Below are 57,671 nucleotides of genomic sequence, written 5' to 3' on the forward strand. Positions count from 1 at the left end.
GTATTAAAATACCTTAAATCATCTCACTGTCAAGTGTTTTCATTCCATTTCTTATCCTTCTCGGATAGTAGAGTCTTTTGCAAAAGTCGATATTTGAAGCAGCCCCCTTTCTGTCCTTCGGACATCCTTCCCCCGTTTCGGGGGCAGGAAAATATGCCAGCGGTGCAGCAGAATACCTTTGCCTGGCCAAGAAAGGTTGGTAAGCAGAAACTTCCCTTGCCCCCGGAACGGGGGAAAGGGATAGGGTTAGGGGGTTTCAACTTTTGCAAAAGCCTCTATTTTATACGGGATTTTTTGATATTAATTTTGTATATTGATAATTATCAATTAGTTTTACTTCACTTTTTATTGATTTCGAATGCTGAGGATCCCCTATGAGTTTCCTGATCATCGGACTTGCTGTTCTTTCATTTGTCTACGGATATATCGGATTACGGATTCTGGTTCCATCCCCGTTCAGCACAATCACTCAGGTCATCCTGTGGGCTGTGCTGGCGACCTTCCTGCTCATGCCTCCGGTTTCTCTTGTGTTCCGGTTTACAGGATTCAAGCCTTTCTGGAGCGATGCGTTTGCCTGGGCAGCCTATATAGGTCTCGGATTCTTCAGTCTTGTCTTTGCTTTCCTTGTGGCCAGGGATCTGCTCCTTTTAGTCACGGTTTCGGCGGATTACTCATTCTCTTTCATCAAAACCTTAATGGGAAACAGCGGAGCATCATCACTTTTTTTAAGTCCCGTGCGCCGTCATTTCCTGGTGAATGTCACGAATCTGGGGATACTCGGCATCACCGCACTCTTGTGCATGTATGGATTTTACGAGGCTCGCCGCACCCCCCGTATCGTTCAAATTTCTGTTCCGGTGAAAGACCTTCCGTCCGATCTGGAAGGATTCCGCATTGCGCAGATCACCGATCTGCATGTCGGTCCGACAGTCAAAGGGGGCTTCGTGCAATCTGTTGTCGACCGGGTAAAAAGCCTCCATCCGGATGCCATCGCAGTGACCGGCGATGTAGTGGACGGCTCGGTGCCGGAAATAGGGAAGGATGTGGCCCCTCTGGGGGAACTCTCCGCCCCTTTCGGGAAGTATTTCATAACCGGCAACCATGAATACTACTCCGGCGTCGAACCCTGGATAGAGGAAATGAAGCGGCTCGGATTCATCGTTCTTCTCAATGAACACCGGGTTATAAAGCGCGGCGACGGCAGTATCCTGCTGGCCGGAGTGACCGATTACAGCGCCGGAAGAATTCACGGGAATCATGCGTCAAGCCCGGAAGCGGCCATCTCGGGCGCGCCTCCCTGCGATGTAAAAATTATCCTTGCACACCAGCCGAGCAGTATCTTCGCCTCCTCGCGGGCCGGTTTCGATCTGCAGATCACCGGTCATACCCACGGGGGACAGTATTTTCCCTTAAAATACCTGGTGGGTTTACATGAACCTTATGTCTCCGGCTGGCGCCTTCACGACAAAACTTTCATCTATGTGTCCCGCGGCGCCGGATACTGGGGCCCTCCCCTGCGCATAGGGGTTCCGTCCGAGATAACGGTATTTACCCTGAATCGCGCCAGATGAAACAACCTTCTCTATCCTAAAAAAACACCCACGCCTTTGAAAGCATGGGTGTTTTGTTAAGACAGCGCTGTTGATCAATACATATCATCCATGCCGTGGCCGTGCCCGCCGGCAGGCATCGGCGCTTTTTTCTCCGGCAGCTCGCTGACCACCGCTTCGGTGGTGAGGAGCATTGATGAGATAGAAGCAGCATTCTCCAGGGCGATACGAACCACCTTGGTCGGATCGATGACACCGGCCTTGATGAGGTCTTCGTATTGTTCGGTTGCAGCATTGAATCCCTCATTTTCGGGTAGCTCGAGGATTTTCATCACTACAATCGAGCCTTCGATGCCGGTATTGTTGGCGATCTGTTTGGCCGGTTCACGAAGCGCCTTCTTCACGATCTCGACGCCGACCGCTTCATCTCCGGAAGCTTTCACCTTTGAAACCGCTTCAATGGACCTGAGCAGCGCCACTCCGCCGCCGACCACGATGCCTTCCTCGACCGCAGCACGGGTGGCGTGGAGAGCATCCTCGAAACGGGCCTTCTTCTCCTTCATCTCTGTCTCGGTCGTGGCGCCGACTTTGATTACCGCCACACCGCCGGAGAGCTTGGCCAGACGTTCCTGGAGTTTCTCACGGTCGTAATCGGAGGTAGTCTCCTCGACTTGGTTGCGGAGCTGGGCTATTCTGCCCTGGATTTCCTTGGTTTTGCCGCCGCCTTTGACTATTGTGGTGTTGTCCTTGTCGATAACCACCCTGCCTGCTTTGCCCATATCGGAGATAGTGACATTTTCAAGTTTGAAACCGATCTCTTCAGAGATGACCTTGCCGCCGGTAAGAGTGGCGATATCCTCGAGCATCGCTTTGCGGCGGTCGCCGTAGCCGGGGGCTTTGACGGCCACTGCTTTGAGTACTCCGCGAAGCTTGTTGACCACCAGAGTCGCCAGCGCTTCACCCTCGATATCCTCGGCGATGATCAGGAGCTCCTTTCCCATCTGGCTGATCTTTTCAAGGATCGGAAGAATGTCCTTCATCCCCGAAATCTTCTTGTCGTGGATCAGCACGAGCGGCTCTTCAAGAACTGCTTCCATGGTGTCCGGATTGGTTACAAAATACGGGGAGATATAGCCGCGGTCGAACTGCATTCCCTCCACCACTTCGAGGGTGGTTTCGATACTTTTGGCTTCCTCGATGGTTATAACGCCGTCTTTCCCCACCTTATCCATTGCATCGGAAATTAAATCCCCGATAGAGGAATCGTTATTGGCGGAAATGGTGCCGACCTGGGCGATTTCATTTTTCCCGGACACCGGCCGGGAGATTTTTCTCAGATGCGCCACAGCGGCGGCAACCGCACGGTCGATGCCTTTTTTCAGCTCCATCGGATTCGAACCGGCGGTGACATTTTTCAATCCCTCGGCAAAAATCGCCTGGGCAAGAACGGTTGCGGTGGTGGTGCCGTCGCCGGCGACATCGGATGTTTTTGTTGCGACCTGCTTGAGCATCTGTGCGCCGACATTTTCGTATTTATCTTCCAACTCGATTTCTTTTGCCACACTGACACCGTCCTTGGTGACTGTGGGAGCGCCGAATTTTTTCTCCAGAAGAACATTCCGTCCTTTCGGCCCAAGAGTGACCTTAACCGCATTGGCCATTTTATCAACGCCGGCTTTAAGTTTGGAGCGGGCGTCTGCATCATATCGAATTTCTTTTGCCATATTCTTCAATCCTCCGAGCAGCGAATGGTTTACGATTATTCTAAAACGGCGAGAATGTCAGTTTCGGACATGATAAGGTAATTCTTGCCCTCGTATTTTAGCTCCGTTCCTCCGTATTTGGAGTACAGAACCTTATCTCCGGTTTTGACATTCATGGCAATGACCTTGCCGTTTTCATCAATCCGTCCGGGTCCGACTGCAACGATTTCACCTTCCTGAGGTTTTTCTTTTGCTGTATCCGGGATGATGATACCGCCCGAAGTTTTGTTTTCGAGATCTTCTTTCGGCGCGATGATCACTCTGTCTGCCAAAGGTCTGATATTCAATGGTGCTCCTCCTGTAACAGCGGGTTAAAGTATATTGGAAACATAGCGGATACTGCATCTTCGTTTTTCATTTCTCCTGCCTGGTAACCTTGACAAAATTCTTCAGGAAACAATTCTCATGGTTGCAAAATATATGCCGCACTAATATATATTTATGTAACATATTGGTAATAATAAATTTCAAATTTTATTGAAGGAGCAGGTATTCGACTTTCCATGTCAGGGACTGCCATTAAGGCATATATGGCAGAATGTGGCAAATCGACCTGCCACCATTCTGGATGCTTTTTACATCCCGGCCATAAGCGTGGTATAGATTCGGGCGGCTTTGAATATCTGATCCAATTCCACCCACTCGTCCGCGGTGTGCGCCTGGGCGATATTTCCCGGGCCGCACAGCACTGAGGGAATTCCCATCTCGATCATTACCATGGAAAAAGCCACTCCCGGACAGCCGCCGATCACCGCCTCTTTTCCGGTCGCTTTGCGAAAGGCTTCGGCCACCAGCAGGGTGAGAGGATGGTCTGAGGCGATGAATTCGGCTTTCAGTTTTCCGGACTTGTCGCGCCAACCTTTCGGTTCATCCGCCTCACTGACATCCATGCCAAACTCCCTTCGCATCCGTTCCATAAACACGTCAACCTGTCCCTGGACGAGTTCCGGAGGCGTTTCCGGGATAAGGCGCGAATCGAGGCAGACAATGCAGCGATCCGGAACAGCAGCCAGGTACAGACCGCCTTCGATTTTTTCAAAATTGCACGTGGAATTCCCGAAGATGGGATTGGAGACCTTGAGATAGGGAAGGTTGACGAATTCGGTGATGAACCGTGCGGCGTGGATGATTGCATTCACTCCCTTATCGGCTATCCCGGAATGAGCAGAGCGCCCTTTGAACTCGAAGCAGGTTGCGAAGCATCCCCGGTTGCCGATCTGCACTTCCAGTCCGGTGCCTTCGGCGGATATCATGCCTTCATACCCGCCGAGAAGGCCCTGGTCGCGCGCCCAATAATAGCCTGCGGCGCCGCCCCACTCCTCTTCGATATCGCTGAAAAAGGATATGCCGCCACGGGGTTTTATTCCCGCGCGAACAAGGGCTTTATAAGCGCAGAGAACCGCCGCCAGCCCGCCTTTCATGTCGCAGGTTCCCCGGCCGTACATCCTGCCTTCCACGATATTACCGGCAAATGGATCCACAGTCATTCCTTCCACCGGTTTGACATCCTGGTGGCCATTGAATAAAAAGCGGCCTTTCCCGCTAACCGCGCCGTAATCCGCAAAAAAGTTCGCCCGCTCAGCATCGTAGGGGTAAACACGAATAGGGATACCCAGGTCCCTGAACCAGCGTTCGTAGAAATCCACCATTCCTCTTCCCTCATGGTGAGTCAGGGAAGGTATGGCTACCAGGTCACGGGTCACCTGGATCAGTTCGTCGTCATCGATAAAGCGAAGCGCAGCCTTAATGTCAGTCACATCATTACCCTAATGTCTTTTCCTGTTGGATTCTGGATTCTATAAAAATATAGTGAGTTTTCAGCCGAAAAGAAAGTCTCTGGCCATCCCCATTTTTTATTCGGCGATAGACATGCCATATCACTTATCTTCTCTTTAAACAAAATCCCCCCGCCGCATAAGGCGGCGACCCCCTTATTAAGGGGGTAAAAGCTGCCTGCCAACATGATTCCCCCCTTAGTAAGGAGGGATGTCCGAAGGACAGGGGGGATTCGTCCTTCAAGAGGACTTGGACCCAAGAATATTTTCATAAATATATTCTCGTGGAACGATAAGCATCATTAAGAGTTACAAAAAATTGATTCAAATATCTGGGGGATGGCCGAAAAGAAAGTCTGAACAATGATTTTCAGGATTCAAGGATTACCATGATAAATCATACAAAATCAGGCCGATCATGAAATCATGCGAACCATGGTTCATACTTTCTCCCCGCCATCAATCCATGTGGAAAACTTCTTTGAGCGGAATGCAGACAGGGGAATGATCAGGATTGGTATCCATGATGTCGGCCATGTAATCCCACCATCTCCGCATGATCGGCAAACCGGACAGCTTGGCGGAAGTATTATCCGGGGATAGTTTCTGTACGGCGAAAAGAGTCAGGGTTTTTTCATCGAGAAAAATGGAGTAGTCTGAAATCCCTGCCCGGTTAAGCGCCTGGAAGAGCTCCGGCCATATCTTGTCATGACGGCGCCTGTACTCTTTCTCGTACCCCGGTTTCAATCTCATGGTGAATGCCGAGCGTTTCATTTACTTTCCTCCCAATTTTTTCTTTGCGAACTTTGCGAGAAACTATTTTGACATGATTTACAAGATTTTACAAGATTTAAATTCTTCATTTTTTCCTTTAATCCTGTGAATCCTGTGAATCCTGTCTAAATTTTCAAATATTTTCTTTTTGACATGATTGACAAGATTTTACAAGATTTTATGGCTGATTTTTCTAATCATGTGAATCTTGTGAATCCTGTCTAAATTTTCTTTTTCTTTGTTTTATTCATAAAACCCGAATTCATACGCTGCATCAAAAAGCGCCACTATGTTCTCCGGTGGAATACCATACTGTATATTATGGACGCTGTTGAAAACATAACCGCCGCCGGATTTAAACTGATTAATGTTTTTTCGGACCTCTTCACGGACAACATCCGGACCGACGAATGGAAGAACATGCTGTGAATCGACGCCGCCGCCCCAGAAAACGAGCCGATCTCCGAATTCCTTTTTCAGGTTCGCCGGATTCATGTTCACCAGTCCTATCTGCACCGGATTGAGAATATCCGCGCCGTTATCCAGAAGGTCGGGAATGTACTCATAGCAGCTCCCGCAGGTGTGGTACCATACCTTGGCCGATGTGAGGGATTTGATGTGCTGGACAAGCTTCTTCTGACGGGGTTTGACAATCGCCCGGTAAAACTTCGGGGAGAAGAGCGGCCCGCTCTGACCGGCCAGATCGTCTCCGATCATGACGACATCCACCAGATCGCCGACCCGGGCGAGGAAACCGGTATAGAAATCGAGCCAGAACTGAAGGGTTCGATCCATCACCGCCTCACAGAACGCGGGATTCTCGATGGTGTCGATAAACCACTGCTCCAGCCCACGCATATACCAGCAGATTTCATACACCACCCCGCCGATGCAGGTGCAGAGGGCTTTCGAAGATGTGGCGCGCATTCTGAGGGCTTCTTCCCGTACTCCGGTGAAACGGCTCCGGTCGCCGCCTTCAGGGAAGGGATAGCGCTCAACATCCCTGACAGTCGCTCCGGCCAGCGGATGATGAGAAATATCCATGTAGAGCTGCTGGTCATCCGGCATGGACCAGACCACGCCGAACTCGTCACGGAGGTCATGCCAGAGCCGTCCCTTACGGTAATTCTGCTCGATTGCGCCTCGAAAACTGTCAGGAGCATGGGCGCCGATATACCGGGTGTCCACGTGAAACCGGTTTAGTATCTCCTCACAGGGTTTCGCAAGCTGCTGAACCGGGTCGAGAATGGTCACAGTGTCCGTGATTCCCAGATATTCCAGCAACTCCTCATAAGCTCTTTTATGAATACCGGTCTGGAACCCGCCCAAGTCGATGGGAATCCGGTCGGGGATTTCGTGAAGGAGAGCGGCCTGCACCCTCTCACGTGAAGTCATCGTTTCGATATGTTCCATGGATTCTTTTCTCCTCAATCACACGAATCAGTGGTTCAGACTATTTTTATCCTGACTATCCGCGGTTCGGACATTCTTTCACACTCTCTCCCGCTCAATTATTTCCTGGTATCCGCACTCTTGGTAAGCGGTCAAAGGTACAGGATGCAGCCCTTTTCTCCGGTAAGATTCCATGACAACCGGGGTGGTGTCGGCATGGAGGAGCGCTTTTTCCAGTTCCATATTGGCGCCGATCAAGTCACGCAAATGTTGTTTTAGTTCTAAAGTAGAATAATCCACCAGAGCAGCCTTGGCCACCGACCGCTTGAGCGCATCAACCGATTTTAAAACCGAGGGAATCCGCTGCTCCGCCCGCGCCATCTGGTCAAGGGCAAAGCTCCAGTTTTTGGAAGGGTCATGGTTGAACACCACATCCCCTTGCAGAAGCTCGTGGAAAATGCAGGCCATCTGGTAATCTGCCTGTACCGAATGGTCGTCGTCGGCGGCATAGCGGGCGTTGAAGTGAAATCCTCCCCGTATCCCGAAGGCTATCAGAGTGCCCACAATCTGCTCGATATTGACGCCGTGATGGTGATGTCCCAGGTCCACCAGCACACCGCCGCGGTCGCCGAGCAGCCGCGCCAGCTCTCCTGCGGTTCCCCAGTCCGGAATCGTGGTGCTGTAAGTGCCCGGCTCGAACACCTTGTATTCGAAAAGCACCCGGTCCAGCTTTTCCCACTGCGCGGGAGAAACTATCCCTCTGAATTCAAGGACGCAGTCTTTCAGAAACGTGATTTTTTCCTGTAACTGACGCTGCCCCGGGTAATTGGTGCCGTCCGGAAACCAAAGGGTGAGAATGCCGTTCCCCAGTTCGGCGGCGATATTCGCTCCCAGAACGGTCTGCTCGACATACCGTTTTCTCATAACGGGATTCTGCGCGGAAAAGCTGCCATCCTCCGATCCGGCCAGGAAATAGGTGGGGCTGATGGAACCCATGGAGACCCCATGCGCCTCCAGCTCCCCTTTTACACGGCGGGCGGTTTCCCAATCTCCTTCTCTACCGTCGCGTGAGAGGAACCAGAGAATGTGCTGCCCGACAGCCGGAGTCGAGCGGGTCAGGGAGTGGATAAGGCCGATATCTTCGGCGATCTCCAGGGTGTTTCGTGCGGCGCCGCCGCTCCCTCCGCCCTCGAATCTTCCCCCGCCGCCGAAGCCGTTCCATACCTGCCAGCCTGGGACTTCCACAACAAATTTTCCGGTATAGTCAATCGCCCGCTCAACCGCTTCTTCGTCGAAGGAGGATTTGAGGTAGTCGAGGCCTTTTTGGATAAGGGCATCGAGATTATGAGGCATTATTTATTCCTTTCAATAAACAAATTATTATTCGTGCAATTTTACATGACGACATATTTTATTTCGTTTCTTCTCAAAATAGATGCCGAAACAAGTTCGGCATGACACGTGTCATCCTGAACTCGTTTCAGGATCTATACTCTCAAAACATGCGCAATTATTTATGTCGTCATGTATAGTTATGACACAATATATTACTCACACCTCTACCATTCTCTTATAGACAATGCCAACCAATGAACCTAAAATAACCGTTATCTCCCTTTCAATCACTTCACTTCCATTTGACTCGTCCACTTTTCGCGATACCGATACAACTTCTGTGCTGAATCTCCCGTAAAAGGGTTTACCTGCCGGTACTTTATATCGAACCCTGCGGTATCTACCTGATACGGATGAATTTCCATCAAGGCCGCCTTTCCGGCAATGGCCGCGCCGAGAGCGGTTGTTTCGGTGACCGGATTCCCGTTCCTGTCCGAAAGAGCGTAGACTGTATGGCCGGTGAATGTCGCAAGAAGCTTCCCGTAAAGAGGGTCTTTCGCACCGCCGGCCGTTATGACCAGAGGCGCGCTCCTTTCGGCTGAGATCGCCTCGACCTGGATTGCCGCAGTGAGGGCTGTGGTCAGGGTGGTCGCCAGGTATGAAGCTCCGTGAACGCCGAACAGGAATTCCTCGTTGATGATCCGCCCCTTCAGTTCCGGGAAGGGGCCGGTTCCGTGGTTGACCGGGCTGATATTGGGCAGGACGAAACAGTCGGCGGCCTCTGCCATACGTAAAAGGAGGCGCTCCCAGGGCTGGCTGAGCTTGTCGAAGCCAGCCCCGATCGAGAATATTTTCCCCCTCGATTCAGTCAACTTTTTCATGTGACGGAAATCATTCCCGCCGCCGTAACGGGCGGTGACCACCGGTTCGCCGTCCACTGTGCCCTGTACGAGAAGGTCGCGCCGCCAGCCGTCCGCAGGCAGGCTGAGCTTGTCGCACTTCGACAAGCTCAGTGCTCGGCCGCTGGCTGAGCCTGTCGAAGCCAGCTTGTCGAAGCCGCCGATCCGGGCGATCATGGTCCAGGTTCCCGCCTCCACCTGGATGACCGAATTTCCTGCAGCCTCCGGGAAAGACTGGTAAAAGGTGGAAATGACCGGGATATGGGAAAGACTGGTGTCATGTCCCCCGGGAATGACTGTAACCGGGCAGGAGAGGCCGAATACGGCAGCCTGTCCGGAGGGCATGAAAGCGAGCGGCCGATATACTACCGCTGTCTCACGGGGTATCAGGCGGCTGAATGATGACAGCTTGACAGCCAGGCTGCTCGGTGCGCCGGGGCGCTCGCGGATGTTCCGTGCGCCGGAATGGCACATCCAGTAGCTGTGTTCGTTGCCTGCCTTTTTCACCGCGTACAGGTAGTTCTCGCCGATAAAGTGCCCGGACATCAGGGCGCCGTAGGTTCCGAATCCCGCTGTTTTTTTCAGAAGTTCCGGGCGTTCCATCTCCTCGAAGAGGAGCCGCTTAATAAGGGTGAGGCTCCCCGGAAAGTCGCGAATGGAGCCGGTTTCGAGAAAGAATTCTTCGGCGCTTCCGGCCAGTTCGCAGAACCGGTCTTCAACCGCATCGGGGTATCTCTGCGTGTAAGACAGTGTCAAGCCCTCGCCCGGCGCTTCTACCAGCGTATTGTCGTACCCGACCAGCCCGCCGGACGCTCCCCTGGCCGCCGGTGCGATGACCGCGCAATTTTTCATCTTTTCGGGCAGGGACCTTATGGTGGCATCGAACCAGGCGAACTCCTCCCCGGTGGCGTTATAGGCTAAATTATCCACCTGACGGACCGGTGTGGCTGCGCCCTGCGAATAGACGCTCTCGAGGGTCTCGAAATCGAACACCTCGAGTTTGATATTGGAGGCGCCGTCTACCGGCACGATGATGGTTTTGAGGGGCATGAGCGTGGTTCCTTACATGCATCAGTGGTTCAGACAATCTTTTGATTTTTACTTTTTTACTCTACTCACAAACCGGTAAATACCAGATCCCACCGTATAAACGGCATACTCCCCTTCGTATTTTACGAACGTGACCCCCGGGGCTTTTTCCGCCGGCTGCCCTCCCTCTGTCACAGCGGCGCCTTCATCGGCTGGAACATAAACTGAGGCGGTGGTATTGGCGGGGATGGTAATTTCCAGAGTAAATTGAGCCTTTTGCAAAAGTCGTGTTGTACTTAAAAAGAAAACGAGTTTTTTAACAACAGCCCCCTATCCCTCAATCTCTTTTCCCCTGTAGGGGGGCAAGGGAAGTCGTTGCTCAGCAGTCTGTTCCTGCCCCCTCCGGGAGAAGGATGTCCGAAGGACAGGAGGAGGGCTGTGTCAAACAATCTCGACTTTTGCAAAAGGCTCAATTGATTGAGTGATTTTGTCCAGGAACTTTGAATCAGTCCATGTATGGATTGGTATCTGGCCCGGGCATAGGTCAGTCCGCCTCCCGGAACGGGGCGGATGATGATGTGTTTGAAGCCGGGTTTTTCCGGGTCTAGGTCAATTCCGGCGACAGAGGAGTACAACCATTCACCCACCGATCCGAGAGAGTAGTGGTTGAATGAATTCATCCCCGGGTCCTGGAATCCCTTATCCTCCGTCCAGCCGTCCCAGCGCTCCCAGATGGTGGTGGCGCCCTGCTTTATAGAATAACCCCAGGAGGGAAATGTGTCGTTGTTCAGAAGACGGTAAGCCACATCGGGGTATCCCATCCGAGTCAGCACCGGAGCGAGATGCCGCACACCGATGAATCCGGTGGAAAGATGCCAGCCCTTGCTGCGGATGTCTTCCACCAGATACTGCGCCGCCTTTACCCGAAGCTCTTCCGGCAGAAGGTCCATGTAGAGCGCCAGGAGATACCCGGTCTGGGTTTCACCTCTGATACGGCCTTCGGGGGACAGGTATTCCTTCTGGAATGCCGCCCTGATCTTCCGGAACAGGTCTTCATACCGGGCCGCATCGGAATCATTGTCGATGACGCGCGCCATCCTTGACATGAGACGGGCGTCATAGGCCCAGTAGGCGGTAGCCAGAAGGTCTTTCGGGGTATTGGCTTTTATGGAAAGCCAGTCGCCGTAATTGTTGTTGAGCAGGTTCTTGCGGAGGTAATTGGGATTTCCGCCCTGGAGGTAGTCCATCCATCTCGCCATGGAGCGATAATGGTCTCCGATAATCTTTTTATCGCCGTACACCTGGTAGAATGTCCAGGGAACGATGATACCGGCGTCTCCCCAACCGGGGGCGCCGTCGCCTCCGAGGCCTTTGATGAACGGGCAGGTGTCTGTGAATGCGCCCTGCGGGGTCTGTTCATCCGCCACATCCTGCATCCACTTGGTGATGAAGGCGGCTGCATCGGCGTTATAAGTGGCGGTGCGGATGAATATCTGGGCGTCGCCCATCCAGCCCTGTCGTTCGTCACGCTGCGGGCAGTCGGTCGGGATGCTGATGAAATTGCTCATCTGGCCCCAGAGGATGTTGCTCACAAGCTTGTTTACCATGGGATTTGAGCAATCGAAGGTTCCGATTTGCGGTGTTGTGGAGGTGATGACGCACCCGGTGAGGGCATCGAGCGCCGGTTTTCCCGGATAACCGGTAATCTCCACATACCGGAAGCCGTGGAAGGTGAAATGCGGCTCGTACATTTCCTGGCCGCCGCCGCGCAGGGTGTACCGGTCGATGGATCTGGCCCTCCGCAGGTTGGCGGTGTACAGGGAGCCGTCGGGATTGAGCATCTCGGCGAAACGCATAGTGACCGTTGTTCCCGACGGCCCCATCACCTTTAGCCTGGCCCAGCCGGCGAAATTCTGCCCCATGTCGAAGACAAATTCACCGGGCTTCGGTTCGGTCATTTTGACCGGCCGGAGTTCTTTGACAACCTGGACCGGCTCGGCATGCTGGGCTACCAGCGGGGCATCAGTTTTATCCATTACCGAGGCGTTTTCCCATACGGAATCATCAAACGCCGGACCGTCCCAGCCGGGAATTTCTTTCCTGGCGTCATAGGTTTCGCCAAGGAGCATGTCGGAATCGAGAATGGGGCCGAGAGAGCATTTCCAGGACGCATCGGTTGCCACCGTTTGTTCGGAGCCATCGGATAACTCCAGGCGCAGTTCAGCCAGAAGGCCGTTCTGAACGCCGTAGTAATTTCTTATCATGATCCCCCCGATATACCCGCTGTACCAGCCGTCGCCCACTATGGCGCCGATAGCGTTTTTCCCGGGACGGAGCATTCCGGTGATATCGTAGGCGCGGTACTGGATGCGTTTGGAGTAGTCAGTGTATTCTGGGGCGAGCATGTCTTTTCCCACCCGTTTCCCATTGATATGAGCTTCAAACATTCCCCGGGCGGAGATATACAGCATGGCACGGCGCACAGATTTCTTCCCTGTATCGAACGTTTTCCGGAAATACGGCGCCGGAGGGCCAGGTTTGGCGGTTTCCCCTTTTTTGGGGGGATCGGTCGGCTTCTGTATCTTAGATATCCATTGTGCATGCCAGTCCGAAGGTAAAAGAAGCCCCATACTCCAGAAAGCCGGCATGCTGTAAGGGGAAGGAATCCCGTTTTTGTCCCAGGCGCGGATTTTCCAGAAACAGGCCATACCGCTTTTGAGCGGCTTGCCCGCATAAGGAACAAGAGTTGATTGGTCAGAGGAAACCTTTCCGCTGTCCCAGAGATCGCCGGAGTTCTTGTCCAGATTTTTCCGGTCCGAAGCAACCAGAATCTGGTAAGCGGTCTGAATCTCTCCGCGCTCCGACGATCCAAGAATCCAGCTCAACCGCGGGTTGGAGGCGTCGATTCCAAGGGGATTTGTCAGGTATTCGCACCGGAGGTCGGCGGATTTGATTGCGCCATATCCCTGGCAGGCAGCGGTATAAAAGAATGTGAGGAGAAGTGCAGGGAAAACAACATGTCTTGTCATGGTATTCATCCTCAAAAAGTGTATGTAATAGATGCCAAAACAGGATAGTATGACGTCAGTAAATATCATTGTTTAACGCCGAATCAATAGATGCCGAAACGGTTTTATCGTTCCCGCGAAGCGGCAACAAGTTCGGCATGACATGTTCATTTTGGGCAAAATCATAGGGCAGGCACGGGGACCTGCCCCTACAATGTGCTCCAATTCTGTCTTCTGTCTTCTATCTTAATTCTTTTTCCCCATCCAGAACGGCGCGGTGACAAACCACATCACCATTCCGGCAAACATCAGATTGGCGTGGGTATTCCAGCTCACAGCACCATAAAATACAAAAAACGCCGGGATGACAGTCAAAGCCAGCCCCAGGAAAGAAAGTACGATCAGAACTTTTTTCATATTATGCCTCCGATGCCGGAATGACGGTGCTTTTCTTTTGGACAGCCAAACTCAGAAGGGTGTAGAGTATCACTGCGATGAACCATCCCGGCAGTCCCTTGAAGAAGATCTCGACGGGAAGAAAAAAGACAACCAGGAGTGAAATGCCCCAGGCAGCCGCCGCCGGCCAACTGAACAGGAGGCCGGTCAACTCTGCATAGTTCCGCTTCAACCCAAGTTTCGGAAGAATCCAGTAATCCGCGAAAACTACCGCGCCCATGGGCATGAGCAGGAGGCCGTAGAGAGCCACGAAATCGAGCAGCCGCATGACCAGCGCCGGGAACAGGGCGGCAGTTGTAGTAACCATCCCGGCGGCAAGAGTGACTTTCCAGCGTTTCCAGTTGGGTGTTGCCACCTGCAGGGCGAGACCGGCGCGGTAGAGTGTCGGATTCGCAGTTGTCCAACTGGCCAGCACCACACAAACCACCCCGGCTGCACCCGCACCCATCCAGGCGATGGGACCGGGCGCCACCGAGCCAAGCGCCGCGGCGCAGAGGATCCCCGAAGCGATCCAGGCGGTATAGTGGCCGAGGAACATGCCGAAAGCGCTCGCGAAACCATACTGCCATTTTTTTGCATACCGCAGGACGGAGAGATCGGACATCCCGATATGCATTGCCATGTTGCAGAACCAGGCGAAGAACATCACATGCCAGAAGGTGAATTTCGACTGCCCGGCAAGAGGCACCCCGGTCCAGATTTTCTCGTTCGCCACCCGCCAGAAATCACCGAACGATGTGCAGCCCAGGGTCGGGAGCACTGCTAAAGCGGCTGCCACGAACACTAGGAACATCCAGGGCGAGCATACCGACCCGAAATGGGCCAGCTTTTCAAATCCGAGTATGGCAAGAAGGGTAAAAAGCGCTCCGAGAATGAAGATAATCACTACCCAGCTCACGCTGGCCGGGTAAAGGTCGGTAAGCTGCGGCATAGGCATGTGGAAAGGCAGTCCTATCGCGGTCGCCGCTACCGAGATCATCGCTCCTGCAAGAAAACAGAACATGAGCGCGTTCACAATGCTGTAGACGAACGTCAGGTACGGCCCGGTTATTTTCCGTAAGAGCCAGTAGAGGGTGAGCCGCGTCCTGACCGCGATGGGCGCGCAGAGAAACGCCCAACTCAAAACGGCGAGGATGTTCCCCACCAGGAGTCCCAGGAAAAGGTCGATCGCAGCGACCCCGTGGGCGACAAACAGCGGGCCGATGATAAATTCCGTTCCGGCGACATGTTCCCCCGCATACATCCCGATGAAGCTTCCGGCCCCCTGGAGCTTGGCCTCGGTGACCGGCTCACGGTCGAATTCGTAGAGGGCGTCGAGACGTTCGGTGACTGTGGTTTTTTCAGGTGCGGACATATACTCCCCTTGGAAAAAAGATCCCCCTGTCGCCAAAAGCAGCGACATCCCCCTTGTCGAAGGGGGATAAAAGAAAAAAAATAGATGCCGAAACGGTATCATCGTTCCCGCGAAGAGGCAACAAGTTCGGCATGACATGTTCTGCCATTACTCAATTAATGATGGTACGGCAAAAAGTCACAGTGAATGTTATTTTCAGAATGACAAGACAGTATTATATGTTTTATTGTGCATACTATACTATTGAAAACTCACCCCCTGACCCCCTCTCTTGAAAATAGAGGGGGAGAACCATCTGCTTCTTAAAATACGTATTATCAACAAAATAACTAACTCAAAGTCGTACCCCCTCTCTTATTAAGAGAGGGGATCAAGGGGTGAGTTATCTCCAAAAAATGAGATTGTATAGTGTTCTAATGTCTTGATGAATATTTTCTGAATTCTTTTTTGCCGTATCATCAATTAATGATAGCTTAAAATCCAAAGGGAAAGAAAATATGATTCGGGGGAAAAGACAAGTTTTTATTTTCGCGGATTTCATTCTCGACGCCCCCCGGTCGCCGGAATGTGCGGAATGGGGCACTGGGTAAACCGTATGTTTTTGCTTGACATGGGGAGGAATTACTGTATATTCCACCGAACACATGCTGATGCTTATCGAACGGGAGGCGCACCCTTGTACCGTCAGGAGTTCGCAGTCCGGTAGATGGGTTTTAAGGCAACCCGAGGAGGTTGTTAGATAGGGCTAAACGTAACTCCGAGACATTGGACTGTAAAGGAGGGAGTATGCTACCGAATATAGATCGCTATAAGAAGGACATTGACTCTCTACTTGCCATGGGCGAGCAACTACATCTCGCCATGCAGCGAGAGTGTTTTCCTGAGGGGCTCGAGAGCGCCGTTAAAAAGAATTTCGGCGACAAGGCGAAGGACATCCTCAAAGGCCTTCCCTCGTTTACAGAGACTTATCAGTCGTGGTACTCGGAGGCGAAGGTGCTGGTCAGGCAAATGCTGCCCGACCGTCTTTCAGACTTCGTTCGCCACTACGAGAAACCTAAGCCGCGCAAGGACATCACGTACGAGAATTACAGAATCGAGGACTACCTTCAAGGACTAAACGTTACTCGCGGATGGGAGAAAGTGAAGGTCGTTGGACCCGACGCCGCTATTCCGCACTTCCGCCAGCAGCTAGCCATCCTGAAGTCAGTGAAAGTACGCTTTGAGAGCTCTCTATTCGACATCCGTCAGCTGGTTCAAGCCGATCTTTTCGACTCAGAACTGGATGCAGCGAGAGAACTTGCAAAGCACAAGTTTACGCGAGCCGCGGGTGCCTTGGCCGGAGTGGTTCTAGAGCGGCACCTGGCACAGGTGTGCGACAACCACGGCATAAAGGTTACGAAAAAGGCGCCTGGCATCGCTGATCTGAATAACGCTCTCAAGGATTCGGATGTTATCGATGTCCCTCAGTGGCGCTTTTTACAGCATTTGGCAGACATCCGTAACTTATGCGACCACAATAAGAAGTCAGAGCCTACTGCGGAGCAAGTTGATGACCTAGTGGCTGGTATAATGAAGGTCACAAAGACACTTTTCTAACCATATCATGCGCCACAACTGGACGACGATATCTTACAACCGGCTGTATGCAAAGCGGCTGACCGTACACCTCAGCCGTAGTGTTAGCCCTTGAATGCCAATCTGGTGAAGAATTGTCAAAACGTCTTACCGATACCCATCCGAAAGCAGGGGAATTTCAGATTTCTCTGATTCGCCGCGCCAGTGTAGCTGAAAGGTTTTCGCTGACACGCTCGCTGTCCCGGACGGCCGCGGCGCTGCCGGGTGGCTGCAGCCGGTGAGCGCCATCCGTTAGGCATTTATGAAATTACTTCTTGACATGAGCTGATTGTCATACAAAACGAGAAAATAAAATGGGTAAATATGAAAAGCTATTGATAAAAATCTTACGAGGGACATATGATGCCAATATTTCTTTTTCAAACATATGCCAGTTATTGAGAAAGTTTGGATTTGATGAACGAACTCAAGGTGACCATCATATTTTCACCAAGGATGGCGCTGAAGAAATACTGAACTTGCAATCCAAAGAATCAAAAGCTAAGTTATATCAGGTAAAGCAAGTTCGTAATTTCATACTTAAATATAAATTGAAATTGGAGGAAAAAGATGATGAGCAGATATGAAATAATCGTTTATTGGAGCGAGGAAGACAAGGCATTTATTGCTGAAGTCCCTGAATTGCCTGGATGTATGGCAGATGGAGAGACATATCAAAAAGCCATTTCAAACGCTGAAGTTATTATCCAGGAGTGGATTGAAACTGCCAAGGAATTAGGTCGTGCAATTCCTCAACCCAAAGGACGATTGATGTATGCCTAACAAGTCATTGCAGCGGACGGCGAAAACGCCACCGCTGATTTAGGTCATTGAGACTTTTAACTACTACATGTTGAATAATGTCAAAACTGCTTACCGATACTCATCCGAAGGCAGAGGAATTCCAGATTTCTCTGCTTCGCCGCGCCAGCGTAGCTGAAAGGCTTTCGCTGACACGCTCGCTGTCCCGGACGGTTATTCAGCTTTCCCGGCGGGCAATAGCACGGGCCAATCCGGGGTTAAGCAAACAGGAGCGGGATATCGCTTTTGTGGTGTATCACTATGGAAACGATCTGGCTGAGCGTCTGCGTAAGTATTTAAACCGGAAGGTATTATGAGAGAGCCTGATTTGTTGGCTACTATTGGGCCGGTAGCTGAAGCTTTTGAAAAGTTAAAAGCGCTTTACTAAATCGGTGATATTTGCGGAGAATGAAGGCGAACCCCTTTTATACATTTGCAAGGACAGAGTCAAAAACCAAGACCTTTATAATTGTTTTGGTTTATCAATCTCAGGGGGCAAAATTTCACGAACCGCGTTACGAATCCGTTCCGCAAGAGCCACTGCTTTCCTGGCGTCTTCCAATGAAATCTCCTCGGAAGCCGGATATCGGGTATCGACAGCATAGGCGGTCATTGTGCGCATCTCGGAGGTTGTCATGGGAAACCGGTCACTATCGGGAATGAGACTCAGTATTTGCTCTATGTCATGAGTTTTGGGAACGGGGATTTGGTTTAAGACCAAAACGGATTTCAGATATTTCTCTATACATTGTTGCGCATGAAAGCAGACAATATCGGTTGTAGCAACAACGCCCAATGAGAGCATGTGAACTGCCGCTTGCATATCTTGTTCAGCCTTTTTGACCCATTCCCTGACAACTCGAAGCACCTGTTCACGGCTTGGCATACAGTATCACTCCATCGTGACTTGCCGGATACTCGATTGTACCGGTTACGTCTTTCCGCCACTCATACTCTTCAGAGGTGCTGACAATAATGTCCTTTGCCACGGGAATATCGTGGAGAAGACTTCCAATTTCAATAGCTTTCTCGCGTTTGGAGCCTTTCATATCAATCACGACCAGGATATCCACATCGCTGTCCGAACCGGCATCGCCTCTGGCATGGGAGCCGAAAAGGATTATCCGTTCCGGCTGGAACCGTTCGATGATTCTGTCCTTAATGGTTTGAATCATTTCCTGAATGTCATTATGCGATACTAACATTGTTGTAGCCTTTGCGGTGATGAGGATTATGATTATGAAAATAACTCTTTCCGCCGCCGAATGCAACAGAGTGTATCAAGCTTCCGGCTTGGAACATCACGTGGAGTCCTCTTTTATTCTATTCGAGAAAGGCTTACCTTTGCGACTTTGCGTCTCTGCGAGATATAATCTTTATTCTCTCTTCTGTCTTCTTCCTCTGCGTCTCTGCGAGAAATAATCTTTTCAGCCCAGCGGATAGTTCCCATATTCCCGGACGGCGCCGTAAAATGCAAGGATATTTTCCAGCGGCACGTCCGGCTGAAAATTGTGCGAAGGCCCCAGGATAAGTCCCCCGCCTGGCCCGACCGTCCTGATACGCAGTTTCACTTCTTCCTCTACATCATGGGGAGAGCCAAAGGGCATTACATCCTGGATATCCACTGTGCCCCAGAAGCTTAGATTTTTTCCGAAGCGCTGTTTCAGGTGCGCCGGGTCCATGGATTTCGGCTGGACGGCGTTCAGGATATCCACACCGATTTCGATGTATTCGGGAAGGAGGCTTTCGATGTTGCCGTCGCTGTGGTAGGCGATTTTCACATCGGGCTCTATCTTCCGGAATTCCTGTATCAGTGAGGCATACCGGGGTTTGAAGAATTCCCGCCATGTATCCGGAGAAACGATGAGTGAATGCTGGGTTCCGAAGTCATCCCCCAGCCAGAGAATATCCACTCCGAGTCCTGCAAGGGTCTTGCCGGTAACCAGTTGAAAGCCGTAAAGCTTATCCAGGAGAGCATGGGCGAAATCCTTGTTCAGCATCAGGTCTGCCAGGAATTCCTCATAACCGCGCAGATACCAGGCAGCTTCGAACAGGGTGCAGGGCATGCCTCCGACAATGACATGGGTACTGCCGTGCTCAGTGAGAAGCCTGCGGGCCGAATCATATCTCCAGGATTCGTGAGGGTCGGGACAGGAGAAAGAGGAGAGTTGGTTTCCATCGCGGAGGGGGCGTTTCACCATCTCCGTGTAGCGGCCGTGCGGGATGTCAACCCAGCGCCAGCCGATCCCCCATTCGCAGGTGTATTCCTTTTCTTCTCTGGCATAGTAGCTCGTGGCGATACCATGCCAGGCCACCAGGATGTCGTGCCCCATGACCAGCGGAAGTTCCGAGACCTTGCCGCTGTAGGCTTCGGCGGTAGAGTTCCGGAGCCTGAGATGCCGGGAGAGCTTTTCGGCGGCCTCGGGGGTAAAATCCGCATGAATGGGGACCCTGTCCGGCTCTTCGTGGTTGATGGCGGTCAGAACCCGTTCTCGTGAGGTCATGAGTGAGTTTCCTTTTCGATTCATGGAAAAGACAACATCAGGGTTTTCCCCTCGCCCGTTTATGGGAGAGGAGACATGGGGTGAGGGCAAAAGCGTTTCAGTGCTAAAATTAGGAAAAGCTTCCGTGGAGTCAAGAGTATTTGTCAGAGTGAAGAAAAAAGGCGGACAAGATTCCCTGCCATATAGACATTACATATGTCATAATGACATCAGGCCGTATAATTCAAGGGATAATTTGTAATGTACTCTATTCGCATGTAATTATTAATACAAGAGTTACATTAAATGTACATGCTTGGCGCGTTTTTTGCGCAGATTCTATTACCTAAGAAGATTATAACTTGATAAGGAGGAAGTACTATGGCAAAAACAATTGGCATTGATTTGGGGACAACCAACTCGGTGGTGGCTGTACTCGAAGGAGGGCAGCCGGTTGTTATTCCGAACCAGGAAGGCGGGAGAACAACCCCGAGCGTGGTTGCTTTTACAGATAAAGGCGAAAGGCTGGTCGGCCAGATCGCCAAACGGCAGGCTATAACCAATCCCCACCGTACCGTCTATTCCATCAAAAGGTTCATGGGGAGAAAATACAATGAAGTCCTGAACGAAATCAAGACGGTTCCCTACAAAGTGGAAATGGGAGAAAACGAGACTGCCCGGGTCGAAATAGAGGGAAAGCATTTTTCTCCGCCGGAGATATCCGCTCTCATTCTTCAGAAGATGAAACAGACCGCGGAAGATTATCTTGGCGAGAAGGTTACCGATGCCATTGTAACCGTCCCCGCCTATTTCAACGATGCCCAACGTCAGGCCACCAAAGATGCCGGCCGTATCGCGGGTCTTAATGTAAAGAGAATCATAAACGAACCGACCGCAGCTTCACTCGCCTATGGATTAGACAAAAAGCATGACGAAAAAATTGCTGTATTCGACCTTGGCGGCGGAACATTCGACATCTCCATACTGGAGCTTGGCGACGGGGTATTCGAGGTGCTGTCCACCAACGGAGATACGCATCTCGGGGGAGATGATTTCGACCAGCGGCTGGTGGACTGGCTGGCTGATAATTTCAAAAAACAGGAAGGAATCGATCTGAGAAAAGATCCGATGGCCCTTCAGCGGCTCAAGGAGGCTGCTGAAAAAGCCAAGATCGAGCTTTCGAACACCCTGCAGACAGACATCAACCTCCCGTTTATTACCGCGGACGCCACCGGCCCGAAACACCTGAATATTACCCTGACCAGGGCGACATTTGAGGAAATGGTCAAGGACCTCATCGAACGTGCGCGCAAGCCGGTTGAAAATGCCCTCCGGGATGCCGGACAGAGTTCACAGCAGATAGACGAGGTAATTTTAGTAGGAGGCTCCACCAGAATCCCGAAAGTAGTGGACCTTGTACGGGAGATGTTTGGCAAGGAACCGCACAAAGGGGTCAATCCTGATGAGGTTGTTGCACTCGGCGCGGCAATCCAGGGAGGTGTTTTGACCGGTGAGGTGAAGGATATACTCTTATTGGATGTCACCCCTCTCTCTCTCGGAATCGAGACCCTTGGCGGAGTATTCACCAAGCTTATAGAACGGAACACCACCATTCCCACAAAGAAGAGCGAAGTATTCTCAACTGCCGCGGACAGCCAGACTTCGGTGGAAATCCATGTTCTCCAGGGGGAACGTGAGATGGCCGCCGACAACCGTACCATCGGTCGGTTCCATCTGGACGGCCTTCCTCCTGCGCCGCGGGGGATTCCGCAGATTGAGGTTACCTTTGACATTGACGCCAACGGAATATTGAATGTGTCCGCCAAGGACCGGGCGACATCCAAGGAGCAGAATATACGTATCGAAGCTTCCAGCGGCCTGAATGAGTCCGAAATCCAGAAGATGGTTAAAGATGCCCAGGTTCACGCCAATGAGGATAAGCAGAAACGCGATGAAATTCAAACCCGCAACCAGACCGACCAACTCGTGTATCAGACGGAAAAAAACCTGAAGGATCTGGGAGACCGTCTGGATGCTGACGCCAAAGCGAAGGTGGAGGCTGCGCTTGAACGGGCAAGACAAGCGCTGAAAGGAACGGATGCACGGGAAATCGCTTCGGCTCGCGACGGTCTCACGGCGGCCTGGCACGAAGCGTCTACCAAGCTTTACAGTCAGGGTGGGCCGGGTGGACCCGGCGGTCCTGGGGCGCAGGGTGGTCCGGGAGGTGCTGAAGGCGCTCCACCCACGGGAGAACCAAAGGGGCAGGAAAAGGGTACCAAAGGCGGAGGCTCCCCGGTTGATGCTGATTACGAGGTAATGGATTAATATAATCCGCTGAAAGCCACCCTTAATCGGATTTTACTCCAACAATGCAGGGGTTAACTGCGGCAAACCCCTGCAGTTGTAAAGAATCTGTATACTTTCTCATGTAATTTTCAAAAAATCTTTGATACACGGCATGAAAAATACATATATTATATATCTATTTTTAAAAAATTAGCATTCTCCATTGTCGAGTGCTAATAGATCGTAAACCCCATCAAAGGAGGAGTACCATTGAAAATTAAACCTTTGGCAGACAGAGTCATTGTGAAACCTTCCGATTCTGCGGAAAACAAAACCCCCGGTGGAATTATTATCCCCGACACCGCGAAAGAAAAACCTCAGGAAGGTAAGATTGTGGCCGTAGGACCCGGCAGGATCGATGAAAATGGCAAGATCATACCCATGAATGTCAAGGTCGGAGAAAATGTTCTCTACTCCAAGTACGGCGGTTCCGAGCTGAAGTATGAAGGCGAGGAATACCTCATCATGTCCGAATCCGATATTCTTGCAGTAATCGAATAACCTGTAACGGCTGACAGTAAAACAACGGAGGAAATGATAGAATGGCAAAAAATATTCTTTACAATTCAGATGCACGGGCCAAACTCAAATCAGGTGTAGATCAGATGGCCAATGCAGTCAAGGTAACCCTGGGACCGAAAGGCCGCAATGTGATTCTCGACAAGAAATTCGGCGCTCCCACGGTCACCAAGGACGGAGTCAGCGTGGCCAAGGAAATCGAGCTCAAGGATAAATATGAGAACATAGGCGCCCAGATGCTCAAGGAAGTCGCCACAAAGACTTCCGATGTCGCAGGCGACGGTACCACCACTGCAATAGTGCTTGCCCAGGCAATTTTTGCCGAAGGTTTAAAAAATGTGACCGCAGGCTCGAATCCCATGGAACTGAAAAAAGGAATCGACCTCGCTGTCAGAGCGACAGTGGAGAATCTCGTCAAGATTTCCCGCCCGGTGTCCGGAAAAAAAGAAATCGCCCAGATCGGCACAATCTCTGCCAATAATGACAGTACTATCGGCGATCTGATCGCCCAGGCCATGGATAAGGTGGGCAAAGACGGCGTCATCACTGTGGAAGAAGCGAAGAGCATCGAGACCACACTCGAGGTGGTCGAGGGCATGCAGTTCGACCGCGGCTATATCTCCCCCTATTTTGCGACCAACCCCGACACGATGGAAGCGGTTCTGGAAGACGCCATGATCCTCATCCATGACAAGAAGGTTTCCGGAATGAAAGAGCTTCTTCCCATCCTGGAGAAGGTCAGTCAGATGGGCCTGAATCTCCTCATAATCTCCGAGGATATCGAGGGCGAGGCGCTGGCGACACTGGTGGTCAACAAGCTCCGCGGCGTGCTCCGGGTGGCGGCTGTCAAGGCTCCCGGTTACGGCGACCGTCGCAAAGCCATGCTCCAGGACATTGCCGTTCTCACCGGCGGCAAGGTCATCTCCGATGAAATCGGGTTCAAGCTCGAGAATGTCCAGATTTCCGACCTGGGCAAAGCTGCCCGCATCACCATAGACAAAGACAACACCACCCTCGTCAAGGGCGGGGGCAACCCCGATGAAATCAAGGGCCGTATCAACCAGATTCGCAATCAGATCGAGGAAACAACCTCCGATTACGACCGTGAAAAGCTCCAGGAACGTCTGGCCAAGCTCTCCGGCGGTGTGGCGATTATCAATGTGGGCGCCGCAACCGAAATCGAAATGAAGGAGAAGAAGGCCCGTGTCGAGGACGCTCTCCATGCCACTCGCGCGGCGGTTGAGGAAGGCATCGTGGTCGGCGGCGGAGTCGCTCTTCTTCGCTCGATTGACGCTGTGAGCAAGGTCAAAGCCACAGGTGATGTGGCGGTCGGCGTCGAGATCGTGAAGAAGGCGCTTCGTGAACCGGCCAAGCAGATTGCCAACAACGCCGGTGTCGAAGGCTCGATCGTGGTCATGAAGATCCTTGAACTGACCGAGAATCAGGGATTCAACGCCGCCCTCGAGAAGTATGAAGACCTGATCGAGGCCGGTGTCATCGATCCCACGAAAGTGGTTCGCACCGCTCTCGAGAATGCCGCTTCCATCTCCGCGCTCCTCCTCACCACAGAGGCGATAGTGGCGGAAATTCCGGAAGATAAGGAATCCTCAATGCCCGCCGGCGGCCCGCACGGCGGCGGAATGGGCGGAATGGGCGGAATGTACTAAAAAAGCAAAAGCAACAAGAAATACCGAAAGCGCCTGCAAAAAAAGCGGGCGCTTTTTTATTGATTTGCAATACGATATACGGTATATATTAAATCCATAAGAAATTTATACGGATGTTTTGAAAGGAATATTTCATGAATGATCGGATACACTCAATCCTGGCGATGTTCGAAGGTGATATTCCACCGTTGCTCCGTAATAATATCGTCAAAATACTCATATTTGGATCGTATGCCAGGGGCGAACCCACGAGTGAGTCCGACCTTGATATAGCGGTTATAGTAACAAAAAAAATCCCCAAAATGGTCCAGATGCTGGATGATTGCGCATACCGGGTTATGTGGGAATATGATTTCGATCCGGTTATATCGCTGAAAGTGTTCTCGGAAGATGAGTTTTCCGAAGCGGTGCGGTGCGGCTTTTCTTTTTATCGCAACGTTCTCGACAAGGGGATACCGGTATGAATACAGTACAGGTGGCTGTTGCCTTCTGGATGAAAGCGATTATCTTTGTTGATGCTATGAGAGCGCTTCTTAATGACATTGATGAATGATAGAGAATCCTGACCTCCGGGCAGCGGCTCGCACGGCGGTGGAATGGGTGGAATAGGCAGAATGTACTAAAAAGCAAAAGCAACAAGATATCATGAACGCGCCTGCGAAAAAAAGCGGGCGCTTTTTTTATTGTCTTTACCTCGGAAAACTATTTTTCATATTTTCAAAAATTTCACTTGACAAACCAGCTTTTTCTTGTATTTTACAAAGTAGATTTAAATATTAAATTTAAACATTCAATGAAATGCAGGTAATGAACGATGTCCGAATTACGATTAGGCCGGGTGCAGATGAGAATCATGCAGGTTCTCTGGAAAAAACAGAGGGCGACTGCGCAGGAAATTACCGATGAGATAAATAAGCTGGAGCCGATAAAACACAGCACAGTTCAGACCTTTCTCAGGGTGCTTGCGAAAAAGAAGATTGTAGCATTTGATGTTGAGAAACGCACATTCGTGTATTACCCGATGGCAAACAGCGAAAGTGTCACACAGAGCGCGGTCAGAAATTTTATCGACACCACCTTTTCCGGCTCGCTTGAAGGTATGATCTCCTACATCATCAAAAATGTTGACATATCTCCCGAACAGTTGGAAAAAATCAAAAAATTACTGGATGAAGAGGAAAAATTCTGATGTGGGCCTTCGATTCTTTTGACCGGCTGATTGTCTGGTCAAACGTGATGGCGCCGATTCTGGCCGATCTCATGCTATATTCGACCATCATCGGAGGGATTGGGCTTCTCGGCGCCCGTTTGCTGAAGAAGCGAGGGGCGGTGTATCAATCAGTGTTCCTGCGGCTCAGTCTTCTCGCAATCCTCATAACCCCTATGGCCGCGCTTGTTTTATCTTCATTTGATGTAATGGGTATCCGCCTGCCAATGGCGCAGGTAAAAAGACCGGATACTATCAGGGTGTTTGCGGCCCCGAATGCCTCCGCTCCGGTGCAAAAGAATCTCACATTTAAGCAACCTGCTCCGCAAGAACCAGTTCGCACCAATGACACCCCTATCCGAGGGAAAGACTTACAAAATCGAAAAACCTCGCAGGCGTCTTCAACTGACATAGGCGCAGCGGCTTCAAATCCCGATGATTCACACATGAAGAAAGAATCGCCGCTCTCTTCTCCTGGCGGAAACAGCATTTCGCCCGGGAAAGTTAAGGAAATCAACAAGCCTGGGATGTTTGCCGCTCTGTTTCCGTTTCTCTATGTGACGATTTCTCTTGTATGGATACTCGTTTCACTTATCCTTCTCCTTAAAGCTGTCTTCCACAATCTGTATATCAAATACCTGCTTCTCACCGCATACGATGCAAATCCGGCGCATGTAAAAACCTGCCGTGCTCTCGCCGAAGAATTGCATGTAAAGCCGCCCCGGGTTCTGCAGAGTCCCCGGGTAAAAAGATCCTTTCTGGCTGGTTTTTTTAGTCCCACGATTGTGTTACCGCTTCATGAAAATGAAGTTTCCATGTCGAGCCGTGAGGTGTTTCTTCATGAGTTTGCCCACATGATCCGCCGAGACCACCTCTGGAACCTGGTATGCCAGATGGGGAAGATTATTCTGCCGCTTCAGCCGCTCATGTGGCTTCTTGCCCGTGAAATAGAGGTAACAAGCGAATACGTATGCGATGATTATGTGGTGGTGTACGGAAAAAGCAATAAGAAATATGCTTTTCAGCTCTATTCTATGGCGAAAATGCTCCAGGCGGAGCGCCGTGAGGTATCCGCCGGAGTGGGAATTTTCTCGGTCCGCTCGTATCTCCTTAAACGGATCGAGCGGATTCTCGACCAGTCCCACTCCCGCTTTCTGACCTTGAAATTCCATGAAATGCTGTCATTTATCGTATTATTCCTTTCTTTCGTTGTGCTTACCGGTTTTATCAGTTTCAAAGGGGAGGCGCTCAAACGTAAGGCAATGAATGGGAATTCCTATTCCCGGGGAAACACGCATTCTTTATCGCTTACAAATAAAACTCAAGAAAATCAGCCATCATCTGCCGATTTTAAAAGTGTTTCAGAGAAATCTGCTACCCCAACAGGCGTTACTTCACGTGAGAATCAAAAAGAAAATGCCGTTTCTCCAAAAACTGAGAATCTTTCGGAAGATGCTTCTTCTCCCTATGATATACTTGTACAAAGCGATTCCCCGGTAGTTTCAAATCCTTTTCTTGCCTTGCTGACGACTGAACCCAATTCTGATACTCAGGCCGCACCGGTTACCAATACTCCGGCTGCTTCTGTCCCTGAACTGAAGCTTGAATCAGCAGCGGATGTCAGTGTTCCAACCGGAAGAACAGACGGTAAAAGCAGCAATGAAACGAAAGAGCACCTCGGTTCTCACAACGCTCTCGTAAAGCCTGAACCAATTGAAATGAAAATAAACCCTGGCATCGCCGCGAATATCATACCTGCCGGAATAAAATCTGAGCAGTTCGCCAGTGTGGTCACCCTTACCCAGAATTTCAGGAGCCTCACTCCTCTGGATATGCGGGCGAGGACACTGCAATACACTTCAGCAAGCGCCAGCCAGCTTGACCCGGTCTGGTCGCCGGACGGTAAATCCATCGCTTTCACCGACGGTCAGTACGGGGTCTGGGTCGTTCCGGCGGAGGGGGGAGAGCCGGTTCTTGTGTATGACAACTATTATAAATCGAGTTGGCATGGAATAAAATTCCATTCTGTGGGAAGTATGGATACTTTCGGGTTCACACCGGACGGACAGAAACTCCTGTTCCAGTATTTCCTTATAGATGAAAATAGGGGAACAAAGGTTACCATGGAGCGGGACAAATACGGCAGTGTTACAATCTATCAGATCGATGGGCTGGTTCCGGTCATCATGAGCGTCGATATCAAGACCGGGACGATTGCCGCGGTGCGCCAGGAAGCGGAAAAAGGCCAATACAGTCATAATGGAAGGTATCTGGCATTTATCAACTACGATCACCGGTATTTCACCGATCCCAACGAATCCTTCCATATGCAGGACCTGACGGTTCAGGACACCGGAACGGGCGAAATCAGGTATCTGACCTATGGGCAGTATCGTATTCAAAACTTCTGTTTTGCGCCTGATGGTGTTTCGGTGCTCGCCTATATGACGCCTCGTGATGGAAGTTCTTCTGCGGGCATCTATCGTATCCCGCTCAAAGGAGGCAAAGCCGAAAAGCTTCCTGTCTCTCTTGCAGGCGAGAGCGGCGGCAACCTCCAGTGTTCGCCGGATGGCCGGTGGATCATCTACTCCGAAAAGAGATCGGATCAACACACCATCGTGTACTATGATGTATTGACCGGCGCCGAGCGGCGTAAGACGCTTCCGGCAGCCACCAAAGGGGTGAGCCTTTCCCCTGACGGAACAAAATTCTGTTCGGTGATGGACACGGGAATATCCGAACCGGTTTTTAAACTCTTCCTGTCCGGTTCTTTGAACATGCCCGCCGGTGTGCAGACGATCGCGCCGGTCGGATTCGCCATAAGGGGGAATTACCCGAATCCGTTCAACCAGTCCACGGTTATCGAGTACACCCTTCCCGAATCCGGGGAAGTTACTCTTGAAATATATAACGTTCTCGGCCAGAAAGTCCGTAGGCTGGTATCCGAGACCATTCAGCCGGGCCGTCATACTGCGAGGTGGGACGGCCGAACCGACAAAGGCCTGACAGTATCTACGGGAACCTATATCATGCGGCTCAGCATGGGTAAGTTTGTAGTCACGAAAAATATCATGGTGCTTAAATAAGGAAAGGAGGTGAACCCGGCATCGAGTCTGTTCGGAGGCGCTCTCAATTGAAAGTACTAAAGCTTTTTCGGGGTCATGTATCGGGGTCAGATAAATTTCTCATCAACTTTTCAAAGTGCATCAAAAATGTAACGGAGGTTGGAACCATGAAAACAAAAATCATCACCCTGGTAATGATCCTGTGCGCACTCTGCGCCTTCTCAACGTTCGCTCTGCAGATCGATCCCGGAACGGGGACAAGGATCAGCGACTCGACACTACTTTCCCCGGTTTGGTCGCCTGATGGTAAATGGATTGCAAGTTTAGGTTTTGATGGGAAATGGTGGTTACAATTAACCCCATCTGAGGGAGGAGCGACAGAAAAGCTCTATACTCCAACCCCTTCCGAGGGATATATCCTTGGTTTAACAAAAAAACCCTGTTTCACTCCAGATAGCCAGGAGGTCGTGTTTACCTATTCTCTCATAGATAAGAATCGGGGAACCATTGTTAACATGGTAAATGGGAGTGGGTCAATTATTAATCAAATCCCTATAATAATGGCGGTCAACATCAAATCAAAAGCCACCCGTGTTATCCGTGAGGAAGCAGAAAACGCACGATATAGTCACAACGGCCGATATTTCGCCTATGTGAATTACGACCACCGGGCAGTGACCGATCCGGCGCATGCCGAGCACCACTACTCACTTGCTGTCTATGACACGGTTACAAAGGAGACGAAATATCTCACCGACAACCTGGGAGTTAGAACTGGAGATTTTTCTTTCAGTTCGGATGATACCTATCTTGCAGTCTATATATCAGAATCCAATGGTCCTCCTAAAATCTACCGGATCAATCTGGATGGAAGCAACACAGAAGAGATAAGCTCATCAGATAATCCCTGGAAACTACCTTTTTTCTCCACCCCGGAATGTTCTCCTGGTGGAGGCTGGATCATGTATACTGCAAGTGAATCGACCAATACTACAAGGGCATTGCTCGTATATGACACCGCAACAAAAAAAACCACACCTGTTTTCCCGATCAGCACTGTCCAAAATACCGCTGGCACCTGGTCCCCGGACGGCAAAAAATTCTGCTGCTCCCTGGTGTTAAAGAGTACGAACAAGGGAGCACTGTATACGTATGATTTTATTGAAAAAAATCTTGGCAAAGAACCGGTTTTGCAGGAAGTCGCCCAATATATTCCACAAGGTTTCGGCACAAAACTGATCAACATCAATTTGAATGCCATCAGCCCATCCGACAGCAGCCTGTATCAGGGAACAAAAATACTGGAAACAAACCAGCAGTTTGCAGTCTGGTCGCCCGATGGCAAATGGATCGCGGTGTCAACACCGGTTGCAAATATGATCTGGATAGTGCCGGCCGGTGGAGGCGCCCCGATCAACGTGGCTGATTTTACTCATAACACGGTCTATAAGGGATATGAATTGGCTAGTTTCGGCTCTCCGACCGTGACGGCTTTTACACCGGACAGCCAGGAAATTGTCTACAATACTACGATCATTGATGAGTCCAGAGGCACGACTGTCACAATCACAGATGAAATCACATCAACCGGAACCAGACATTTTGGAGTTTCTGTTATGCAGCCCATAAATGTGATAAAGGCTGTCAATATTTATACCGGCGCGATCCGCCTGGTCATGGATGCCGCATCATGGGGAACGTTTAGCCATAACGGAAAATATTTTGCATATACTTCCAGCATTACTCCTAAAGATCCCGTAACGATCAATATCCTTGATATGGAAACGAAGAAATCACGAATCTTTTATAACGGCGGAGGTCAACCGGTCTGTTTCAACAAGGATGATTCTTATCTTGTTGCAATAGCCGGACCCGGAGGGGGCTATACAATGCTGCCTTTGGGCCAGGGTGGCGAAAAAAAGGTTCCCCAATATACTACCAGCATGTCGCCTGATGACCGGTTCGTAATCTATGGAGCTCTTGCAGGGGCCGGTGTAGTCATTCGACTGTATGATATGGTCCTGGGAAAAACGATCAATGTTTTACCCGAGGGAACAGAATTTCAAAGTTGGAACGGTTCATTTTCCCCTGACGGCAAAAAGTTCTGTTATCAACTGATAAGCAAGGTTGAACCAAGCTGGACCCGCCTCTATGTCCGCGATTTCAACCCGGCGGAATTCTCTTCGATAACCAGCGTCGATATCGCCAAACCTCTTGAATTTGCCCTCCAGGGTAACTATCCCAACCCATTTAACCCTTCGACATCTATCCAATTTTCCCTTGCAAAGGCAGGGAAAGTGAATCTGACGATATACAGCGTGGCCGGCCAGAAGATACGTGAACTCTTCACGAATACCGAAATGACCCCCGGGATTCACCACGTGCTTTGGGACGGCCGCGATGATCTTGGCAAGCCAGTCTCATCAGGCGTTTACATAACCAGGCTGCACATGGGCGGGAAGGCGCTTGCAGGCCGGATGCTGCTCATGAAGTAGCTTCACATTCAATCGTGTGGACAAGAGGCGCCCGAAACGGCGCCTCTTTAAGTAGAATGCCGAAAAGGTGAAAATTTTCCGGAATTTTTTTTGTATCTTGACAGCCTTTATTCTGTAGAGTATTTTCAATCTTAGCCTTTATATGATAAAAGAAATCCCCTCTGCCTGTCGGCATCTCCCCTTATTAAGGGGAGAATTATACGGGGCTGTCTTTTTTCCTTTGTACCCCCTTAACAAGGGGGTCGCCGTTAAACGGCGGGGGGATTTTATCCTTGAGTAAAGGATAGATCAGGTTAATTAAATATATGAAACGTTCCTTCATTAACACTTCAACCGTTGAAGTGACTAACATATCAAAGCACGGTTTCTGGATACTGATCGGGAGCGAAGAGCTGTATTTACCGTTCAAGGACTTCCCCTGGTTCCAGAAAGCGACAGTGTCTTCCATTCTCAAGGTGGAACTTAATGGCGAGGAGCATCTCTATTGGCCGGAACTCGATATTGACCTTACCCTTGACTCGATTCGGTACCCGGAAAATTATCCCCTTATATCAAAATTCGATGCCTGAATCCTTCTATCAAACCTGTTGATTTACCCTCACGATTTTCCTATCTTATTTTTTCCATATTATTTTTACACCTTTGTATAACGTCAAAATTCAACAGTTAATTAATTTATAGAAACTCGCCCTTGTATTGAACCCGGTTCTTCCCCTCTCTTGAAAGAGAGGGGGCAGGGGGTGAGTTTCAGGAGGTTTGAGTATGATATCCATGGACGGGTTGCGCGGGCAGTTTCTCCGAGATGTCGAAACTGTGCAGTCCATGAAGGATCTGGAGTCGGTTCAGATACAATACCTGGGCCGGAAAGGGCTTCTGGCGGAGTTCCGCAAGAATGTGGATTTCCGGGCATTGAGCGAGGAGGAACGGGGCGCGCTCGGCAAGAGCTTCAACGACCTTAAAAACCTGATGGAGAACTCCCTCGGTGAGGCGAAGAGCAGGCTGGAGTCGGCGGCAACAGTGTCCGGGCCGTGCATCGACCTGACCCTGCCCGGCGCCGGGCAGTCGCTCGGATCGCTCCATCCGATCACCCTGGTGCAGATGGAATTGGAGAACATCTTCATGAGCATGGGTTTTGCCATCGAGACCGGTTTCGATGTGGAGACGGAGTACTATAACTTCGACTCCCTGAACATCCCGTTCGATCACCCGGCAAGGGAGATGCAGGACACTTTCTGGCTGACCAACGGCATGCTCTTGAGGACTCATACTTCGGCCAACCAGGTTCGCGCCCTGGAAAAGTACGGCGTCCCCATGAAAGTCATTTTCCCAGGGCGGTGCTTCCGCTATGAAGCCATCGACGCCAACCATGAGAACACCTTTTACCAGCTCGAAGGTCTGATGGTGGACAGAGACATTTCGGTCGCCCACCTTATCAGCGTCATGAAAACCCTTCTCGCCGAAGTGTTCCACCGTGAGGTAGAAGTACGGCTGCGGCCGGGATATTTCCCTTTCGTGGAGCCCGGTTTCGAGCTGGACATCAAGTGTCTCATCTGCGACGGCGGGGGATGCCGTTCATGCAAGGAGGCCGGCTGGCTGGAGCTTCTCCCCTGCGGCCTCGTGCATCCAAACGTGCTCCGGTACGGCGGAGTGGACCCGGAGAAATGGAGCGGGTTTGCGTTCGGTCTGGGACTTACCCGTCTGGCCATGATGAAATTCGGGATTCCAGACATTAGGCTGTTCAATCTTGGTGATATCAGGATGCTGGATCAGTTCCCGGCGACAGTGTGAAAATAAAGTGACAAAGTAAAAACTGTCTGAACCATGATTCGCTTGATTTCATGATTACCATGATTAGATGCCGAAACGAGTTCGGCATGACACGTGTCACCCTGAACTTGTTTCAGGGTCATCATGGTAATCCTTGAATCCCATGAATCATGGTTCAGACAATCTGTGAGAAAGGGTTGAATTTTTCATGAAACTTTCGCTCGAATGGCTCGGACAGTATGTTGACCTTGCCGACCTTTCACCAAAAGATATCGCCTATAAACTGACCATGTCCACCGCTGAGGTCGAGGATGTGGAAATACTGAAACGCGCGGTGAAAGGGATTATAGCCGGAGAGATTATCGAGATTGAACCCATCGATACCGGCGACAGCGGCAAACTCATGCAGTATGTCACTGTGAACACCGGCGCGGAAACCTTCAAAACCGTTTGCGGCGCGCCCAATGTGAAACCGGGCATGAAATCCGCGTTCGCCGCCCCCGGCGCTGTCATCGCTGACAATTTTTTAGTGCAGGAGCAAAAGGTCTTCGGCCTCATGAGCCGGGGAATCCTTTGCAGTCCGAAAGAGCTGGGCTGGGGCGAATCTCACGCCGGGATAATTGCGTTTCCGGACAGTCTGCCAAAAGGAACCGAGCTTGCCTCCCTCGTTCCCGAATACGACCATGTCATCGAGATCGACAACAAGAGCATCACGCATCGCCCCGACCTCTGGGGTCATTACGGTTTCGCGCGGGAGATGGCCGCCATCTACGGGCGTAGTCTTAAACCGCTGGAGTTGATCGATGCTTCGGAAGGAAATGACCTGCCTCCCTTCCCCCTGCGTATCGATGACCGTGAGGGCTGCCCTGGGTATTGCTGCCTGGAAATCGACGGCCTTTCTCCGGCTTTTTCGCCGGTGGAGATGCAGTACCGTCTCCTGGCGGTAGGTCTCCGGCCTATTAACCTGCTGGTAGACTTGACCAATTACCTGATGTGCGAGCTGGGGCAGCCCATGCACTCGTTCGACGGCGAGAGGGTGAGGGATATTATCGTTGCTCCCTTCGGAAAAATCGGCGCCTACCAGACACTGGACAGTGTGGAGCGGAAGATGATTCCCGAAGACCTGATGATCTGCGACCATGACGGCCCCATTGCTCTGGCCGGTATCATGGGCGGCGAGGATTCGGAGGTAAAAGAGGGGACTTCACGGGTGCTTCTGGAAAGCGCCAATTTCAATCCCGCCCGCATCCGGAGGACCATGATCCGTCTCGGGCTGCGCACCGACGCCGGAGTCCGGTTTGAAAAGGGACAGCCGCCCTATCACATGGCTCTTTCCATACGGCGTTTCGTTCATCTCCTCCGCGAGGCGGGGCAGAAAGCGAGGCTCCGCTCGCAGCTTACCTGCGGGGGTGATACCGGAGAAAAAGGCCGCCTTTTGTCCATGGATAAATCGGACCTGACTCGTTCCATCGGTATGGCGATCCCTGACGGGCGGGTGCGGAAGATTCTCGTTTCGCTCGGCTTCGAATGCACGATCAACGACAAGGAGATTCTCCTTGTTATCCCGCCGCACCGGAGTGCGAGGGACATTTCCATTCCCCGCGACATTGTCGAGGAGGTAGCCCGCATCTACGGCTACGACAATATTGTCCCGTCCATGCCTGATATGAAGATGCGGTCCGGTACATTTAATACCGAACTCCAGAAACAGCATAAAATCCGCCGATTCCTGAGCCAGGCTAAGGGATTTTCAGAGGTCCATACCTACAGTTGGTATGATGACATATGGCTCAAACGGATGGCATACAACCCGGGAGAGACGCTGACCCTGGTGAATCCCGCCGCTGAGAACAACACCCGTATGCGCCGTGAGCTTATTCCGAACCTTTTGGAACTGGTGGAAATGAATGCGGTTCACCGCGACACTATCTCATTTTATGAAATAGGCAACGTGTTCCATCCCGCTCTTCGGCAGGCTCAGAGCCCACTGAACTCTGAGCTTGTCGAAGAGTCGAATGGTTTCCGGCAAGCCATGCATCTGGGAGGAGTGGTTTATCAAACGGAAAAAATCGGGAATCTCCAGGAACTTTTCCTGCGTGTAAAAGGGACTGTGGAGGAGATATGCGCATTTACGAATGCGGGGATTCCGGAATTCACCGCCTCGCACTCTTCGGCAGGCTCAGAGCCCACTGATCGAGCACTGAGCTTGTCGAATCGAGCACTGAGCTTGTCGAATCAAGCACTGAGCTTGTCGAATCGAGCACTGAGCTTGTCGAAGTCCGCCAAACCCTGGACTGTACCAGGCTCTTATCTCAATATTCATATTGGTGATTCCTCCGCAGGGCAGATCGGGTATCTTACAGGCAATCTTTTGAACCTTTACGAGCACTTAACGCAGATTGTCTGGTTCGAGCTCCTGGTGGATGTCCTGGCCGGGCCGACTTTCCCCGATGTATTGTATAGCGAGATACCGGTGTACCCCGGTTCCTGGATGGATTTCTCCGTTTTAGCGGATAAGAATCTGAGCTATGCCGTTTTGGGGGAAAGCATAAGGAAGTTTACTCATCCGATTCTCCGAAAGGTAAAGTACCTGTATCTTTTCAGCGGAAATATTAAGGGGGGAGAAAAAGGCCTGCCGGAAGGCGAAAAAAAAATTTCCTATACATTCCGTTTCTGGCTCGGGCTGAAGGATAGAACTTTGACTGGAGATGATCTATCACAATTTAGGGAGTTTTTCCTTCGCTATCTGGAAGAAAACGGACTTGCGCTAAGATAAAGACGGTTACCTCACCCCGGCCCTCTCCTAATTAGGAGAGGGTGCCCGAAGGGCGGGTGAGGTTTTAGGTCAAAATAATCCGCGGCAGGGAATTTAGAGTGGGAAATGAAATCACGATTCAGTTCGATAGTCACCGCTACTCGAAATTTCCTCGTTTCGATGCTCCTCTGGACCTACGCCGGTTTCGTGCTGTTCACCTGGTATGTTGCCCGTCTGACTCCTGACTGGGCTGTTCTTCTAAGGGTGTCTGCCAGTATCCTGAACGACCTTATCTGGATACCTCTGGGAATCATCTTATGGAGCCGGGCGTTCATGCTCTTTTCCGGGATAACCGGTAAAAGCCCATTTAAAAGCTTTATACTCTCTTTTTTCATTGTCACTGGGATTTCTCTATTCGTTATCATTTTACCGGATATTTCATTCAAATTTCTGTTTATTCCTCTTGCGCTTACCATCCTTGCATTTATCCATGCATTGTTTACCAGGCGGCATGGTCATCCAGAACTTGTTTCAGGATCTATTTTGAAAAGGTATGTTCCGCTCTCACTGATTATTCTTCTGACTGTTTTCCATTACCGGTATCAGATGCTCCCCCATAGAATTGAGGCGCGGTCGGGTATTGATATCAAGGTCATGAGTTATAACATTTATTGCGATGGCGGACGGGCTGACCGTGAAAAAGCGATCGAGACTATCCGGGACGAAGGCGCCGATGTAGTGTGCTGCATGGAATTCAACATCATCACAGACAATGAGATATTCAGCCGTGAGCTGGGCGGTCTTTATCCTTACAAAGTGCTCAGCGGAGATCCCCGGGAATCGAAAAGCGGGGCGATAATTCTTTCAAAGTTCCCTGTTACTGTCGAAAAATTGCCTGATAACAAAGGCAACTGGAGCCACCGCATCGAACTGATTCTGGCGGAAGTGGACATGAAAGGAAAGAAAATCCATATCTTGAATTACCACCTGAAGTCTGTTGGTCACTATATCGAGTATGTTGCTGACAAAAAGCTGGATTTCAAAAAGAAAATGGATTTCGCAGCCAGAAATGAGGTGATTTTTGACCGGGAGAAGTATACCCAGGCGAAATATATCGAGAATTTGATCACCACCTCCTCGGAGCCGGTTATCCTCTGCGGTGATTTGAACGATACTCCCAACAGCCGGGCGTTTCATGTCCTGGAAAAGAAGTACACCAACACCTTTTCCGCCCGAGGCTGGGGATTGGGAGCGACCTTTGGTGAAGAGAGGATGAAGGTCAAGCTGCGTAATAAACGGTTTATTTCCTTCCTGGCTCGGGATGTGTTACGGATCGACCACATCTTTGTCACCAAAGGCATGCGGGTGATCTCCGCAGAAGTCCTGAGCGGCGCCAGGGGTTCCGATCATAAACCAGTGGTAGCGGTAGTGCAAATAAAGTAACTGTCCATCTTGACGGTTTCCCCGCTTTTGTCTAATCCACCACATACTGAATACTTCTAACAAAATTCCACACCATAAAGTAGTATTTCAGAATTATCTTTCATGGAAAAATAAGATTTATTATATTTTTTAGTTAATTCAAAAATATAGTGCTTATTCCCGGAGATAAAATGCCGAAGGTAGATTTTCTGATTATAGGGTCCGGTATCGCCGGTCTTTCCTTTGCGCTCAAGGTTGCCAAACTGGGCCGGGTGGCCATCATCACCAAAAAAGGCGATTGCGAGTCTTCCACCAATTACGCCCAGGGGGGCATCGCCAGCGTCCTGGGGAATGATGATTCCCCTGAACGTCATGTCGCCGATACACTGGCTGCCGGCGACGGCATCTGTCATGAAGATATGGTGCGGATGGTTGTCGAAGAGGGCCCGGGGATGATTGAGCAGTTGATTACCTGGGGCTGCCGGTTTAACCGTGAGCCGGACGGAACCCTGTCCCTGGGAAGAGAGGGAGGGCATACCCGTGACCGGATCGTGCACACAGACGATCTTACCGGCCGTGAGATAGAGAGGGCGCTCATCGAGAGGGTGAAAGAGCATGAGAATATAACTTTTCTCAACAACCACATCGCGGTTGACCTCCTTACCGAGCATAATGTGGGGGTGATCAGCAAACACCGCTCCTTCAACTGTTTCGGCGCCTATGTCCTGGATGTTGAGAACGCCCGCATCGAGACTTTCATGGCGGGAACCACCCTTCTTGCCACCGGAGGGACCGGTCAGGTATACCTGCATACTACAAACCCTGAAATCGCCACCGGCGATGGGGTTGCCATGGCATTCCGCGCAGGCGCGAGCGTGGGAAACATGGAATTCATGCAGTTTCATCCCACTACGCTCAATCTCCCGGATGGAGGGTCGTTTCTTATATCGGAAGCGGTAAGGGGATATGGCGGCATTCTGGTGACCGAGAGCGGGAAACGCCTCATGGAGTCTCATCCCATGAAAGACCTGGCTCCCAGAGATATTGTGGCCCGGACAATCGACCATTACCTGAAAAGCAGCGGCCAGGAACAGGTGTACCTCGATATCACCGGATTCGACCCCGGCGCGACCAGGGCGCGATTTCCCCATATCCATGAAACCTGTCTCAGGTATGGTATCGACATTACCAGGGAACAGATTCCGGTTGTTCCGTCGGCGCACTATATGTGCGGAGGGGTGGTTACCGATGCATGGGGACGGACCTCCATTTCCAATCTCTATGCAGCGGGAGAAACGGCATTCACCGGCCTGCACGGCGCGAACCGTCTGGCATCCAATTCCCTTCTCGAAGCGGTGGTCATGGCGGACCGTGCCGCGACGGCGGTGCGCAAAGAGCGCCAGAAACCCCAGGATCTCCCCGAAGTGCCCGACTGGAACGACCGCGGCACTTTTGACCCGGAGGAATGGGTTATCATATCACACGACAGGGAGAATATCCGTCGTCTCATGTGGGATCTGGTCGGCATTGTGCGGAGCGATTTCCGCCTGCGCCGGGCCATGAGCCGTATCGCTCTGATCCGTGAAGAAGTCGAGGAATACTACCGCCGCACCCGGCTTTCGCTCGAGTTGATCGAGCTTCGGAACCTGGCGGTATCGGCCTGGCTTATTGTCGTATGCGCCCGGCACCGCAAGGAATCGCGGGGGCTGCACTATAATACCGATTACCCTGGCCGTGACGATCTGCTCTGGAAACATGATACCGTGATCAGGAATGAAGAGATACTTTTATAAAGAAGGAATCCAGAATCCAGGAGCCAGAATCCAGAATCATGAAGCAAACAAATGAGAATCTAATACTATACATTCTATCGATATCGCGGTTATGAAATGGAACGGTCTCCCGCAAAGAGTTTTGAAGATTTGCTGGTCTGGCAGAAATCACACCGGCTGGTTTTGGGTATATATAGCTTCAGCGAATCATTCCCAAATAAGGAAATGTACGGACTGATATCTCAGATAAGGCGCGCAGCGGTTTCCGTTCCTGCGAATATTGCCGAAGGTTTCAAAAAGCGGGGCTGTAACGATAAGGTTCGCTTCATGAACATAGCACAAGGTTCTTTGGAAGAATGTCGGTACTATCTTATTCTGGCGAAAGATCTAGGATATGGGGACAGCATAAATTTGCTTAAACAGTTGGAAGAGGTGAGTAGACTCCTTGATTCATATTCCCGAACAATTAGTGCACAAAATTCCTGATATTATTGGAAGAAGAATATTCTGCTGTACTAATATATTTTCGCATTTATTCTGGATTCTGGATTCTGGCTCCTGAATTCTTCTTTTTGAGGTTTTATGCTTAAAACAAACAAAATCACCATTCTCGATTTCGGCGGCCAGTACGCCCACCTTATCACCAAGCGGATCCGCCGCCTGGGAGTGTACGCGGATATAAAGCATCCCGATGTGAGCCTGGAGGAATTGGGGCATCCCGGCGGCATCATTCTCTCCGGCGGGCCATCGAGCGTGTATGCAGAGAACGCGCCGCCCTTCAACCGTAAGATTCTCGGGACCGGCATTCCCATTCTGGGCTTGTGTTACGGCATGCAGCTTATCGCCTATTTCCTTGGCGGTGAGGTGCGAAGGCTCGCGAAGCGGGAGTACGGCCGGGCGGAGCTGGAAGTGACCGGGTACTCCCCCCTGTTCGAGGGACTTTCGCGCCGGGAGCTTGTGTGGATGAGTCACGGCGATTCGGTGGCGAGTATCCCTGAAGGTTATCGGAGCATCGGAAAAACTTCCGACTGCCCCTTTGCCGCAGTCAGCAATGAGGAAGAGAAGATTTACGGTTTGCAGTTCCATCCCGAAGTCACCGATACCCCTTCCGGCAGCCGGATTCTGGAAAATTTCATCCGCATCTGCGGCCTTGAGCGGAACTGGTCGATGGAAGGGTATATCGAGGAGAAGATGAAAGAAATCCGGGAGAAGGTAGGCAGCCGTAATGTATTTCTCCTGGTGTCGGGAGGGGTAGATTCCACCGTGACCTTCATGTTACTCAACCGTGCGCTGGGCGAAGACAGGGTGATCGGTATCCACATTGATAACGGGTTCATGCGGAAGAACGAAACCGCCGAAGTGAAGGAAGCCCTCGGCCGGCTCGGATTCCACAATCTCATTGTTGTGGACCGCACGGAAGATTTCCTTCGGGCGGTTGAAGGTCTGACCGACCCGCAGGAAAAGCGGAATGCTATCGGCGATGAATTCATGTATGTGAAAGACCGCGAGCTCGAGGCGCTGCACCTTGATCCCGACCGGTGGCTGCTTGGACAGGGAACGCTCTATCCGGACATAATCGAATCCGGAGGCAGCCGTCACGCCGATATAATCAAGACCCATCACAACCGCACAGATATGATCAAGAAAATGGTGGCGCGCGGTCAGGTGATAGAGCCGCTGGATCAGCTCTACAAGGACGAGGTGCGCGAAGTCGGCGAAAAGCTCGGACTGCCTCACGAGCTGGTCTGGCGTCATCCGTTCCCCGGACCGGGAATCGGAGTCCGGGTTTTGTGCGACCGTGGAGGAGTTTCCTCAGAGGATTTCAAAGAAATCCGCAGCCGGGTGAGAAAAAAAGCAAAACTTGCCGGGTATGAGGCGATGATCCTGCCGGTGAAGAGTGTAGGAGTGCAGGGAGACTGCCGCACTTATGCCCATCCCGCCGCGCTGGACGGCCCGCCGGACTGGGAAAAACTCGAGTTCCTCTCCACCGATATCACGAACGAGATTACCGGAGTGAACCGCGTGGTCCTCAAAATCGGCGGCGGCGCCCTGAAACCGCTTGTGAGCAAGGCTGCCACTCTTACCCGCGACCGACTCGACCTCCTCCGCGAGGCCGATAACCAGGCGATGCAGGTGCTCCGCGAGCATGGATTGTATGCAGAGATTTTTCAGATGCCGGTGGTTCTTCTGCCCATATCGTCCGATGGTGTGAAAGAGAGCATAGTCATACGGCCGCTCCGGTCATCGGATGTGATGACCGCAAAGTTCTACCGGATGCCGGTCGGGAGTGTAGAGGAGATCGCAAGGAGGATTCTTGCGCTGGGGGTCATCGAGTATGTATTTTACGACCTCACCAACAAACCGCCGGGAACGTTCGAGTGGGAATGAGGAGGATATATGGAAACAACTGTGGATTTTGAAAAGAGAGATTTGTTTGTAGAAAGAGTTCACCAACTCATTTCCATGATGCAGAAATGGGTAACATATACCGGACTATATACTATCGTCTCAAATATTATAGTTGAGGAAACTATTCCGGGGAAATATACTATTGAAATGCTTGAAATTAATGATAAAGATGGAAAACTTGTTGCAAAAGTAATCCCTGTCGGTGCGTATGTGATTGCAGCAGAAGGGCGTGTTGATATCAAAGGCTACCTGGGAAAAGAAAGTGTGGTATTCCTTAAATACGGCGGGCCTTCAATTGTTTCCAAAGTTAATGGAGAGGTTGACAGGGTATCGAGTCTTTACGATGGTATTACTGCCGAAGGATGGTTTTGGATAGAAGATAAGCGGATGAGAAGGGCTTATCCATTTGATGAAAAGATATTTTTAGAACTAATAACCAGGGTGAGCGATTATGAGTTCCGTTGATCTTCTCCTGCCCATTTGGGAATCCTATCGTTTGCTTAAAGATTCTTCTGTTGTAACGAAGCGAGCACTGAACAGAGAATGGGAATCGCCTGAAGAGCAGAAATACTTCTTCGATGGTACCGAATTTCGCAGCGATACAAAATCTGAAGCCGCTGAGTCTGTAGATAGAAGTTTACAATCGATTGAAGATTTGATGATTTTATCGTTATATGCGACTTTTGAGCGGTATATCATCGAATGCCTCCAGGAGAAGGGTGAATCGATAAAAGGCAAGAGACCTGAATGGTTATCCGATAAGTTGTATTTACGTTTTGAAAACAGCATCGAAAGAGGAAGTCTCGACGAAGTTTTTTCCTGGTTTAAAAATGCTCAGGTTATTGATAGCCAGCTTTTTGAGGATTTAAAAAAGACAAAGATGTACCGAGATTGGATCGCTCATAGAAATCCAAAAAGAAAGCCTCAAGAAATAAGCGATCCTTCAACTGTTTATAGTATCCTTTCAACGGCGATTGAAAAAATCGATTCGGTTTTTCATATTCATTAAACCATCGAGGAATCACTGCATGAATATTGTTGTTTGCATAAAACAGGTTCCTGACACCATGGATGTACGGATAGACCCGAAAACCAATACCCTGATCCGGGACGGAGTACCCTCGATCCTCAACCCGTTCGATGAATTCGCCATCGAAGAGGGCTTACGGATACGGGAAAAGCTTGGGGGGAAAGTGACCGCGGTCTCCATGGGGCCTCCCCAGGCGGCGGAGATTCTCAGGACCGCTCTAGCCATGGGAGTAGATGCAGTGGTGCTGCTTTCCGATCGGGCGTTTGCCGGGTCGGATACTCTTGCGACTTCTTACACGCTCTCGCAAGGCATCGAAAAAATCGGGAATGTCGATCTTGTAATCACCGGGAAACAGGCCATTGACGGCGACACCGCCCAGGTGGGTCCGGGGATTGCCTCCCGTCTCGGATTCACACAGCTTACCTATGTATCAAAAGTGGAAAATGTGGATATTGTGAACCGAACCATTACGGTGGAGCGCCTCCTGGATGATGGCCGTGAGCGTGTCGAGGGGAAACTCCCGGCTCTCCTGACTGTGGTTAAAGACATCAATGTGCCCCGCCAGCCGTCGATTCTGAAGATGAAAAAAGCCCGCAGCGCCGAGATTCCCGTCTGGAAGGCGCAGGATATCGAGGCCGATCCTCAGAAAATCGGGCAGAACGGCTCGCCCACCTGGGTGGAGAGGATCTTTTCCCCCGAACAGAAAACCGGCGGTGAGATATTTCAGGGCGAATCGAGCGAGGTGGCGGGAAGGCTGGCTGAACTTTTAATGGAAATGATGGCAAAATAGAGAGGACTCATGGGAGTAACAATAATCGTAGATAAATGTACAGGCTGCCGTGCATGCGTCAAGGCATGCCCGTTCGGCGCCCTAGAGATGGTGAACGCCAAGGCTGTCTGCCTCGATTCATGCAACCTTTGCGGGATCTGTGTCGAATCCTGCAAGTTCGAGGCCATCGAAGCCCCCGCCCGCGATACCTCTCCGGTCGCGGATCCGGACAGCTACCGCGGTGTATGTGTTTTCATACAGGCGGATGGAGATTCCATCCATCACGTCTCGCTCGAACTGGTCGGAGAGTCCCGGAAACTTGCCGACGAACTGGGAACAGAAGTGTGCTGCATGGTGATGAGCGGTTCGGTGGAAAAAATCATAGACGACCTTTCTCATTATGACATACAACATATCTATACGGTGGAAAATCCCGTTCTCGCGCGCTATCGCACAGTACCCTACGTCGAGGCCGCTTCCTTTTTGATTCGGAGTTTCCGGCCGGAGATCGTTCTCATCGGGGCCACATCCACCGGAAGAGATTTCGCCGGGGGGCTGGCCACCGAGCTCCAAACCGGACTCACCGCCGACTGCACCAGCCTGGATGTCGATGTTTCCGCCCGCAGCCTTCTCCAGACCCGTCCGGCTTTCGGCGGGAACATCATGGCCACCATCAAATCCTCCCGCCACCGGCCTCAGATGGCGACCGTGCGGCCCAAGGTTTTCCCTATGCCGCTCCGGGGCGACCTGCGCCCGGTCAAAGTGGTAAAGATAAAAAGGAACCTGGCGGAAAACGGCCAGAAAACCCGTATCCTCGAATGGCTTCCTATTCGCGACGGAGTAAACCTTGCCGATGCCAATATCATCGTCTCCGGCGGAAGAGGCATCGGAAAACCGGAGAATTTCGCCATTCTTCAGGAACTTGCCGACTTGCTCGGCGGGGCTTTGGGCGCCTCACGGGCGGCGGTGGATGCCGGTTGGATCGATTACTCCCACCAGGTGGGACAGACGGGACGGACAGTTCGTCCCATCGTCTACATTGCCTGCGGAATCTCCGGCGCCGTGCAGCATCTGGCCGGGATGAAAACGTCCGATGTGATTATCGCCGTCAACCGCGACCCTTCGGCGCCCATCTTCTCTGTGGCGACCTATGGGTACGTCGGCGATGTCATGGATATCGTTCCGAAAATGATCCAGGAATTGAAGAGCCGCATGGGACGGAAATGAGATAATAATAGAATACAGGAGTCAGGAGTCAGAAGACAGAATGAAAGACAAGGACGAAGGATGAAAAGATTGTCTCTTGAGCATGTTTTGAGTATTTAGATCCTGAAACGAGTTCAGGATGACACGTGTCATGCCGAACTTGTTTCGGCATCTATTCCAGGATCAGCAATCAGCGTATGCAGAAAAATGTTTTCCATATATAAGGATGGTGAAACTTCATGAATAAAACTAGCGACAGTCCATCGGGGTGTTGTACGGGATCTTATCTTTCAAAATCAGATCCCGAAGTTTACGCCCAGATGGTTGAGGAATACGAACGTCAGCGCGGCAGCCTGGAAATGATAGCCTCGGAGAACTATGTTTCTCCGGCGGTTCTTGAAGCAGCAGGCTCGGTGCTCACCAACAAGTACGCCGAAGGTTATCCGGAGCGCCGTTATTACGGCGGGTGCGAGTTTGTGGACAAAGTGGAGAATCTCGCCATCGAGCGCGCCATAAAACTGTTCGGCTGCGACCATGTGAATGTCCAGCCACATGCCGGTTCTCAGGCAAATATGGCGGCCTACTTTGCTTTAATCAAGCCCGGCGCGAAAATCATGGCCATGGACCTTGTTCACGGCGGCCACCTGACCCACGGCAGCAAGGTGAATTTCTCCGGTCGCATGTATCAGATCATTCCCTACGGTGTCCGTCCGGGCGACTGCCTCATCGATTATGACGGCCTTGCCCGGAAGGCCCGTGAAACCAAACCCGACCTGATAGTAGCCGGAGCGACCGCCTATCCAAGGCTGATCGATTTCACCCGATTCCGTGAAATAGCGGATGAAGCCGGGGCAAAATTCATGGTGGACGCCGCCCATATAGCCGGACTCATCGCGGGCGGGGTACACCCCAGCCCCATACCCTGCGCGGACATTGTCACCTGCACGACCCACAAGACCCTTCGCGGTCCACGCGGCGGAATGATCATGAGCACCGCGGAATTCGGCAGGGCGGTGGACAGGCAGGTTTTCCCCGGCATCCAGGGCGGGCCGCTCATGCATATCATCGCCGCCAAGGCGGTTGCATTCGGAGAGGCGTTGAAGCCTGAGTTCAAAGCGTATTCAGAAACGGTTGTTTCGAACTGCAGGATTCTTGCCGATGTGCTCCTGTCGTACGGTTTCAAGCTCGTTTCCGGCGGTACTGACAACCATCTGATCCTGGTGGATTTCACCGGCGCCGGAATTACAGGAAAAGCCGCCCAGGAGGCTCTCGGCGTGGCCGGAATTACCGTGAACAAGAACAATGTTCCGTTCGACACCGCCAGCCCGGCAGTAACCAGCGGAATGCGCATCGGCGCCGCGGCTCTCACCACCCGTGGCATGCGCGCCGGGGAAATGCGCCGTGTTGCCTCCATGATCAAACGGGCGCTGGAATCGATCGATGACGCCGATAATCTCCTGAAAATCCGTGAGGAAACCCGGGAGATGGCCGAGTCGTTCCCGATATTCGCGTGGTAAAAACAAAGAAGGTAAAGACTGTCTGAACCACTGATAAAAAAGTATTGTTTACATTATTTTCTGGTGCTTCTATACCTCACCCCCTGTCCCCCTCTCCTAGTCAGGAGAGGGGGTAACTCGCGGCGGGCCATGTTATTACCCTCTCCTAATTAGGAGAGGGTGGCTGAAAGCCGGGTGAGGTTTTTCTTCGAAGGGGAAGAACAATGAAATGTCCTTTCTGCGGTTCGGATACGGATAAGGTAGTCGATTCACGGTCGGCGAAAAACGGCGAATCCATTCGCAGGCGCCGTGAGTGCCTGAAATGCTGCCAGCGTTTCACCACCTACGAGTATATCGAGGATGTTTCGCTCAATGTCATCAAATCCGACGGCACCCGTGAGCCGTTCGACCGGAAAAAGCTCCTGAAGGGCATTGCCATATCCTGCGCCAAACGGCCAATTTCCACCGACAAGCTTGACGAGATCGTGGACGAAATAACCCGTCAGATCGAAACCCGTGGAGAGCGAGAGATATCCTCCCACGATATTGGCGAGATGGTCATGGCGCGGCTCAAGGACATGGATGATGTAGCGTATGTGAGGTTTGCCTCAGTTTATCGTAAGTTCAAAGACAAGAACGAATTTTTGCAGGAGCTGAACCGCATCCTGGAGTAGTATTCACGCAGCGCATTTCTTCGAGGCAGGAACTTGATCGGCGAAAATGTTAAAAGAGTCTTTGGCGAGATAGCGGATGCTGCCTTATTGTCCGGCCGTGATCCCTCGGAGATAATCCTGGTGGCGGTCGCCAAAACCCGCACTGTGGGTGAAATCAGAGAGGCGGTGAAAGCCGGAATCACCCATCTCGGCGAGAACCGGGTGCAGGAAGCGGCAGAGAAGATTCCCCTTCTGGAAAAAGGGCCGGTCTGGCACATGGTCGGCTCACTCCAGTCGAACAAGGCAAAGGTGGCAGCAGGGTTGTTTGACTGGATCGACAGCATTCACGCAAGAAAGACAGCCGACATACTCTCCGGTCAGGCGCAGAACCTGGGGAAAACCCTTCAGGTTCTCGTGCAGGTCAATATTTCCGGGGAGGTTGCGAAATCGGGAGTTGTCCCGGAGGAAGCAAAAGACCTTGTTCTCTATACTGAGAGCCTTCCCGGTCTTGCGCTTCGGGGGCTTATGACCATCGGGTCTTTCTTTGTGTCTCCCGAGGTTACCCGGAATGAGTTCCGGCGGATGAAAATACTGTTTGACAGCCTGCGTGATGACCGCCTTGTGAAATCCCGCCTGGATATTCTCTCCATGGGCATGTCCGGCGATTTTCAGATTGCTGTCGAAGAGGGGGCCACCATGGTAAGAATCGGTCAGGCGATATTCGGAGAGAGAAGGTTCGGGCAGTAAAGGAATTACCCAATTGAGTTTCACTCATTTCATCCAGATAGCTCTGAGCAGCGCCGAAATTACCATAATTTTTTATGATGATTCTGAAAACTTTTTGATATATTATTTCGAACTTTGAGAGGAGGGAATAACGTGAATCTGTCGCCGCTCGACATACGAAAACATGAATTCAAGAAAACTTTCCGTGGGTTCGATCCGGACGAGGTCATGGCATTTCTCGACATCGTATCCATGGAATACGAGAACCTGGTGCTGCAAAATACCATGCTTTCAGAAAAGCTGGTCATGACCGAGAACCATCTGAAAAAATACCGTGAAATTGAAAATACGCTTCAGGAGGCGCTCATGTCCGCCGAACGTGTCCGCGAGGATACCATCAAAAATGCGAAAAATCAGGCCGACCTGATTGTCCGTGAGGCTGAAATAAAGGCCGCCTCCATTGTGGAGGAGGGACGCAGCTCGCTTGTCCGTCTCCGGAATACGTTTACCGAGCTGAAAATCCACAAGGATACCTATCTCGCCAAACTGAAAACGATTGTCAATACACAACAGGAGCTTTTTAAACAGTATTCTTTCTCCGAAGAAAAGGCTTTCGAGAAAGCCGAGCCGGTGTTTGAGGATATAAAATCGCTGCGCCGCTCACCAGCCGCGAAAACGGTTGAGGATGTCTCCCTGAACGATAGTGATGATGAATATCCGGGAACCGATGAGAAAAAGGTCAGTTCGTAATGAAAATGGGTATACGGCTTGTTCCCAATGCCTCCCGTGATGAAGTTGCGGGTATTACTGAAGACGGCAGGTATAAGGTAAAGGTGCAGTCGCCGCCGGTGGAAGGCGCGGCAAACAGGCGGCTGATTCTCTTTCTTGCCGAGCGGCTGGGGGTATCCAAATCACGGGTACGGATTGTAAGCGGTGAAAAATCTAGAAACAAAGTGATTGAAATCGAGGGTGAGGAGAAAGATATACTGCGCCGTATGGAAGGGAAGACATGACACGAATTGTGGAATCCATGAATAGAGCCCGGGATTTTATTCGCGGGCATACTGATGTGGTTCCCGATGTGGGAATTGTGCTGGGAACGGGTTTGGGAGGACTGGTTGATGAGATAGATGCCGATGTGGTGATTCCCTATCATGATATACCCGGTTTCTGCGCTTCCACTGTGGAATCTCACAGCGGGAAACTGATTGTGGGTAAGCTTTCAGGCCGTCCCGTGGTCACCATGCAGGGGAGGTTTCACTTCTACGAGGGATACACCATGCAGGAGATTACCTTCCCCATACGGGTCATGAAAACCCTGGGGGCTTCCATACTCATCATATCCAATGCGGCGGGAGGAATGAACCCCGGCTTCAGGAAGGGCGATCTCGTGCTCATCAGGGATCACATCAATCTCCTGGGCGGCAATCCGCTGATCGGAGCGAGCGAGCCGGAACTCGGTCCACGCTTCCCCGATATGAGCAGGCCGTACTCCAGGCGCCTCATGGCTCAGGCCAAAAAAATCGCCGGCCGTGAGGGGATAACACTCCGTGAGGGAGTATATGTCGCAGTGCCCGGACCTTCCCTTGAAACAGCCGCGGAATACCGGTTTCTGCGTATGATCGGAGCGGACATGGTGGGCATGTCAACTGTACCGGAGACTATTGTAGCGGCTCAGATGGACATGGAGGTTCTGGGAGTGACCATCATAACAGACCTGTGTAACCCGGATGCCCTGGAACCGGCTGATATCAAAGATATAATCGCTGTTTCCGAAAGCGCTGAACCGAAGCTTACTCTGCTGACCAGAGAAGTCATACGGGGAATGTGATCGTTTGGAATGGGGTGTTTTGCGAATTGAAAATATGATGATGTGGCAAAAAGTGTTGCAAAGTCTTCAATTCTGTCGAAACCTCACCCGGCCTTTGGCCACCCTCTCCTAGACAGGAGAGGGTAAAGACTTGGCTCGCCGTGAGTTACCCCCTCTCCTGACTAGGAGAGAGGGATAGGGGGTGAGGTTTATAAAGCTGAGTAGGAGGTAAATTATCCTTTATTGCCGGGTAATCAAAATATAAATGGTTTGGAATTTTTTAATTTCTTATGTAAATTAATTCGATATTTTTCATCATAATGTTAAGGGTCATCCTGAACCTGTTTCCGTACCTTCTTTTCCTCGCTGCAGGTGAATGCTAATTTGGTATTTCCGAAAGGATATGCATATGAATAAAAAAGATCTTGAATATTTTAAAGACTTGATTATCAAGAAAAAACAGGAACTACTGGCAGAGCTTGGCTACCTGGAGTCCGCATCCATGAGCACTACATCCAAAGATCAGGCAGGCGACCTTTCCTCTTATTCATTCCACATGGCAGACCAGGGAACAGATACGATGGAACGTGAGATGGCGTTCACCTTTGCTTCGCGGGAAGGCCGGTACCTGCATCATCTGAACGAGGCGCTGGAACGGATAGAGAATGGAACGTACGGTAAATGCCGTGGCTGCGGTGGTGAAATCAGCAAAGCCCGCCTTGAAGCAGTTCCTCATGCCACCCAGTGCATCAAATGCAAGAACTCCGAAGAGAAAAAGCAGCGGGGGATGTAGTGCGCACCCGCATGATATACTTACTCCTGTTTCTTTTTCTAGTGGCACTGGACCAGGCGACAAAACTGGCGGTTGCCTCGTATTTTCCCCTCTACAGTACCACGAATATCATCGATGATTTTCTGCGGCTGACCCATGTGAAGAATCCCGGAGCGGCGTTCAGTTTGTCTTTCGGGAACCGGGAAGTCATGCTCGTGGTTACCATCGTGGTGATTGCGCTCCTGGCATATCTTATCGTCCGTGGAACCATTCGTCCGAAAAGTCTTACAGGGAAGATCGCGCTGGTCATGATTTTCGGTGGAGCAGTCGGCAACCTGATCGACCGTATACGGATGGAAGAGGTCACCGATTTCATCGATATGGGCATCGGGGTGCATCGCTGGCCTGTTTATAACCTGGCAGATATTTATGTCACCATCGGTATGATCATCCTTTTTCTCATCTATTCCCTCAATAAAGAAAAGGACGATGGATAAAAACGGTCCAAAGTCCCTTCTGCTTTTCGATTTTCTTTGCACAAAAAAAATCACATGGACGAATTTGATGACATCCGCACCTTCACTGTCGGGGAAAAAGAAGCCGGAAAGCGTCTCGATATTTTTCTTGCCGCGGCTTCCGGGCTTTCACGCTCACGGATAAAAAACCTCATCGATGAAGGTTTCACAGCAGTGGATGACTGCGCTGCGATAAAGCCGTCATACCCGGTATCGCCTGGGGACATGATCGAGCTGACCATTCCGGCAGTCCACGAACAGCATTTTCTCCCGGAAAATCTTCCCCTCGACATTGTATACGAGGATAGGCAGATGCTGGTGGTGAACAAGCCTGCGGGCATGGTCGTCCACCCCGGCTGCGGTAATGTTACAGGAACACTTGCCTCCGCGCTCCTCCACTACTGCCAGGGGCTTTCCACCCAAGGCGGCGCTTTCAGGCCCGGAATCGTGCACCGTCTTGATATGAATACATCCGGCCTCTTGGTCATCGCCCTGGATGATGAAACCCATGCACTTCTCGCACGGATGATTTCCGAGCGCCGGATAAAGCGTATCTATACTGCATTCGTCTGGGGCCATCCCCATCCGCCTTCCGGGACCATCGATGCACCCGTGGGCCGTCACCCACGGATACGGACCCTCCAGGCGGTAGTCCCGGAAGGCCGCCCGGCTGTCACCCATTATGAAACCACGCATCGGTATTCCTTTCTCTCCCGGTTGAATGTCACCCTTGAAACCGGCCGAACCCACCAGATCCGGGTGCATCTGGCCTCTATCGGTCACCATGTGTTCGGCGATCCTGACTATGGAGGCCGCGAGGAGCGCCTAAAAGGATTCGACCCGGAAATCCGCGAACGGGCGCGGAGACTGCTCAAGGATCTGGACCGTCAGGCCCTCCATGCCGGGCGACTGGAATTAAGGCATCCGTTCACCGGGAAGGAGATGGTATTCGAGGTTGATCTTCCTGAGGATATGAAGAAGCTTAAAGAAAGCCTGGATGTGGAAGTGTGAAGATATCCCCCTGTCCTACGGACATCCCCCTTGCTAAGGGGGACAAAAGATTATAGACGAAAAAGCTCTTTTAACCCCCTTCGATAAGGGGGTCGGCGCAAAGCGCCGGAGGGATCAAAAACGCAGGAAAAAAATATTGACATTATCATAGCCGGCGCCGGTCCTGCCGGGCTCATGGCCGCTATCGAAGGAGCGCGGAGCGGAGCCGCGGTTATTCTCCTCGAAGCCGGGCCGAAACCCGGAAGGAAGCTCCTGGCCACCGGCGGCGGAAGATGCAACCTCTCTCACTCCGGGACCATCGAATCTTTCCTGGAAGGATTCGACCGGAAGGCTGCGCGTTTCCTCAAACCGGCGGCGTATGCATTTCCCCCGGAAGAAGCAGTACGGTTTTTCGAATCGCTGGGGGCGCCGCTCAAGGTGGAGCGCGGGGCGCGGGTATTCCCGGCAAGCGACCGCGCCGAAGACATTCTCAAAGCCCTTCTGAAAGAGGCGGAAGCTGCCGGAGTCATCCTGCACATGGCCGCGCCGGTGAAATCAATCAGCGGCTGTTCGGGCGCTTTCGAGATAAGCTCCGGCCGGGGGATTTACCGCTCCGGAGCAGTTATCCTGGCCACCGGAGGGCTTTCCATGCGGAGAACAGGCTCGACCGGCGATGGGTATGCTTTCGCCCGGAAACTCGGCCACACCATCGTGGAGCCGCATCCGAGCCTGGTGCCCCTGATCACTGAAGAAACATGGCCCCGCGAGGCGGCGGGGCTTGCCCTGAAAAATGTTCTGCTGGCCGCTCACCTCGGGAAAAAACGTATCACCCGGTTCGGGGAGATGCTTTTTACCCACAATGGCATCGGCGGGCCGATCACCCTGGAAATCAGCCGTTTCCTCACGGATACGCTGAGCGGCGGCGGCGGCCCTGTCCGGGTGGAAATAGACCTGAAACCGGCCCTCGACGAGAAGAAGCTCGACGCCCGCCTGCTCCGCGAACTGCAGGAAAACCCCAGGCGCAGGCTTTCCACCATTCTCCATACCCTCATGCCGGAATCGCTCATGAAAATATTCACCTCTCATTTCGGATTCAACCCGGAGCTGACCGCAGGCCATGTGACCCGTGAGGAACGCCTCCGCCTGCTCCGGCTCCTGAAAACCCTGCCGTTGACGGTGATTGCCACCGAACCCATAGAGGAAGCGTTGGTGACCCGCGGCGGAGTATCCCTATCCGAGATTTACTCCCACACCATGGAGTCGAAGCTTTGCCCGGGACTTTTTTTCGCCGGGGAGATCATCGATGCGGACGGCGACTGCGGAGGCTATAACCTGCATCAATGCTGGGCCACCGGGGCGCTGGCCGGAAGGTCGGCGGCGGGAAAAGCAAGGATGAAGGAAGAAAAGACAAAAGAAGAGAGCCGCTGATATCGCAGATTTACACGGATAGAAGAATATATCTTATCTGCGAAAATCCGCGCAATCCGCGGCAAAAATGGAAAAGGAGTATAATCCATGCCGAAAAATAATACCCTGAACACAGCCTTTATGGTGATCTCTATCCTGCTGGTGTTTTTCACCACAAGTTCCCCGGCAACTGCGGCGGACGCCTGGAAGTACCGCATGCCCATCACCCTGACTCACCGTGACGCCGGAACTGCAGGGCTGGCGCCGGTGGATGTAACATTCTCCCTTTTCTCCGACCGGTGCACCCGCCCGGAAAAGGAAATTCGCCTGGTGCTCGAAACCGCTTCCGGAGAAAAGGAAATCCCGTTCCAGCTCTCACGGCTTTTCCGATGGACCAAGGACACCGAGAGCGGGAGGAGCCTTCCCACGCAGAACGGCATGATCACCTTTTTCGATGAAGCGCCGGGAAACGGGGACGCCCGGTATTTCCTGCTCTACGGCAACCCGGATGCCGCCGCGCCCTCTTATCCGACCGACCTGAAAGTCTCCGGCAAAGGCCCCGCCTGGACCATCGAGAACTCGAAAATGGTGGTGCAGCTCCACGGTAAAAAACCAGGAATCGGCGAGTCCACCAATCACGATTCCGGGCAGCTTTCCGCTGTAACCCTCAAATCCAAGCCTGACGCGCCGTTTAAAACCGCGGAGAACGTCATGCACTGGAACCCCTGCGTGTTCGTTCCGGCGCGGGGATGGATCCACTCCTTTGCCTGGGACCCGCCGGAGGTCTGCGAGATCGAAACCGGGCCGCTTTACACCGAAATCCGCCGCAGCGGGGCGTTTCCCGGCATTCCGGAGGTTCACCTTGCGGTGACCTACCGCATTTTCACCCGGAGAGCCTATGTAGAGTCCGGAACGGTGGTGGATGTCCGTGAGCCGATCGGCGTGGTGGCCATCCGCAACGATCAGCTCATTTTCAGTCCAGGATTCTTCACCCATATCGGCTGGGATGACGGCGGCCGGACTGTCACACACCCGCTGAGCAGCTATAAGCCGGTCAACAAGCACGGCGACATCCTGCGGCTGGCGGACACAGTACCGTTCCTGACTTTCTACAACCCTGCCAAAGGAGTGGGCGCCGCCACTATCAGGGAAAGTTTCTCCGCCATCGGCCCGAACGGCGCACCTCCCACCCTGTTCGACAACGCCACGTATGTTTCCAACGGCGATCTCCAGTACTGGTTCCGCCCGCTTATCTATTTCCATGTGGGCTGGGACCGGAAGCAGCTCATCACCGTCCCCCAAGGCGCCCTCTATTCCGAGCGGAACCTCTACCTCTTCTACGAGCCGAAGGGAAACGAGCCTGTCGCCGAAGTCGTGAATCTTTCCAAAGCTGTCCGCTCGATGCCCGGATTGAAAATCGGAGAGTATGTGCTGCCGCCGGAAAGATGAAAGGTCAAATATTTCTTTGGAAATCCCCAAAAAAACTTTGATTCATACCTGACATTTTTCTATATTAGTTTTGATCTCTTTGGCAATTTGGTTTCATCTTAAACAGGGGGCTTCTCGAGCGATGGCCGCTGAAAATTTTGACGGAATACCCGAAAAGAGGATGAGCATAGTCGGGAAACGAGTTCATACTCTAAGGCTCGCTCGTCACATGTCTATTGAAGACCTCTCGAAAAAAACCAGCGTCAGCTCTGTAACCATATCTAATATTGAAAAAGGCGTTTACAGCCCCAAACTGAGCACCATTCTTGAGATCGCCCGCGCTCTCGATACTACCATCGTGTACCTTGTGGAAGATGTGGAAGAGCCTCAGATTTTCAAAATCGACAAGGAGAAACAGCGCCTGGTTTCGGAAAAGGGAGTTACGCTTCATGATTTCGGCCATATCATTCTGGACAAGCGGTTTATTGTCACGGTCATGGAGATGGAGAAAGGTTCTTCCACCATGGAGCATGACTCGTTTGACGGCAGGGAATTCATTCATCTCCTGTCCGGAGAAATTGCAGTGAATGTGGAAGATAAAACCATATCGCTGAAGGAAGGCGATTCCCTGTATTTTCACGGTTCGTACCGGCATGCCATCAATGCAGTGAAAGGATCGAAACTGATTTTCATAAGCGTGTATACCTGATCTCTCATTCCATTAAAAAAAGGAGCGCGAACATGGCAAAAGTAGGAAGGATTGGAGTTGTCGGAGGAGGCATCTTCGGGCAATGGCATCTCAAGGCATTCACTCAATCGCAGAATGAAGGTAAGGTGGAATTGGTTGCGATTGCTGACTTGAAGGAAGAAGCCCGCAATAAAGCCGCCAAGGAGTATGGTATAAAAGCATACGCCGATTTCCGTGAAATGATAGAAAAGGAGAAACTCGACGCTATCTCGGTGGTAACCCCGGATGTCATGCACGCCGATATAGCGCTGGCCGGCCTTGAAATGGGATGCCATGTCCTCTGTGAAAAACCCATGGCTACCACAATGGAACACTGCCGGAAGATCATTGAAGCTTCCAACAACAATCCTGAAAAGATTTTTATGGTGGATTACCACAAGCGTCTCGATATGTACCATGTGGAACTGGAACGTGCCGCCCGTATGGGAGAGCTGGGCAAGATTCAGTATGGGTACGCTTACATGGAGGACCGGATCGAAGTATCCCGCGACTGGTTCAAGAACTGGCCGGCCGGCGCCTCCCCCTTCTGGTTCGTGGGCGTGCATTTTGTGGATCTCATCCGCTGGGTCATCAAGTCCAACGGCGCCAAGGTGTTCGCCACCGGCCACAAGGACAAGCTGAGAAGCCTGGGGCTGGATTTCTGGGACAGCCTTTCCGTCACCATCCTGTTCGAAAACGGCGCCACCTTTACTGTGGACGCCTGCTGGATTCTGCCCGAAGGATTCGAAGCCATTGTAAACCAGGCTATCCGGGTAGTCGGCACCGAGGGTATCTACGAAGTTGACAGCCAGGACCGCGGCGCAGGCGCCTGCCTGAAAGGCCAGACTCAGAAGTCGTTCAATCTCGGCGTTTACGCCGAGAAACACACCCCTGACGGCAAGGTCACATACGGCGGATACGGCATCTGGTCCATCATGGAATTCGGCGAGCACCTCTACCACGTGCTCAACGGCGGGAGTGTCCGGGACCTTACCGGTCTTTACGCCAATGCCATGGACGGTCTGGAGGTCTCCAAGATCTGTGTGGCGGCGCACATGAGCGCTGAAGCAGGCGGTACACTCATCGATCTGTCCACCCTCTAGGAGAACTGGCGCATGGCGAAGAAACCGGTTATCAAAATCACCGATTACATCGAACGCGAGCTTGACTATGAAAAAGCGGAAATGGACAAACTCGGCGTGGATTTTTCCTATTACCAGCTTAAAACGGCTTCCACGGAAGAATTAATCAAAAACTTCCGGGACGCCGATTTCCTGGTGGTCAATATGGCTAAGATGACTCCTGAAGTCATGGCCGGGCTGGATAATGTCAAGGTAATCATCCGTCACGGCATAGGGTTTGACAATCTGAACCTGCCTGCGGCTACCGAAAACGGCATTATCTGCGCCAACGAGCCGACCGCTTCGAGCGAAGATGTAGCAGAGCAGGCGATCATGCTCATGCTCGCTGTATACCGCAAGCTGTTCATCCAGATCGATATTCTCAAGGATTCCGTGGCCCGGCATTTATGGGTTTTCGACCGCATCTACCCGGTCTACCGTATGGGCGGCAAAACGCTCGGCATCGTCGGCTGCGGAAACATCGGAAGCATCGTTCTCCGCAAGATGCGCTCATTCGGGATGCGGATTCTGGTCTGCGATCCCTATATGTCCGGTGAACGGCAGAAGGAATTAGGAATCGAACTCACCCCGCTGGAAACGCTCCTGAAAGAGTCGGATATTGTCACCATCCACGTTCCGGTGACCAATGAGACGAGAGGAATGTTCAAAGCCGATCTTTTCCGGCTCATGAAAAAATCCGCCATCCTGATCAACACCGCCCGCGGGCCGGTGGTGAATGTTCACGATCTGGCGGAGGCTCTGCGGAACAAGATGCTTGCCGGCGCAGGCATCGATGTCTACGAATTCGAGCCGCCCCAGCCTGATTATGAGCTGCTGGGATTGGAAAATGTAATACTCACTCCGCACCTTGCCTGGTACAGCGAGGAAGGCGGGTGGGATATCCGGGTACTGATAGTGGAGGACCTGAAGAGGTGCCTGGCGGGCAAACCGCCCAAAAGCATTGTCAATCCCGAAGTGTTACAAAGCCCGAAGCTGAAATTGAAGGCGTAAAAGAAAGATACAATTCTCACTAGGGGGCGCTCATACACCCTTCTTCACTGTTTTAAACCACACCCCCTGTCCCCCTCTCCTAGTCAGGAGAGGGGGGTAACTCTTTACGTGCCACATCTTTACCCTCTCCTAATTAGGAGAGGGTGGCCGAAGGCCGGGTGAGGTTTTATCGAAATACGACTTTCAGCCGATTTATAGAATATCATATTTTTAAAAATAAGGAAATACATGCTATGGTTGTTAATATAAAAACGCCCATACCCGGGCCGAAAACCCTTGCGTATAAGGCCATTTCTGAAAAATACGAGTCCCGCTGTCTTAATCTTCAGGCGCCCATTGTCTGGGATCATGCC

General features: G+C 51.6%; 54 protein-coding genes (1 of these 54 running past the window's edge). 39 read left to right on the forward strand and 15 right to left on the reverse strand.

What is annotated here, in order from left to right; all coding sequences use genetic code 11:
- Window positions 1-374: 374 nt before the first annotated feature.
- Complete coding sequence (locus tag Q8O92_06650) at window positions 375-1,571, forward strand: metallophosphoesterase (GenBank protein MDP2982988.1); 1,197 nt, start codon at window positions 375-377, stop codon at window positions 1,569-1,571.
- 74 nt (window positions 1,572-1,645) lie between these two features.
- Here Q8O92_06650 and groL (Q8O92_06655) read toward each other — a convergent pair whose 3' ends face one another.
- The 12 genes from groL (Q8O92_06655) to Q8O92_06710 all read right to left on the reverse strand — a co-directional run bounded on the left by groL (Q8O92_06655) (window position 1,646) and on the right by Q8O92_06710 (window position 15,335).
- Window positions 1,646-3,274 (reverse strand): chaperonin GroEL, encoded by a 1,629-nt coding sequence (groL, locus tag Q8O92_06655; GenBank protein ID MDP2982989.1) that lies wholly within the window; start codon window positions 3,272-3,274, stop codon window positions 1,646-1,648.
- A 35-nt stretch (window positions 3,275-3,309) separates the two neighbouring features.
- A complete protein-coding gene (groES, locus tag Q8O92_06660; GenBank protein ID MDP2982990.1) occupies window positions 3,310-3,600 on the reverse strand; it encodes a co-chaperone GroES in 291 nt (96 codons plus the stop codon).
- 288 nt (window positions 3,601-3,888) lie between these two features.
- Entirely contained in the window at window positions 3,889-5,070 is a 1,182-nt protein-coding gene (locus tag Q8O92_06665) for a M20/M25/M40 family metallo-hydrolase (GenBank protein ID MDP2982991.1), read from the reverse strand.
- Entirely contained in the window at window positions 5,067-5,276 is a 210-nt protein-coding gene (locus tag Q8O92_06670; GenBank protein MDP2982992.1) for a hypothetical protein, read from the reverse strand. The genes Q8O92_06665 and Q8O92_06670 overlap by 4 nt, the downstream gene beginning before the upstream one ends.
- A 271-nt stretch (window positions 5,277-5,547) precedes the next feature.
- The gene (gene rhaM / locus Q8O92_06675) at window positions 5,548-5,862 is read right to left on the reverse strand and encodes an L-rhamnose mutarotase (GenBank protein ID MDP2982993.1); all 315 of its coding nucleotides are present in this window, start codon (window positions 5,860-5,862) and stop codon (window positions 5,548-5,550) included.
- Between the two features lie 243 nt (window positions 5,863-6,105).
- The gene (locus Q8O92_06680; GenBank protein MDP2982994.1) at window positions 6,106-7,275 is read right to left on the reverse strand and encodes a uroporphyrinogen decarboxylase family protein; all 1,170 of its coding nucleotides are present in this window, start codon (window positions 7,273-7,275) and stop codon (window positions 6,106-6,108) included.
- Window positions 7,276-7,353: 78 nt separating this feature from the next.
- Window positions 7,354-8,607 carry a hypothetical protein gene (locus tag Q8O92_06685; protein ID MDP2982995.1) on the reverse strand — a complete coding sequence of 418 codons (1,254 nt, stop codon included), beginning with the start codon at window positions 8,605-8,607 and terminating at the stop codon, window positions 7,354-7,356.
- Between the two features lie 269 nt (window positions 8,608-8,876).
- Window positions 8,877-10,538, reverse strand: coding sequence for a hypothetical protein (locus Q8O92_06690; protein MDP2982996.1), 1,662 nt, complete (start codon window positions 10,536-10,538; stop codon window positions 8,877-8,879).
- A gap of 48 nt (window positions 10,539-10,586) precedes the next feature.
- Window positions 10,587-10,799, reverse strand: coding sequence for an alpha-L-rhamnosidase C-terminal domain-containing protein (locus Q8O92_06695; protein MDP2982997.1), 213 nt, complete (start codon window positions 10,797-10,799; stop codon window positions 10,587-10,589).
- A 14-nt stretch (window positions 10,800-10,813) separates the two neighbouring features.
- Window positions 10,814-13,546: a family 78 glycoside hydrolase catalytic domain gene (locus Q8O92_06700; GenBank protein ID MDP2982998.1), complete on the reverse strand. Its 2,733-nt coding sequence runs from the start codon at window positions 13,544-13,546 to the stop codon at window positions 10,814-10,816.
- 225 nt (window positions 13,547-13,771) lie between these two features.
- Entirely contained in the window at window positions 13,772-13,942 is a 171-nt protein-coding gene (locus Q8O92_06705) for a hypothetical protein (protein MDP2982999.1), read from the reverse strand.
- A 1-nt stretch (window position 13,943) separates the two neighbouring features.
- Window positions 13,944-15,335 (reverse strand): hypothetical protein, encoded by a 1,392-nt coding sequence (locus Q8O92_06710; GenBank protein ID MDP2983000.1) that lies wholly within the window; start codon window positions 15,333-15,335, stop codon window positions 13,944-13,946.
- 786 nt (window positions 15,336-16,121) lie between these two features.
- Between Q8O92_06710 and Q8O92_06715 the strand changes: the two genes are divergently transcribed.
- The 5 genes from Q8O92_06715 (at window position 16,122) to Q8O92_06735 (ending at window position 18,067) form a co-directional block, all read left to right on the forward strand.
- Window positions 16,122-16,931, forward strand: coding sequence for a hypothetical protein (locus Q8O92_06715; GenBank protein ID MDP2983001.1), 810 nt, complete (start codon window positions 16,122-16,124; stop codon window positions 16,929-16,931).
- A gap of 113 nt (window positions 16,932-17,044) precedes the next feature.
- On the forward strand, window positions 17,045-17,191 hold the full coding sequence (locus tag Q8O92_06720) for a hypothetical protein (protein MDP2983002.1): 147 nt from the start codon (window positions 17,045-17,047) through the stop codon (window positions 17,189-17,191).
- Window positions 17,192-17,263: 72 nt separating this feature from the next.
- Window positions 17,264-17,536: a type II toxin-antitoxin system HicA family toxin gene (locus Q8O92_06725; protein ID MDP2983003.1), complete on the forward strand. Its 273-nt coding sequence runs from the start codon at window positions 17,264-17,266 to the stop codon at window positions 17,534-17,536.
- The gene (locus Q8O92_06730) at window positions 17,520-17,732 is read left to right on the forward strand and encodes a type II toxin-antitoxin system HicB family antitoxin (GenBank protein ID MDP2983004.1); all 213 of its coding nucleotides are present in this window, start codon (window positions 17,520-17,522) and stop codon (window positions 17,730-17,732) included. Before Q8O92_06725 ends, Q8O92_06730 begins: the two co-directional genes overlap by 17 nt.
- Window positions 17,733-17,809: 77 nt before the next feature.
- A complete protein-coding gene (locus Q8O92_06735; protein ID MDP2983005.1) occupies window positions 17,810-18,067 on the forward strand; it encodes a hypothetical protein in 258 nt (85 codons plus the stop codon).
- A 146-nt stretch (window positions 18,068-18,213) separates the two neighbouring features.
- On the opposite strand, the gene Q8O92_06740 is transcribed toward Q8O92_06735, so the two are convergent.
- From Q8O92_06740 to Q8O92_06750, 3 genes are all read right to left on the reverse strand, one after another.
- Window positions 18,214-18,636 (reverse strand): HEPN domain-containing protein, encoded by a 423-nt coding sequence (locus Q8O92_06740; protein ID MDP2983006.1) that lies wholly within the window; start codon window positions 18,634-18,636, stop codon window positions 18,214-18,216.
- Window positions 18,623-18,955 (reverse strand): nucleotidyltransferase domain-containing protein, encoded by a 333-nt coding sequence (locus Q8O92_06745; GenBank protein MDP2983007.1) that lies wholly within the window; start codon window positions 18,953-18,955, stop codon window positions 18,623-18,625. Before Q8O92_06745 ends, Q8O92_06740 begins: the two co-directional genes overlap by 14 nt.
- A gap of 222 nt (window positions 18,956-19,177) precedes the next feature.
- Window positions 19,178-20,254, reverse strand: coding sequence for a uroporphyrinogen decarboxylase family protein (locus Q8O92_06750; GenBank protein ID MDP2983008.1), 1,077 nt, complete (start codon window positions 20,252-20,254; stop codon window positions 19,178-19,180).
- 360 nt (window positions 20,255-20,614) lie between these two features.
- Between Q8O92_06750 and dnaK the strand changes: the two genes are divergently transcribed.
- The 33 genes from dnaK to Q8O92_06915 all read left to right on the forward strand — a co-directional run.
- Complete coding sequence (dnaK, locus tag Q8O92_06755; protein MDP2983009.1) at window positions 20,615-22,558, forward strand: molecular chaperone DnaK; 1,944 nt, start codon at window positions 20,615-20,617, stop codon at window positions 22,556-22,558.
- A gap of 231 nt (window positions 22,559-22,789) precedes the next feature.
- Window positions 22,790-23,080 carry a co-chaperone GroES gene (gene groES, locus Q8O92_06760; protein ID MDP2983010.1) on the forward strand — a complete coding sequence of 97 codons (291 nt, stop codon included), beginning with the start codon at window positions 22,790-22,792 and terminating at the stop codon, window positions 23,078-23,080.
- A 41-nt stretch (window positions 23,081-23,121) separates the two neighbouring features.
- Window positions 23,122-24,765, forward strand: coding sequence for a chaperonin GroEL (gene groL, locus Q8O92_06765; GenBank protein ID MDP2983011.1), 1,644 nt, complete (start codon window positions 23,122-23,124; stop codon window positions 24,763-24,765).
- A 134-nt stretch (window positions 24,766-24,899) separates the two neighbouring features.
- Window positions 24,900-25,229 (forward strand): nucleotidyltransferase domain-containing protein, encoded by a 330-nt coding sequence (locus Q8O92_06770; GenBank protein ID MDP2983012.1) that lies wholly within the window; start codon window positions 24,900-24,902, stop codon window positions 25,227-25,229.
- Window positions 25,230-25,579: 350 nt separating this feature from the next.
- Window positions 25,580-25,954: a BlaI/MecI/CopY family transcriptional regulator gene (locus tag Q8O92_06775; GenBank protein MDP2983013.1), complete on the forward strand. Its 375-nt coding sequence runs from the start codon at window positions 25,580-25,582 to the stop codon at window positions 25,952-25,954.
- Window positions 25,954-29,058, forward strand: coding sequence for a M56 family metallopeptidase (locus tag Q8O92_06780; protein MDP2983014.1), 3,105 nt, complete (start codon window positions 25,954-25,956; stop codon window positions 29,056-29,058). The genes Q8O92_06775 and Q8O92_06780 overlap by 1 nt, the downstream gene beginning before the upstream one ends.
- Window positions 29,059-29,204: 146 nt before the next feature.
- Complete coding sequence (locus Q8O92_06785) at window positions 29,205-31,532, forward strand: T9SS type A sorting domain-containing protein (GenBank protein MDP2983015.1); 2,328 nt, start codon at window positions 29,205-29,207, stop codon at window positions 31,530-31,532.
- Between the two features lie 305 nt (window positions 31,533-31,837).
- Window positions 31,838-32,101 carry a DUF2442 domain-containing protein gene (locus tag Q8O92_06790; protein MDP2983016.1) on the forward strand — a complete coding sequence of 88 codons (264 nt, stop codon included), beginning with the start codon at window positions 31,838-31,840 and terminating at the stop codon, window positions 32,099-32,101.
- A 187-nt stretch (window positions 32,102-32,288) separates the two neighbouring features.
- Complete coding sequence (gene pheS / locus Q8O92_06795; protein MDP2983017.1) at window positions 32,289-33,320, forward strand: phenylalanine--tRNA ligase subunit alpha; 1,032 nt, start codon at window positions 32,289-32,291, stop codon at window positions 33,318-33,320.
- 187 nt (window positions 33,321-33,507) lie between these two features.
- A complete protein-coding gene (gene pheT, locus Q8O92_06800) occupies window positions 33,508-36,075 on the forward strand; it encodes a phenylalanine--tRNA ligase subunit beta (protein ID MDP2983018.1) in 2,568 nt (855 codons plus the stop codon).
- A 105-nt stretch (window positions 36,076-36,180) separates the two neighbouring features.
- Window positions 36,181-37,497, forward strand: a complete 1,317-nt coding sequence (locus tag Q8O92_06805; protein ID MDP2983019.1) for an endonuclease/exonuclease/phosphatase family protein — start codon at window positions 36,181-36,183, stop codon at window positions 37,495-37,497.
- Between the two features lie 170 nt (window positions 37,498-37,667).
- A complete protein-coding gene (nadB, locus tag Q8O92_06810) occupies window positions 37,668-39,269 on the forward strand; it encodes an L-aspartate oxidase (protein MDP2983020.1) in 1,602 nt (533 codons plus the stop codon).
- 96 nt (window positions 39,270-39,365) lie between these two features.
- Complete coding sequence (locus Q8O92_06815; protein ID MDP2983021.1) at window positions 39,366-39,734, forward strand: four helix bundle protein; 369 nt, start codon at window positions 39,366-39,368, stop codon at window positions 39,732-39,734.
- Between the two features lie 96 nt (window positions 39,735-39,830).
- Window positions 39,831-41,636, forward strand: coding sequence for a glutamine-hydrolyzing GMP synthase (guaA, locus tag Q8O92_06820; GenBank protein MDP2983022.1), 1,806 nt, complete (start codon window positions 39,831-39,833; stop codon window positions 41,634-41,636).
- Window positions 41,637-41,645: 9 nt separating this feature from the next.
- On the forward strand, window positions 41,646-42,122 hold the full coding sequence (locus Q8O92_06825; GenBank protein MDP2983023.1) for a hypothetical protein: 477 nt from the start codon (window positions 41,646-41,648) through the stop codon (window positions 42,120-42,122).
- Window positions 42,109-42,666, forward strand: a complete 558-nt coding sequence (locus Q8O92_06830) for a hypothetical protein (GenBank protein MDP2983024.1) — start codon at window positions 42,109-42,111, stop codon at window positions 42,664-42,666. Before Q8O92_06825 ends, Q8O92_06830 begins: the two co-directional genes overlap by 14 nt.
- A gap of 19 nt (window positions 42,667-42,685) precedes the next feature.
- Window positions 42,686-43,477 carry an electron transfer flavoprotein subunit beta/FixA family protein gene (locus Q8O92_06835; GenBank protein MDP2983025.1) on the forward strand — a complete coding sequence of 264 codons (792 nt, stop codon included), beginning with the start codon at window positions 42,686-42,688 and terminating at the stop codon, window positions 43,475-43,477.
- A gap of 9 nt (window positions 43,478-43,486) precedes the next feature.
- On the forward strand, window positions 43,487-44,683 hold the full coding sequence (locus Q8O92_06840) for an electron transfer flavoprotein subunit alpha (GenBank protein MDP2983026.1): 1,197 nt from the start codon (window positions 43,487-43,489) through the stop codon (window positions 44,681-44,683).
- Between the two features lie 218 nt (window positions 44,684-44,901).
- Window positions 44,902-46,179, forward strand: a complete 1,278-nt coding sequence (glyA, locus tag Q8O92_06845) for a serine hydroxymethyltransferase (GenBank protein ID MDP2983027.1) — start codon at window positions 44,902-44,904, stop codon at window positions 46,177-46,179.
- 203 nt (window positions 46,180-46,382) lie between these two features.
- On the forward strand, window positions 46,383-46,832 hold the full coding sequence (gene nrdR, locus Q8O92_06850; GenBank protein ID MDP2983028.1) for a transcriptional regulator NrdR: 450 nt from the start codon (window positions 46,383-46,385) through the stop codon (window positions 46,830-46,832).
- A 33-nt stretch (window positions 46,833-46,865) separates the two neighbouring features.
- A complete protein-coding gene (locus Q8O92_06855; GenBank protein MDP2983029.1) occupies window positions 46,866-47,558 on the forward strand; it encodes a YggS family pyridoxal phosphate-dependent enzyme in 693 nt (230 codons plus the stop codon).
- Window positions 47,559-47,690: 132 nt separating this feature from the next.
- On the forward strand, window positions 47,691-48,287 hold the full coding sequence (locus Q8O92_06860) for a DivIVA domain-containing protein (GenBank protein ID MDP2983030.1): 597 nt from the start codon (window positions 47,691-47,693) through the stop codon (window positions 48,285-48,287).
- A complete protein-coding gene (locus Q8O92_06865; protein MDP2983031.1) occupies window positions 48,287-48,550 on the forward strand; it encodes a DUF167 domain-containing protein in 264 nt (87 codons plus the stop codon). The genes Q8O92_06860 and Q8O92_06865 overlap by 1 nt, the downstream gene beginning before the upstream one ends.
- Window positions 48,547-49,368, forward strand: a complete 822-nt coding sequence (locus tag Q8O92_06870) for a purine-nucleoside phosphorylase (GenBank protein ID MDP2983032.1) — start codon at window positions 48,547-48,549, stop codon at window positions 49,366-49,368. The genes Q8O92_06865 and Q8O92_06870 overlap by 4 nt, the downstream gene beginning before the upstream one ends.
- A 388-nt stretch (window positions 49,369-49,756) precedes the next feature.
- Entirely contained in the window at window positions 49,757-50,140 is a 384-nt protein-coding gene (locus tag Q8O92_06875; GenBank protein MDP2983033.1) for a TraR/DksA C4-type zinc finger protein, read from the forward strand.
- Complete coding sequence (gene lspA, locus Q8O92_06880) at window positions 50,140-50,616, forward strand: signal peptidase II (protein ID MDP2983034.1); 477 nt, start codon at window positions 50,140-50,142, stop codon at window positions 50,614-50,616. Before Q8O92_06875 ends, lspA begins: the two co-directional genes overlap by 1 nt.
- Before the next feature lie 54 nt (window positions 50,617-50,670).
- Window positions 50,671-51,645: an RluA family pseudouridine synthase gene (locus Q8O92_06885; protein ID MDP2983035.1), complete on the forward strand. Its 975-nt coding sequence runs from the start codon at window positions 50,671-50,673 to the stop codon at window positions 51,643-51,645.
- A 147-nt stretch (window positions 51,646-51,792) separates the two neighbouring features.
- A complete protein-coding gene (locus Q8O92_06890) occupies window positions 51,793-53,052 on the forward strand; it encodes an NAD(P)/FAD-dependent oxidoreductase (protein MDP2983036.1) in 1,260 nt (419 codons plus the stop codon).
- Window positions 53,053-53,139: 87 nt separating this feature from the next.
- Window positions 53,140-54,480, forward strand: coding sequence for a hypothetical protein (locus Q8O92_06895; protein MDP2983037.1), 1,341 nt, complete (start codon window positions 53,140-53,142; stop codon window positions 54,478-54,480).
- Between the two features lie 121 nt (window positions 54,481-54,601).
- On the forward strand, window positions 54,602-55,168 hold the full coding sequence (locus tag Q8O92_06900; protein MDP2983038.1) for an XRE family transcriptional regulator: 567 nt from the start codon (window positions 54,602-54,604) through the stop codon (window positions 55,166-55,168).
- Between the two features lie 32 nt (window positions 55,169-55,200).
- Window positions 55,201-56,289 carry a Gfo/Idh/MocA family oxidoreductase gene (locus tag Q8O92_06905; protein MDP2983039.1) on the forward strand — a complete coding sequence of 363 codons (1,089 nt, stop codon included), beginning with the start codon at window positions 55,201-55,203 and terminating at the stop codon, window positions 56,287-56,289.
- A gap of 12 nt (window positions 56,290-56,301) precedes the next feature.
- The gene (locus Q8O92_06910) at window positions 56,302-57,318 is read left to right on the forward strand and encodes a C-terminal binding protein (GenBank protein ID MDP2983040.1); all 1,017 of its coding nucleotides are present in this window, start codon (window positions 56,302-56,304) and stop codon (window positions 57,316-57,318) included.
- Between the two features lie 233 nt (window positions 57,319-57,551).
- Window positions 57,552-57,671, forward strand: partial view of an aspartate aminotransferase family protein gene (locus Q8O92_06915; protein MDP2983041.1) — the 5' end (the start) only. Its footprint extends 1,185 nt past the window's final position; only the first 120 of its 1,305 coding nucleotides appear in the window; the start codon lies at window positions 57,552-57,554; the stop codon falls past the right edge of the window.

The sequence above is a fragment of the Candidatus Latescibacter sp. genome (assembly GCA_030692375.1).
Classification (GTDB): Bacteria; Latescibacterota; Latescibacteria; order Latescibacterales; family Latescibacteraceae; genus JAUYCD01.

Bases quoted from the DNA above. Each gene is read 5' to 3' on its own strand.
- Q8O92_06650 (MDP2982988.1), top strand. From the start codon at position 375: ATGAGTTTCCTGATCATCGGACTTGCTGTTCTTTCATTTGTCTACGGA.
- groL (MDP2982989.1), bottom strand. From the start codon at position 3,274: ATGGCAAAAGAAATTCGATATGATGCAGACGCCCGCTCCAAACTTAAA.
- Q8O92_06670 (MDP2982992.1), bottom strand. From the start codon at position 5,276: ATGTTGGCAGGCAGCTTTTACCCCCTTAATAAGGGGGTCGCCGCCTTA.
- rhaM (MDP2982993.1), bottom strand. From the start codon at position 5,862: ATGAAACGCTCGGCATTCACCATGAGATTGAAACCGGGGTACGAGAAA.
- Q8O92_06680 (MDP2982994.1), bottom strand. From the start codon at position 7,275: ATGGAACATATCGAAACGATGACTTCACGTGAGAGGGTGCAGGCCGCT.
- Q8O92_06685 (MDP2982995.1), bottom strand. From the start codon at position 8,607: ATGCCTCATAATCTCGATGCCCTTATCCAAAAAGGCCTCGACTACCTC.
- Q8O92_06690 (MDP2982996.1), bottom strand. From the start codon at position 10,538: ATGCCCCTCAAAACCATCATCGTGCCGGTAGACGGCGCCTCCAATATC.
- Q8O92_06700 (MDP2982998.1), bottom strand. From the start codon at position 13,546: ATGACAAGACATGTTGTTTTCCCTGCACTTCTCCTCACATTCTTTTAT.
- Q8O92_06705 (MDP2982999.1), bottom strand. From the start codon at position 13,942: ATGAAAAAAGTTCTGATCGTACTTTCTTTCCTGGGGCTGGCTTTGACT.
- Q8O92_06710 (MDP2983000.1), bottom strand. From the start codon at position 15,335: ATGTCCGCACCTGAAAAAACCACAGTCACCGAACGTCTCGACGCCCTC.
- Q8O92_06715 (MDP2983001.1), top strand. From the start codon at position 16,122: ATGCTACCGAATATAGATCGCTATAAGAAGGACATTGACTCTCTACTT.
- Q8O92_06725 (MDP2983003.1), top strand. From the start codon at position 17,264: ATGGGTAAATATGAAAAGCTATTGATAAAAATCTTACGAGGGACATAT.
- Q8O92_06730 (MDP2983004.1), top strand. From the start codon at position 17,520: ATGATGAGCAGATATGAAATAATCGTTTATTGGAGCGAGGAAGACAAG.
- Q8O92_06735 (MDP2983005.1), top strand. From the start codon at position 17,810: ATGTCAAAACTGCTTACCGATACTCATCCGAAGGCAGAGGAATTCCAG.
- Q8O92_06740 (MDP2983006.1), bottom strand. From the start codon at position 18,636: ATGCCAAGCCGTGAACAGGTGCTTCGAGTTGTCAGGGAATGGGTCAAA.
- Q8O92_06745 (MDP2983007.1), bottom strand. From the start codon at position 18,955: ATGTTAGTATCGCATAATGACATTCAGGAAATGATTCAAACCATTAAG.
- Q8O92_06750 (MDP2983008.1), bottom strand. From the start codon at position 20,254: ATGACCTCACGAGAACGGGTTCTGACCGCCATCAACCACGAAGAGCCG.
- dnaK (MDP2983009.1), top strand. From the start codon at position 20,615: ATGGCAAAAACAATTGGCATTGATTTGGGGACAACCAACTCGGTGGTG.
- groL (MDP2983011.1), top strand. From the start codon at position 23,122: ATGGCAAAAAATATTCTTTACAATTCAGATGCACGGGCCAAACTCAAA.
- Q8O92_06770 (MDP2983012.1), top strand. From the start codon at position 24,900: ATGAATGATCGGATACACTCAATCCTGGCGATGTTCGAAGGTGATATT.
- Q8O92_06775 (MDP2983013.1), top strand. From the start codon at position 25,580: ATGTCCGAATTACGATTAGGCCGGGTGCAGATGAGAATCATGCAGGTT.
- Q8O92_06780 (MDP2983014.1), top strand. From the start codon at position 25,954: ATGTGGGCCTTCGATTCTTTTGACCGGCTGATTGTCTGGTCAAACGTG.
- Q8O92_06785 (MDP2983015.1), top strand. From the start codon at position 29,205: ATGAAAACAAAAATCATCACCCTGGTAATGATCCTGTGCGCACTCTGC.
- Q8O92_06790 (MDP2983016.1), top strand. From the start codon at position 31,838: ATGAAACGTTCCTTCATTAACACTTCAACCGTTGAAGTGACTAACATA.
- pheT (MDP2983018.1), top strand. From the start codon at position 33,508: ATGAAACTTTCGCTCGAATGGCTCGGACAGTATGTTGACCTTGCCGAC.
- Q8O92_06805 (MDP2983019.1), top strand. From the start codon at position 36,181: ATGAAATCACGATTCAGTTCGATAGTCACCGCTACTCGAAATTTCCTC.
- nadB (MDP2983020.1), top strand. From the start codon at position 37,668: ATGCCGAAGGTAGATTTTCTGATTATAGGGTCCGGTATCGCCGGTCTT.
- Q8O92_06815 (MDP2983021.1), top strand. From the start codon at position 39,366: ATGGAACGGTCTCCCGCAAAGAGTTTTGAAGATTTGCTGGTCTGGCAG.
- guaA (MDP2983022.1), top strand. From the start codon at position 39,831: ATGCTTAAAACAAACAAAATCACCATTCTCGATTTCGGCGGCCAGTAC.
- Q8O92_06825 (MDP2983023.1), top strand. From the start codon at position 41,646: ATGGAAACAACTGTGGATTTTGAAAAGAGAGATTTGTTTGTAGAAAGA.
- Q8O92_06830 (MDP2983024.1), top strand. From the start codon at position 42,109: ATGAGTTCCGTTGATCTTCTCCTGCCCATTTGGGAATCCTATCGTTTG.
- Q8O92_06835 (MDP2983025.1), top strand. From the start codon at position 42,686: ATGAATATTGTTGTTTGCATAAAACAGGTTCCTGACACCATGGATGTA.
- Q8O92_06840 (MDP2983026.1), top strand. From the start codon at position 43,487: ATGGGAGTAACAATAATCGTAGATAAATGTACAGGCTGCCGTGCATGC.
- glyA (MDP2983027.1), top strand. From the start codon at position 44,902: ATGAATAAAACTAGCGACAGTCCATCGGGGTGTTGTACGGGATCTTAT.
- nrdR (MDP2983028.1), top strand. From the start codon at position 46,383: ATGAAATGTCCTTTCTGCGGTTCGGATACGGATAAGGTAGTCGATTCA.
- Q8O92_06865 (MDP2983031.1), top strand. From the start codon at position 48,287: ATGAAAATGGGTATACGGCTTGTTCCCAATGCCTCCCGTGATGAAGTT.
- Q8O92_06870 (MDP2983032.1), top strand. From the start codon at position 48,547: ATGACACGAATTGTGGAATCCATGAATAGAGCCCGGGATTTTATTCGC.
- Q8O92_06875 (MDP2983033.1), top strand. From the start codon at position 49,757: ATGAATAAAAAAGATCTTGAATATTTTAAAGACTTGATTATCAAGAAA.
- Q8O92_06885 (MDP2983035.1), top strand. From the start codon at position 50,671: ATGGACGAATTTGATGACATCCGCACCTTCACTGTCGGGGAAAAAGAA.
- Q8O92_06895 (MDP2983037.1), top strand. From the start codon at position 53,140: ATGCCGAAAAATAATACCCTGAACACAGCCTTTATGGTGATCTCTATC.
- Q8O92_06900 (MDP2983038.1), top strand. From the start codon at position 54,602: ATGGCCGCTGAAAATTTTGACGGAATACCCGAAAAGAGGATGAGCATA.
- Q8O92_06905 (MDP2983039.1), top strand. From the start codon at position 55,201: ATGGCAAAAGTAGGAAGGATTGGAGTTGTCGGAGGAGGCATCTTCGGG.
- Q8O92_06910 (MDP2983040.1), top strand. From the start codon at position 56,302: ATGGCGAAGAAACCGGTTATCAAAATCACCGATTACATCGAACGCGAG.